This window comes from Mesorhizobium sp. IMUNJ 23033 (genome assembly GCF_044778005.1).
Taxonomy (GTDB): Bacteria; Pseudomonadota; Alphaproteobacteria; order Rhizobiales; family Rhizobiaceae; genus Mesorhizobium; species Mesorhizobium amorphae_A.
The window spans coordinates 281885-337571 of the sequence record NZ_JBJACT010000002.1; the positions used below are offsets into that span (position 1 = coordinate 281885).

General features: G+C 63.6%; 53 protein-coding genes (2 of these 53 cut by a window edge). 26 read left to right on the forward strand and 27 right to left on the reverse strand.

Going from position 1 to position 55687, the window contains the following annotated elements; genetic code table 11:
• A protein-coding gene (gene cbiB / locus ACFX5Q_RS04650) for an adenosylcobinamide-phosphate synthase CbiB (protein ID WP_404275768.1) crosses the window boundary here: on the reverse strand, positions 1-797 show its 5' portion. It extends 181 nt beyond the left edge of the window; 797 of the gene's 978 nt are visible here — the first part of the coding sequence; the start codon lies at positions 795-797; its stop codon lies beyond the left edge, outside the window.
• On the opposite strand from cbiB, the gene cobD reads away from it, so the two are divergent.
• Positions 796-1851 (forward strand): threonine-phosphate decarboxylase CobD, encoded by a 1056-nt coding sequence (gene cobD / locus ACFX5Q_RS04655; protein WP_404275848.1) that lies wholly within the window; start codon positions 796-798, stop codon positions 1849-1851. The two genes, cbiB and cobD, sit on opposite strands and share 2 nt — an antisense overlap.
• Positions 1848-2357, forward strand: a complete 510-nt coding sequence (locus tag ACFX5Q_RS04660; protein WP_404275770.1) for a tyrosine phosphatase family protein — start codon at positions 1848-1850, stop codon at positions 2355-2357. The genes cobD and ACFX5Q_RS04660 overlap by 4 nt, the downstream gene beginning before the upstream one ends.
• A 23-nt stretch (positions 2358-2380) precedes the next feature.
• On the opposite strand, the gene ACFX5Q_RS04665 is transcribed toward ACFX5Q_RS04660, so the two are convergent.
• Entirely contained in the window at positions 2381-3184 is an 804-nt protein-coding gene (locus tag ACFX5Q_RS04665) for a creatininase family protein (protein WP_404275772.1), read from the reverse strand.
• A gap of 52 nt (positions 3185-3236) precedes the next feature.
• Positions 3237-3620: a RidA family protein gene (locus ACFX5Q_RS04670; protein WP_404275774.1), complete on the reverse strand. Its 384-nt coding sequence runs from the start codon at positions 3618-3620 to the stop codon at positions 3237-3239.
• A 254-nt stretch (positions 3621-3874) separates the two neighbouring features.
• Between ACFX5Q_RS04670 and ACFX5Q_RS04675 the strand changes: the two genes are divergently transcribed.
• From ACFX5Q_RS04675 to ACFX5Q_RS04705, 7 genes are read left to right on the forward strand one after another with little or no spacing between them, the layout of a single operon-like run.
• Entirely contained in the window at positions 3875-4879 is a 1005-nt protein-coding gene (locus ACFX5Q_RS04675; RefSeq protein ID WP_404275776.1) for an ABC transporter substrate-binding protein, read from the forward strand.
• Positions 4880-4881: 2 nt separating this feature from the next.
• Entirely contained in the window at positions 4882-5706 is an 825-nt protein-coding gene (locus ACFX5Q_RS04680) for an ABC transporter ATP-binding protein (protein ID WP_404275778.1), read from the forward strand.
• Complete coding sequence (locus ACFX5Q_RS04685; RefSeq protein WP_404275779.1) at positions 5693-6544, forward strand: ABC transporter permease; 852 nt, start codon at positions 5693-5695, stop codon at positions 6542-6544. Before ACFX5Q_RS04680 ends, ACFX5Q_RS04685 begins: the two co-directional genes overlap by 14 nt.
• Before the next feature lie 33 nt (positions 6545-6577).
• The gene (locus tag ACFX5Q_RS04690; protein WP_404275780.1) at positions 6578-7879 is read left to right on the forward strand and encodes a cytosine deaminase; all 1302 of its coding nucleotides are present in this window, start codon (positions 6578-6580) and stop codon (positions 7877-7879) included.
• Positions 7876-9276 (forward strand): FAD-binding oxidoreductase, encoded by a 1401-nt coding sequence (locus ACFX5Q_RS04695; protein ID WP_404275782.1) that lies wholly within the window; start codon positions 7876-7878, stop codon positions 9274-9276. The genes ACFX5Q_RS04690 and ACFX5Q_RS04695 overlap by 4 nt, the downstream gene beginning before the upstream one ends.
• Entirely contained in the window at positions 9276-9857 is a 582-nt protein-coding gene (locus tag ACFX5Q_RS04700) for an NAD(P)H-dependent oxidoreductase (RefSeq protein ID WP_404275784.1), read from the forward strand. Before ACFX5Q_RS04695 ends, ACFX5Q_RS04700 begins: the two co-directional genes overlap by 1 nt.
• Positions 9857-10444: an NAD(P)H-dependent oxidoreductase gene (locus ACFX5Q_RS04705; protein ID WP_404275786.1), complete on the forward strand. Its 588-nt coding sequence runs from the start codon at positions 9857-9859 to the stop codon at positions 10442-10444. The genes ACFX5Q_RS04700 and ACFX5Q_RS04705 overlap by 1 nt, the downstream gene beginning before the upstream one ends.
• Before the next feature lie 32 nt (positions 10445-10476).
• Here the strand turns inward: ACFX5Q_RS04705 and ACFX5Q_RS04710 are convergent, their stop codons facing one another.
• From ACFX5Q_RS04710 to ACFX5Q_RS04735, 6 genes are all read right to left on the reverse strand, one after another.
• Complete coding sequence (locus tag ACFX5Q_RS04710) at positions 10477-11619, reverse strand: NAD(P)/FAD-dependent oxidoreductase (RefSeq protein ID WP_404275788.1); 1143 nt, start codon at positions 11617-11619, stop codon at positions 10477-10479.
• A 164-nt stretch (positions 11620-11783) separates the two neighbouring features.
• Positions 11784-14234, reverse strand: coding sequence for an FAD-dependent oxidoreductase (locus ACFX5Q_RS04715; RefSeq protein WP_404275789.1), 2451 nt, complete (start codon positions 14232-14234; stop codon positions 11784-11786).
• On the reverse strand, positions 14231-15412 hold the full coding sequence (locus ACFX5Q_RS04720) for a pyridoxal phosphate-dependent aminotransferase (protein WP_404275791.1): 1182 nt from the start codon (positions 15410-15412) through the stop codon (positions 14231-14233). Before ACFX5Q_RS04720 ends, ACFX5Q_RS04715 begins: the two co-directional genes overlap by 4 nt.
• On the reverse strand, positions 15412-16311 hold the full coding sequence (locus ACFX5Q_RS04725; protein ID WP_404275793.1) for a homocysteine S-methyltransferase family protein: 900 nt from the start codon (positions 16309-16311) through the stop codon (positions 15412-15414). The genes ACFX5Q_RS04720 and ACFX5Q_RS04725 overlap by 1 nt, the downstream gene beginning before the upstream one ends.
• Complete coding sequence (locus tag ACFX5Q_RS04730) at positions 16308-18761, reverse strand: FAD-dependent oxidoreductase (RefSeq protein WP_404275794.1); 2454 nt, start codon at positions 18759-18761, stop codon at positions 16308-16310. Before ACFX5Q_RS04730 ends, ACFX5Q_RS04725 begins: the two co-directional genes overlap by 4 nt.
• A gap of 18 nt (positions 18762-18779) precedes the next feature.
• Positions 18780-19367 carry a helix-turn-helix domain-containing protein gene (locus tag ACFX5Q_RS04735; RefSeq protein ID WP_404275796.1) on the reverse strand — a complete coding sequence of 196 codons (588 nt, stop codon included), beginning with the start codon at positions 19365-19367 and terminating at the stop codon, positions 18780-18782.
• Between the two features lie 242 nt (positions 19368-19609).
• On the opposite strand from ACFX5Q_RS04735, the gene ACFX5Q_RS04740 reads away from it, so the two are divergent.
• On the forward strand, positions 19610-20314 hold the full coding sequence (locus ACFX5Q_RS04740; RefSeq protein ID WP_404275798.1) for a nitroreductase: 705 nt from the start codon (positions 19610-19612) through the stop codon (positions 20312-20314).
• Between the two features lie 100 nt (positions 20315-20414).
• Here the strand turns inward: ACFX5Q_RS04740 and ACFX5Q_RS04745 are convergent, their stop codons facing one another.
• The 5 genes from ACFX5Q_RS04745 to ACFX5Q_RS04765 form a co-directional block, all read right to left on the reverse strand.
• The gene (locus ACFX5Q_RS04745; RefSeq protein WP_404275800.1) at positions 20415-21857 is read right to left on the reverse strand and encodes an MFS transporter; all 1443 of its coding nucleotides are present in this window, start codon (positions 21855-21857) and stop codon (positions 20415-20417) included.
• Positions 21858-21999: 142 nt separating this feature from the next.
• A complete protein-coding gene (soxG, locus tag ACFX5Q_RS04750) occupies positions 22000-22587 on the reverse strand; it encodes a sarcosine oxidase subunit gamma family protein (RefSeq protein WP_404275801.1) in 588 nt (195 codons plus the stop codon).
• Positions 22580-25573 carry a sarcosine oxidase subunit alpha gene (locus ACFX5Q_RS04755; protein ID WP_404275803.1) on the reverse strand — a complete coding sequence of 998 codons (2994 nt, stop codon included), beginning with the start codon at positions 25571-25573 and terminating at the stop codon, positions 22580-22582. Before ACFX5Q_RS04755 ends, soxG begins: the two co-directional genes overlap by 8 nt.
• Entirely contained in the window at positions 25570-25866 is a 297-nt protein-coding gene (locus ACFX5Q_RS04760; RefSeq protein ID WP_192181014.1) for a sarcosine oxidase subunit delta, read from the reverse strand. The genes ACFX5Q_RS04755 and ACFX5Q_RS04760 overlap by 4 nt, the downstream gene beginning before the upstream one ends.
• 12 nt (positions 25867-25878) lie before the next feature.
• Complete coding sequence (locus tag ACFX5Q_RS04765; RefSeq protein ID WP_404275805.1) at positions 25879-27138, reverse strand: sarcosine oxidase subunit beta; 1260 nt, start codon at positions 27136-27138, stop codon at positions 25879-25881.
• A 230-nt stretch (positions 27139-27368) separates the two neighbouring features.
• Between ACFX5Q_RS04765 and ACFX5Q_RS04770 the strand changes: the two genes are divergently transcribed.
• The 12 genes from ACFX5Q_RS04770 to ACFX5Q_RS04825 all read left to right on the forward strand — a co-directional run bounded on the left by ACFX5Q_RS04770 (position 27369) and on the right by ACFX5Q_RS04825 (position 43296).
• Positions 27369-29852, forward strand: a complete 2484-nt coding sequence (locus ACFX5Q_RS04770) for a mechanosensitive ion channel domain-containing protein (protein ID WP_404275807.1) — start codon at positions 27369-27371, stop codon at positions 29850-29852.
• A gap of 172 nt (positions 29853-30024) precedes the next feature.
• Positions 30025-30288 carry a hypothetical protein gene (locus tag ACFX5Q_RS04775; RefSeq protein ID WP_006203307.1) on the forward strand — a complete coding sequence of 88 codons (264 nt, stop codon included), beginning with the start codon at positions 30025-30027 and terminating at the stop codon, positions 30286-30288.
• A gap of 249 nt (positions 30289-30537) precedes the next feature.
• Positions 30538-31971: a UbiA family prenyltransferase gene (locus ACFX5Q_RS04780; RefSeq protein ID WP_192181017.1), complete on the forward strand. Its 1434-nt coding sequence runs from the start codon at positions 30538-30540 to the stop codon at positions 31969-31971.
• 2 nt (positions 31972-31973) lie between these two features.
• Positions 31974-33326 carry an FAD-dependent oxidoreductase gene (locus ACFX5Q_RS04785; protein ID WP_404275810.1) on the forward strand — a complete coding sequence of 451 codons (1353 nt, stop codon included), beginning with the start codon at positions 31974-31976 and terminating at the stop codon, positions 33324-33326.
• A 121-nt stretch (positions 33327-33447) separates the two neighbouring features.
• Positions 33448-33879 carry an EamA family transporter gene (locus ACFX5Q_RS04790; protein ID WP_006203312.1) on the forward strand — a complete coding sequence of 144 codons (432 nt, stop codon included), beginning with the start codon at positions 33448-33450 and terminating at the stop codon, positions 33877-33879.
• Positions 33876-34883, forward strand: a complete 1008-nt coding sequence (locus ACFX5Q_RS04795; RefSeq protein ID WP_404275811.1) for an NAD-dependent epimerase/dehydratase family protein — start codon at positions 33876-33878, stop codon at positions 34881-34883. The genes ACFX5Q_RS04790 and ACFX5Q_RS04795 overlap by 4 nt, the downstream gene beginning before the upstream one ends.
• Positions 34884-34954: 71 nt before the next feature.
• On the forward strand, positions 34955-36385 hold the full coding sequence (locus ACFX5Q_RS04800) for an aspartate aminotransferase family protein (RefSeq protein ID WP_404275849.1): 1431 nt from the start codon (positions 34955-34957) through the stop codon (positions 36383-36385).
• Positions 36386-36393: 8 nt separating this feature from the next.
• Entirely contained in the window at positions 36394-37620 is a 1227-nt protein-coding gene (locus ACFX5Q_RS04805; protein WP_404275813.1) for a hypothetical protein, read from the forward strand.
• 257 nt (positions 37621-37877) lie between these two features.
• Positions 37878-40439: an FAD-dependent oxidoreductase gene (locus ACFX5Q_RS04810; RefSeq protein WP_404275815.1), complete on the forward strand. Its 2562-nt coding sequence runs from the start codon at positions 37878-37880 to the stop codon at positions 40437-40439.
• A gap of 267 nt (positions 40440-40706) precedes the next feature.
• Positions 40707-41630 carry a hypothetical protein gene (locus ACFX5Q_RS04815; protein ID WP_404275817.1) on the forward strand — a complete coding sequence of 308 codons (924 nt, stop codon included), beginning with the start codon at positions 40707-40709 and terminating at the stop codon, positions 41628-41630.
• 259 nt (positions 41631-41889) lie between these two features.
• Entirely contained in the window at positions 41890-42735 is an 846-nt protein-coding gene (locus ACFX5Q_RS04820; protein WP_404275819.1) for a DUF1194 domain-containing protein, read from the forward strand.
• Between the two features lie 213 nt (positions 42736-42948).
• Positions 42949-43296 (forward strand): peptidase inhibitor family I36 protein, encoded by a 348-nt coding sequence (locus tag ACFX5Q_RS04825; protein ID WP_192181024.1) that lies wholly within the window; start codon positions 42949-42951, stop codon positions 43294-43296.
• A 53-nt stretch (positions 43297-43349) separates the two neighbouring features.
• Here ACFX5Q_RS04825 and ACFX5Q_RS04830 read toward each other — a convergent pair whose 3' ends face one another.
• From ACFX5Q_RS04830 to ACFX5Q_RS04840, 3 genes are all read right to left on the reverse strand, one after another.
• The gene (locus ACFX5Q_RS04830; protein ID WP_404275851.1) at positions 43350-44288 is read right to left on the reverse strand and encodes a GlxA family transcriptional regulator; all 939 of its coding nucleotides are present in this window, start codon (positions 44286-44288) and stop codon (positions 43350-43352) included.
• A 339-nt stretch (positions 44289-44627) separates the two neighbouring features.
• Complete coding sequence (locus ACFX5Q_RS04835) at positions 44628-44762, reverse strand: hypothetical protein (RefSeq protein WP_081482193.1); 135 nt, start codon at positions 44760-44762, stop codon at positions 44628-44630.
• Between the two features lie 330 nt (positions 44763-45092).
• Positions 45093-45278, reverse strand: a complete 186-nt coding sequence (locus ACFX5Q_RS04840) for a hypothetical protein (RefSeq protein WP_404275821.1) — start codon at positions 45276-45278, stop codon at positions 45093-45095.
• Between ACFX5Q_RS04840 and ACFX5Q_RS04845 the strand changes: the two genes are divergently transcribed.
• From ACFX5Q_RS04845 to ACFX5Q_RS04855, 3 genes are read left to right on the forward strand one after another with little or no spacing between them, the layout of a single operon-like run.
• The gene (locus ACFX5Q_RS04845; RefSeq protein ID WP_404275823.1) at positions 45271-45468 is read left to right on the forward strand and encodes a hypothetical protein; all 198 of its coding nucleotides are present in this window, start codon (positions 45271-45273) and stop codon (positions 45466-45468) included. The genes ACFX5Q_RS04840 and ACFX5Q_RS04845 overlap by 8 nt on opposite strands.
• A 12-nt stretch (positions 45469-45480) precedes the next feature.
• Positions 45481-46380, forward strand: a complete 900-nt coding sequence (locus ACFX5Q_RS04850) for a LysR substrate-binding domain-containing protein (protein WP_192181027.1) — start codon at positions 45481-45483, stop codon at positions 46378-46380.
• Positions 46381-46391: 11 nt separating this feature from the next.
• The gene (locus tag ACFX5Q_RS04855) at positions 46392-46730 is read left to right on the forward strand and encodes a hypothetical protein (RefSeq protein WP_404275825.1); all 339 of its coding nucleotides are present in this window, start codon (positions 46392-46394) and stop codon (positions 46728-46730) included.
• Here the strand turns inward: ACFX5Q_RS04855 and ACFX5Q_RS04860 are convergent.
• The 10 genes from ACFX5Q_RS04860 to ACFX5Q_RS04905 form a co-directional block, all read right to left on the reverse strand.
• A complete protein-coding gene (locus ACFX5Q_RS04860; RefSeq protein ID WP_404275826.1) occupies positions 46649-47626 on the reverse strand; it encodes an alpha/beta hydrolase in 978 nt (325 codons plus the stop codon). The two genes, ACFX5Q_RS04855 and ACFX5Q_RS04860, sit on opposite strands and share 82 nt — an antisense overlap.
• A 245-nt stretch (positions 47627-47871) precedes the next feature.
• On the reverse strand, positions 47872-48051 hold the full coding sequence (locus ACFX5Q_RS04865) for a hypothetical protein (protein ID WP_404275828.1): 180 nt from the start codon (positions 48049-48051) through the stop codon (positions 47872-47874).
• Positions 48052-48242: 191 nt separating this feature from the next.
• A complete protein-coding gene (locus tag ACFX5Q_RS04870; protein WP_192181030.1) occupies positions 48243-50372 on the reverse strand; it encodes an ASKHA domain-containing protein in 2130 nt (709 codons plus the stop codon).
• Positions 50323-51297 carry a methyltetrahydrofolate cobalamin methyltransferase gene (locus tag ACFX5Q_RS04875; RefSeq protein WP_404275830.1) on the reverse strand — a complete coding sequence of 325 codons (975 nt, stop codon included), beginning with the start codon at positions 51295-51297 and terminating at the stop codon, positions 50323-50325. Before ACFX5Q_RS04875 ends, ACFX5Q_RS04870 begins: the two co-directional genes overlap by 50 nt.
• 80 nt (positions 51298-51377) lie before the next feature.
• Complete coding sequence (locus tag ACFX5Q_RS04880; protein ID WP_192181032.1) at positions 51378-52469, reverse strand: methylenetetrahydrofolate reductase; 1092 nt, start codon at positions 52467-52469, stop codon at positions 51378-51380.
• Positions 52466-53062 carry a methylenetetrahydrofolate reductase C-terminal domain-containing protein gene (locus ACFX5Q_RS04885; RefSeq protein WP_404275832.1) on the reverse strand — a complete coding sequence of 199 codons (597 nt, stop codon included), beginning with the start codon at positions 53060-53062 and terminating at the stop codon, positions 52466-52468. The genes ACFX5Q_RS04880 and ACFX5Q_RS04885 overlap by 4 nt, the downstream gene beginning before the upstream one ends.
• Complete coding sequence (locus ACFX5Q_RS04890) at positions 53055-53357, reverse strand: virulence factor (RefSeq protein ID WP_006203336.1); 303 nt, start codon at positions 53355-53357, stop codon at positions 53055-53057. The genes ACFX5Q_RS04885 and ACFX5Q_RS04890 overlap by 8 nt, the downstream gene beginning before the upstream one ends.
• A 137-nt stretch (positions 53358-53494) precedes the next feature.
• On the reverse strand, positions 53495-54277 hold the full coding sequence (locus tag ACFX5Q_RS04895; RefSeq protein ID WP_404275834.1) for a formyl transferase: 783 nt from the start codon (positions 54275-54277) through the stop codon (positions 53495-53497).
• 105 nt (positions 54278-54382) lie between these two features.
• Positions 54383-54961 (reverse strand): DUF4893 domain-containing protein, encoded by a 579-nt coding sequence (locus tag ACFX5Q_RS04900; protein ID WP_404275836.1) that lies wholly within the window; start codon positions 54959-54961, stop codon positions 54383-54385.
• A gap of 27 nt (positions 54962-54988) precedes the next feature.
• Entirely contained in the window at positions 54989-55618 is a 630-nt protein-coding gene (locus ACFX5Q_RS04905; RefSeq protein WP_404275837.1) for a DUF1638 domain-containing protein, read from the reverse strand.
• Positions 55619-55682: 64 nt separating this feature from the next.
• Between ACFX5Q_RS04905 and ACFX5Q_RS04910 the strand changes: the two genes are divergently transcribed.
• Positions 55683-55687, forward strand: the start of a protein-coding gene (locus ACFX5Q_RS04910) for an EncA/B family entericidin (RefSeq protein ID WP_404275839.1). It continues 136 nt past the right edge of the window; only the first 5 of its 141 coding nucleotides appear in the window; the start codon lies at positions 55683-55685; the stop codon falls past the right edge of the window.

A 55687-nucleotide genomic window follows, 5' to 3' on the forward strand; every position in this document is an offset into this window, starting at 1 on the left:
AGCGCCAGACCAAGCGCGCCGGCCATTGCTGCTTCCGGCCAGCCGGCATTGGGCGAGCGGTGCTTTCTCGCGTCGCGCCGCACGGCCTGCCAGGCGTTGCGCGGGTCGGTGCCTTTGACGATGAAAGCGGCGAGCACGATCAGCAGCGCCGTCAGCCACGAGGCCGGCAGGTTGATGAAATCGTCGAAACGGGCGGCCGCCCGTCCAAAAGCCTCGTGGCGCGGGGTGCGGTGGCCGATCATCGAATCGGCGGTGTTGGCGGCCTTGTAGGCGACGCCGCCGGCCAGCCCGCAAACACCGGTCCAGAAGGCGGGGGCGACGATGCCGTCGGAAAAATTCTCGGCCAGGCTCTCGATCGCGGCGCGGGCAATGCCCGGCTTGTCGAGTTTTTCCGGATCACGGCCGACGATGTGCGAGACGGCGATGCGGCCGAGCGTCAGCCCGCCTGTATCGAGCGCATCGGCCACTGCCTCGACATGCTCGGCGAGGCTCTTCTGCGACAGAAGCGACGATGCCAGAATTGCCGTGACGAGCAGGCCGGCGGGAAAGATCTGCCAGAGCAGGATTTGCACGGCGAAAGCGATGGCCGCCGGCACCAGGACGATGACCAGCAATGCCTTGACGCCCCGGCGGCGACGCAGCGCGTCGGAATCAGTGGCGTGGTTGAGCCTGCGGTCGAGAAAGGATATCAGCCTGCCAAACCAGGTGACGGGATGGCCGATGGCGCCAAACAGCCAGTCCGGGTAACCCAGGATACGTTCGATGGCTAGCGACAGGAAGGCAATCAGGATCGACATGAAGCTTTCTGATGGAGCGATGGCTGCAGTGGATCATGGCGGAAGCCTTGGCCGGGCGAGCGCGCTCTTCCCTCGCGCGCCACAGCCTTTCGTCGATCTCTCGACGGGTATCAATCCGCACTCCTATCCGCTTTTCGATTTGCCCGCCACCACCCTGTCGCGATTGCCGGAAGCGGCGCGTGCCCGTGAACTGGCCGAGGTCGCGGCGCGCGCCTATGGGGCGCCGTCGGCGGCCAATGTGGCGGCGGCGCCCGGCACGCAGATCCTGTTGCCGCGCGTCGCCTCGCTGGTGAGCCCCGGCAAGGCGCTGGTGCTTGGGCCGACCTATGCCGAACACAAAAGGGCGGCGGCGATCGCCGGCCATGCGGCGGCCGAGGTCGATGATTTCGAGGCGCTGGCCGGGGCCGACCTCGCCATCGTGGTCAATCCCAACAATCCGGATGGCCGTGTCGTCGGCCGCGGCAGGCTGCTCGAGCTTGCCGGAAGATTGCGCGCCAAAGGCGGGCTGCTGGTCGTCGACGAGGCGTTCATGGATGTCGGCCCACGCGCCGAAAGCCTGGCCGGCGATGTCGGGCAGGGCGGTATCGTGGTGCTGCGCTCCTTCGGCAAGTTCTTTGGCCTTGCCGGCCTGCGGCTCGGCTTTGCCTTGGCCGACACGCTGGCCGTCGAGAGGCTGGAGGCGCAATTAGGGCCGTGGGCGGTCGCCGGCCCTGCGCTCGACTACGGCCTCCGCGCGCTGGCCGACACGGATTGGCAGACCACCATGCGGCAGCGCCTGGCGCAGGATGCGGCGCGGCTCGACGCGCTGTTCGGCCGCTTCGATGCGCCTGTTGCTGGCGGAACGACGCTGTTTCGTTATCTTCGCCTTACGGATGCGGCCGGTTTGTTTTCCGCGCTTGGTGGGCGCGGCGTGCTGCTTCGGCATTTTGCCGACCGGCCACAGGTGCTGCGTGCCGGGCTGCCCGGCTCCGACGAGGAATGGCAGCGGCTCGAATCGGCGCTTGCCGACTGGGCCGCGCGGCGCGACGATGGGCCGAAGGAGATCGCGCCATGATCCATGTCTGTTCGCTGGCGAAAGTCGAGGAGACCGTGGCGAGAACCGGCGCCGAGCGTCTGCTCTCGCTGCTTGCCGCCGGCACCGAAGTGATACGACCGGCCTCGATCGCCAGGGAGAACCATCTGCATCTGGTGATGCACGACATTGCCGTCGCCCAGGAAGGCATGACCATGCCGGGCGAAGAGCATGTGCGAAACCTGCTCCAGTTCGCGCGCCAGTGGGATCGTGCGAAGCCCATGGTCGTCCATTGCTATGCCGGCATCAGCCGCTCGACCGCCTCGGCCTACATCATCGCCGCAGCACTGGCACCGAAGCGCGATGAGGCGGAATTGGCGCAGACGCTGCGGGCGCTGTCGCCCTCGGCTACGCCCAACCCGCGGCTGATCGCCGTCGCCGATGCCTTGCTTGATCGCAATGGCCGCATGATCGGGGCGATAGAGGCGATCGGGCGGGGCGCTGATGCTTTTGAAGGCACGCCCTTCGAGTTCAGGATCGATGGCTGAACGTCTCGCAGGACTTTGCTGATTTAGGTCAGCCAGTCGACGAGCTTCGCCTTGCGGACATCCTTCAGCAGGCTGATGAAACCGTCGGCCTGGTGTTCGGCGGTCAGCCGGCCTTTCTCCGCGGAGGCGATGCTGGCGTCGCCGACCACGCCGTTCGGGTTGAGGTCGCTGGCGATCCAGGCGAAGGCATGCGTGCCGGTGTGGCGCAGCAGTGCGAATTCCTTTTCCGCTCGGCTGACGTTGGAAACGAAATTGTCGGCCTTGCCCATGTCGACCAGATCCGGGCGGAAGTGCAGCATCAGCGAGGTCTCGACATCGCCGCCATGGATGCCGTGGCGGTCCTCCAGTTCGGTGTACATGCCGGCCGGGCGGCCAAAGCGCTGCCAGCTCGTCTTCACCGCCAGCATCCTGGCGCGCACGCGCAGTTCGCGCGTGATGATGCCCATGATCTCCTCATTGCCGCCATGCGAGTTGACGACGACCAGCTTTCTCACGCCGGCGCGCGCGACCGACAGGCCGAGTTCGGTCCAGGCATCGACCAGGGTCGTCGCCGGCAGAGTGAGGGTGCCTGGCGCATGCAAATGCTCGTTCGACTTGCCCACCGCTTGCACCGGCAGGACGCGGATGTCGAGATCGGCGGGCAGGCGCGATATGACAGTTTCCAGCATGCCGTTCATGATCGAGGTGTCGGTCGAGACCGGCAGATGCGAGCCGTGCTGCTCGATCGCCGCCACCGGCAGGACGGCGATCGTCGCTTCCGGGTCGATCGTGGCGTATTCGGTGGTTCGGTAGTCGCCCCACCACACGCGTCTGTTTGCAACGGTCATGTTTGCCTCTTTCATGTGACCGAGACCTAGCGCGCCAGACAGCGCCTGTCGATCATGCCGCGGCGATGACCTCGATCTCGACCTTGAATTCGGGCCGGGCAAAGCCAGAGACGATCATCAGCGTCGAGGCCGGCGCCGGGCTGGAAAACAGCCGATCGCGGACGTCCATGTAGGGTCTGAGAAATGCGCGGTCGGTGACGTAGGCGTTGATGCGCACGATATCCCCGAGTCCGAGCCCTGCTTCGCCGAGGATCGCCGAAATGTTCTGGAAGCAGAGTTCGGCCTGGGCGCCGGCATCTTCAGGGATCTGGTCGTCAGCGGTGATCGCGACCTGACCGGAACACAGCACCAGGCGTTTTCCTGCAGGCACTTCGACGCCATGGCTGTAGCGGGCGAAGGGCGGCTTGATCGACTTCGGCGTGAGGAATTTGAACATGGCAATCTCCGGTTTTCGGCAGCCTAAGGCCGGATCGCACGCCGCTTCAAGATGCGGTGCATGTGATCGGGGCGATTGTGGACAGCCGTTCAAAAAATAGGCACGATGCCTCCCATACAGCATGACCCGTCATGGCTTGGCGCACGCCTGCTGCGCAGGCTGGCGGCCCCCGGCGGTGGCATGTGTCTTGCTTCTTGAACCAATGGTGTCCAGCCCGGCGCGCGGCGCGCCGGAGCAAACAGAGGGTGGTGTCGATGTACGGAAAAGAGAAGATCACGGCGGGCGCAATCGTCCTGCTTGCCGCCAGCACGCTTGGGGCTGCGGCGAACGAGAAAGTCACCTTCGGCACCAATTGGCTCGCCGAGCCCGAGCATGGTGGCTACTACCAGGCGGTGGCGGACGGCACCTACGCCGCCTGCGGCCTCGACGTCACCATTTCGCAGGGCGGTCCGCAGGTTAGCGGACGGCCGTTGCTGCTCGCCGGCAAGCTCGATTTCTATATGGGCGGCAATTTGCTGTCGGCTTTCGATGCCGTGCAGCAGGGCATTCCGATGCGCGTCGTGGCCGCCGACTTCCAGAAGGACCCGCAGGTCATCATGTCCCAGCCTGGGCAGGGGCTGGACAAATGGGAGGACCTGAAGAACGCCGAGCAGTACATCCTCGGCGACGAGGGCGCGCAGACCTTCTTCCAGTGGATGGTCACCGAGCTCGGCTTCGATGCCGCCAAGCGCGTGCCCTACACATTCAATCCCGCGCCGTTCATCGCCAACAAGAAGTCGATCCAGCAGGGCTATGTCACGTCTGAACCATTCGCCGTGCAGAAGCAGGGCGGCTTCGTGCCGAACCAGTTCCTGCTCGCCGATTATGGCTGGGACACTTATGCGACCACGGTCGAGGTGATGCAGGAGACGATCGACAAGCGGCCGGAGGTTGTTCAGTGCTTCGTCGATGGCTCGGCCAAGGGCTGGTACAACTATCTCTACGGCGACAACAAGGCCGCCAACGACATGATCAAGAAGGACAATCCGGACATGACGGATGAGCAGATCGCCTTCTCGATCGATCAGCTGAAGAAATTCGGCGTGGTCGATTCCGGCGACACGGAAAAGCTCGGCATCGGCGCGATGACCGAAGCGCGCATCCAGAGCTTCTACGACAAGATGGTCAAGGCCAAGGTCGCGCAGCCGGGCATCGACATCAAGAAGGCCTATACGCTCGCCTTCATCAACAAGGGTGTCGGGCTGGACCTGAAGAAGTAATCGTGAAGCTGGAGACAGTGGCGCAGGCGCCTGAAGTGGCATCGGGTGAAGGCCCGATGCTTTTGGCGCTGCGCAATGTCGGTAAGGTCTTTTCCAACGGCGTGACGGCGCTGAGCGACGTCGATCTCACCATCCGGGAAGGCGATTTCCTCAGCCTTCTCGGACCGTCCGGCTGCGGCAAGTCGACGGCGCTGAGGCTGATCGCCGGCCTGTCGACGCCGACCTCCGGCGTGCTCGACTGGCGCGGTTCGATCGACCGCTCGAATATCGGCTTCGTCTTCCAGGAGCCGACGCTGCTGCCCTGGGCTGATGTGTTCGACAATGTCTGGCTGCCGCTCAGGCTGAAGGGCGTGTCACGGGCCAAGGCGGCGCCGGCGGTGATGGAGATGCTGGAACGCGTGCATCTGACCGGCTTCGAGAACGCCGTGCCGCGCGAGTTGTCCGGCGGCATGAAGATGCGCGTCTCGATTGCCCGTGCCATGGTGACCAAGCCGCGTATCCTGTTGATGGACGAGCCATTCGCCGCACTCGACGAAATCACCCGTTTCAAGCTCAACAACGATCTTCTGGAACTGTGGCAGGACGAGCGCTTCACGGTCGTCTTCGTCACGCACAGCGTCTTCGAAAGCGTGTTCCTGTCCAACCGGGTGGTCGTCATGGCGGCGCGGCCTGGCCGCGTTCATGCCGAACTTGCCGTCGATGCGCCCTATCCGCGCGACGAAGCGTTTCGCACCTCGCCCGACTATGCAGCACTTTGCCGGCAGGCGTCCGACGTGCTGGTCGGCGCCATCAACTCAACCGCCGGACCGCATCATGACGGCCATTGACGACAGCGCGCTCAAGCTCGATCCCGAGGAGGCGCGTCGCGTGCGCCAGGAGCGGCTCGAGCGGATCGGTCGCTGGGTGCTGCCGCTGGCGATCATGATCCTGGCGATCTGGCTGTGGGACCGCGTCTGCGTCTGGAACGAGATCCCGAAATACATCCTGCCGCGCCCGGGCGTCGTGCTGCAGACGCTCTATGACGATGCCGGGCTGTTGTTCTCCTCGCTGCTGGTGACGCTCAGGATCACCTTTCTCAGCCTGCTTCTCGCCGTGATCGGCGGAGTCGGGCTGGCGGTGCTGTTCGCGCAGTCGAAATGGGTGGAAATGTCGTTCTTTCCCTTTGCCATCGTGCTGCAGGTGACGCCGATCGTGGCGATCTTTCCGCTGATCAACATCTATGTCGACAACCAGACGGTGAAGCTTTTGCTCTGCGCCTGGATTGTCGCCTTCTTCCCGATCCTGTCCAACACCACTCTCGGCCTCAATTCCGTCGACCGCAATCTGCGCGACCTATTCAAGCTCAACGGTGCGACCCGCTGGCAGCAATTGCGCTACCTCAGGCTGCCGGCGGCAATGCCCTATTTCCTCGGCGGGCTGAAGATCGCCGGCGGCCTGTCGCTGATCGGCGCTGTCGTGGCCGAGTTCGTCGCCGGCGCGCAGGGGCAGTCGTCGGGGCTCGCCTCGCGCATCATCGAGGCCGGCTACCGGCTCAACGCGCCGCGCCTGTTCGCGGCGCTGATCCTGATCTCGCTCGCCGGCATATTGATCTTCCTGGTGCTGTCGCTGGTGTCGCATCTCATTTTGCGGCGCTGGCATGAGAGCGCGCTGAAGCAGGAGCGATAGGGTGGTTGCCTTTCTTATCCCAGGGGGCGGAACTTGATCCCGGACTCTGCCTCGTATCGCCTTACCAATGTCCGGCTTCACGCATCGCTGACGCCGGGCTTGGCCGCGACCTTCGATAGCGACGACTTCGCGCTTGCCGACATCACCGTCGCTGACGGCAGGATATCCAGCATCGTCGCGCATGGCCGGTCGAAGGTGCCGGCGGACGCCACCGACCTTGGCGGCCGCATCGTGCTGCCGTGTTTCGTCGACTGCCATACCCATATCGACAAGGGCCATATCTGGCCGCGCAGACCCAATCCCGACGGCACCTTCATGGGCGCGCTCAGCGCTACAGGGGCCGACCGCGCCGCGCGCTGGAGCGCCGAGGACGTCGCGCGACGCATGGATTTCTCGCTGCGCTGCGCCTACGCGTACGGCACAAAGGCCTTGCGCACCCATCTCGACAGCGTCGCGCCGCAGGAGGAAATCTCCTGGCCGGTGTTCGAGACGATGCGGGACAAATGGCGCGGCCGCATCGAGTTGCAAGCCGCCTGCCTGCTTGGCATCGAAGGCGTGCGCGAGACAAAATGGTTCGAGAAACTGGCGAAACGTGTCGCCGCGGCCAAGGGCGTGCTCGGCGTCGTCACCTATATGGTGCCTGACCTCGAGGAGCTTCTCGACAAGGTGTTTTCTGAGGCGATCAAGCACGGGCTCGACCTCGATTTCCATGCCGACGAGACCGACGATATCGCGGCGATCTCGCTGAAGAAGATCGCCGAGGCGGCGCTCTGGAACGGTTTCGAGTGCAACATCCTGGTCGGCCATTGCTGTTCGTTGGCGCGCCAGCCCGACCTTGCCGTGCTCGACACGCTGGACAAGGTGGCGAAGGCGGGGCTCGCCGTGGTGTCGCTGCCGATGTGCAACCTCTATCTGCAGGATCGGCGCGGCGACAACACCACGCCGCGCTGGCGCGGCGTGACGCTGCTGCACGAGATGAAGGCGAGGGGCATCCCAGTCGCGGTGGCATCGGACAACACGCGCGATCCGTTCTATGCCTATGGCGATCTCGACATGCTGGAAGTCTACCGCATGGCGACCCGCATCCTGCATTTCGATCACCCGGTCGGCGACTGGCCGCAAACCGTGGCGTCGACGCCGGCCAAGGTGATGCGGCTCGACGGCTTTGGCACGCTTGCCGCCGGCGGTGCGGCGGACTTTATCGTCTTCAAGGGACGGAGCTGGACGGAATTGCTGTCTCGGCCGGAATCGGATCGCATCGTCGTGCGCGACGGCCGGGCGATCGAAGGCAAGCTGCCGGACTATGCCGAACTCGACGAATTGATGGTGGAATGATGGACATTGCGGCGCTGAAGCGTGACCTCGACGGGCTGAAGATCGACGACCATCCGGCGATCGTCCAACAGAAGAGCCGCGATTTCTACTGGTACAGCCCGGTGCTGAAGCAGCAGCTCGACCATGTCACTGGCGACCTGATCGTGACGCCGAAAAGCGAGGACGAGGTCATCCGCGTGCTCGCCGCCTGCCACCGGCATGGCGTCCCGGTGACGCCGCGCGGCAGCGGCACGGGCAATTACGGGCAGGCCATGCCGCTATCGGGCGGCGTGGTGCTTAACCTTGCCGAAATGAACGCGGTCAAGGCAATCGCGCCCGGCCGCGTCGTCACCGGGCCGGGTGCGGTGCTGGCGGACATCGACAGAGCGACGCGCGCGCATTCCGGCCAGGAGCTGCGCATGTCGCCCTCGACCTACAACACCGCCTCGATCGGCGGCTTCGTCGCCGGCGGTTCGGGCGGCGTCGGCTCGACCCGCTGGGGCGGGTTGCGCGATCTCGGCAATGTCATCCGGCTCAAGACAGTAACGATGGAGGCCAAGCCGCGCGTCATGGAGCTTACCGGCGAGGACGTGCTGAAGGTCATGCACGCCTATGGCACCAACGGCATCATCACCGAGGTCGAGATGCCGCTGACGTCGAGCTATGACTGGATCGACGTCATTGTCGGTTTCGACGATTTCATGGAAGCAGCCGGCTTCGGCAACGACCTCGCAATCCAGGACGGCATATTGGCGAAACTGATCACGCCGATCGCAGCGCCTATCCCGTACGACTATTTCAAGCGGCACCAGAAATTCTTCCGGCGCGAGCAGAGCATTGTCGTGTGCATGATCGCGCCGCATGCGATGGCTGCGTTTGACGCCTTCGTCAGGAGCAGCAAGGGCGAGATTGTCTTCCGGGCCGACAAGGAGGCTGACCTCAAGGGACTGCCGCCGGCCTATGAGCTGACCTGGAACCATACGACGCTGCGTGCGATCCGGGTCGATCCGACGATCACCTATCTGCAGGTGCGCTATCCGTCGCCGGACCATCTCGCCCACGTCAAGGCGATGGTCGACCGTTTCGGCGACGAGGTGCCGGCGCATCTCGAATTCATCCGCTTCGACGGCGCCATCGGCGCGGCCGGCCTGCCGCTGGTCCGCTTCACCACGGCGGAACGTCTCGACGAGATCATCCGCATCCATGAGGACAATGGCTGCTGGATCTTCAACCCGCACCGCTACACGCTGGAAGAGGGCGGCATGAAGCGGACCGACGAGGTGCAACTCGCCTTCAAGCGCGAGACCGACCCGCAAGGGCTGCTCAACCCCGGCAAGATGATCGCCTGGGAAAACCCTGATTACGACTACCGCTCGGGCAAGTCGTTCCTGTTCAAGGGGCTGCAAAAGGCGGGCTGATGAAGATCCTGGTCCTCTACGCGCATCCGGTCGAGACCAGCTTCAATGCCGGCCTGCACCGGACGATCGTGGAGCGGCTGACGGCGGCCGGCCATGCCGTAGACGATTGCGATCTCTATGCCGAGGATTTCGACCCGCGGCTGACACGGGCCGAGCGGCTCGGCTATCACGACCAACGCGGCGAGGGCGACGCGGCCGCCTTCTATGTCGAGCGCGTGCTGCGCGCCGAGGCGCTGGTGCTGTCTTATCCGGTCTGGAACTTCGGTTTTCCGGCAATGCTGAAAGGCTTTTTCGACCGCGTTTTCCTGCCCGGCGTGTCGTTCAGGCTAGTCGATGGCAAGGTGCAGCCGTCGCTGCACAACATTCGCAAGGTGGCCGCCGTCACCACCTATGGCGGCAGCCGGTTCCGCGCCATGCTGATGGGCGATCCGCCGCGCAAGCTGGTCAACCGCATGCTACGTGCCACCATCAAGCCCGGCGCCTCCGTCTCCTATATCGCGCATTACTCGATGAACCTGTCGACCGATGAAACGCGTAGGGCATTCATGGCCAAGGTCGGCGCCAGCATGGATGCGTTCTGATGCGCGTTCTGGTGGTCTATTGCCATCCGGTACCCGAAAGCTTCTGCGCCTCGATCCGCGACTGTGCCGTCGAGGTGCTGAAGGCGAAGGGCTGGGAGGTACGGCTGCTCGACCTCTATGCCGAGAATTTCAATCCGGTGATGAGCTGCGAGGAGCGGCGCTTCTACAATGAGCGCGCACCGCAGGATCCGGCGCTCAAGCCGCATTTCGATCATCTCGGCTGGGCGCAGGCGATCCTCTTCGTCTATCCGACCTGGTGGTACGGACTGCCCGCAATGCTCAAGGGCTGGCTCGACCGGGTGTGGGCGACCGACGTCGCCTTCCAATTGCCGCCGGGCAAGGGGCGGATCAAGTCGCTGATGACCCATGTGACCAGGGTCGGCGTCATCACCACCTGCGGCGCGCCGACCTGGTGGAGCGTCGTCGTCGGCCAGCCGGGCCGCAAGACCATCCTGCGCGGCATGCGGGCGCTGTGCGCCACGCGCTGCCGGACGTTCTTCCTGGCGCACTACCTCATGGACTCCTCGACGCCGGCGACCAGGGCGGCGTTTCTGGGCAAGGTGCGGCGCAAGCTGGAGCGATTCTAGCTGCTTGCCGTATCGGCTGCGGACTTCGAACGTTACAGTCCGAACCAGCGGGCACGGCGGCTCGATCCGAAAACCTCCTTGTCCGCGCGCAAGGCAACCGACGGCTCGTGGTAGGTTCCGGTCGGCTTTGCGCCGGAGAAGAAATCCACCTCGACTTTGCCGACGCGTCCGCCGCCGAACTCGATATAGCAGGTGCCAAAACCATCATATTGTGTCCCGCTGCCGGTGTTGCGCAGCCTGGCGATCAGGTCGCTGGCCACGGCGCGCGCGGCCCCTTCGGCGAACACACCGGCCTTCGGCGTGCCGGTGTTGGCGCCGTCGCCTACTGCGTAGACGCCGGGATAGCGGGTTTCCAAGGTTCGCGGATTGACCGGGATCCAGCCGTTCTCGGCCATGCCGCTGTCAATCACCACGTCGGGCACGCGGTGCCTGGGGACGCCGAGGAACAGGTCGAATTGCATCTCGACCCCGTCATCGAGAACGGCCACCTTCCGGGCATTGTCGATCGAGGCGACGCGGCGGCCGGGTATGAAGCCGATATTGCGCTCGACGAAGGCCGCCACCAGCGCTCGCGACGTTTCCGGCGAAGGTGGCACCGGGCTCGGCAACGGCAGCACGAAGCTGATCTCGCAGGCACCACGAACACCGCGATTGACGAGGTAGTCGTGCAGCATAAGGGCGCATTCGCTGGGCGCCGGCGGGCATTTGTAGGGTGCGCCGCAGACTCCGACGAGGGTCTTTCCCCCGGTGAAGGTGGGCAGCACGTCGCGCAGGCGCTCGGCGCCTGCGACCGAATAGAATTCGTTGGCGCCCGCCAGCCCCGGCGTGGCGTCGAAATCATAGTCGGCGCCGAGCGCCAGGATCAGGAAGTCGGCCTCATGGACGCCGCCATCGGTGGTGACCCGCCGCCCTTCGGCATCGATGGCGGTGACCGTCTGCCTGAGCAGGCGCACGCCTGGTTTCACGAAGTTGCGGTACGGCATGCGCACAGCATCCGCCGTCTTGTGGCCGAACATGACGTCGAGCTTTGAAAAACCGAAGACGAAAGCATCGCTTTTGTCGATCAAGGTCACGTCGATGTCCGCACCGAAAGTCTCGGACAACAGGGTGGTGAGTTCGAGGCCGCCGAAGCCCGCCCCAAGGACAAGGACGCGCGGCTTGCTTGTTGTGTTCATTTTCCCCTCCGTTGTGTTGCCGCATGCAAAATGCGGTCCCTGCGGCCGTCCGGTATTATGCGATGCCGGTTGGGCCAGGACAGCAGCGTAGCAGTGTCCTCGGCAAAGATCACGGTAAGGAAAATTTCGATCGGCGTGGAAGGGGCGCAGCCAGCTGGGCGATGCTACATGCGCATCCGTTCCGCCTTCGGATCATACATCGGCTTCAGCGAGGCTTCGGCGGCGAAGCGCTCGCCGGCGATCTCGATCTCGTAGGACGAGGCCAGCACCTCTGCCTCGCTCTCGCCCTTGCAGGGCACGTAGCCCAGCCCCATGGCGCCACCGAGATGATGGCCGTAACTGCCCGAGGTGATCGGGCCGACGATCTTGCCGTCGCGCAGGATCGCCTCGTTGTGGAAGAGCAAGGGTTGCGGGTCCTTTAGGCGGAACTGTACAAGCCGCCGTGATAGGCCAGCCTCCTTCTTCTTCAGCACCGCATCGCGGCCGAGGAAATCGCCCTTGGCCGTCTTCACCGCGAAGCCGAGACCGGCCTCCAGCACATGGTCCTCGTCGGTGATGTCGTGGCCGAAATGGCGGAATGCCTTTTCTATGCGGCAGGAGTCCAGCGTATGCAGGCCGCAGAGTTTCAGGCCGACATCGGCACCCACATCGGCGATCGCCTCGAAGACATGGGGTGCCTGATCGGTCGAGACATAAAGCTCCCAGCCGAGTTCGCCGACATAGGTGACGCGATGGGCGCGGGCGAGGCCCATGCCGATTTCTATCTCCTGAAATGTCCCGAACGGATTGGTTTCGTTGGAGAAATCGCTTGGGCTCACCTTCTGAATCAGTTTTCGCGCATCCGGTCCCATCAGGCAGAGCACGGCTTCGGCAGCGGTGACATCGGTGATGACGACGAATTCATCGGCCAGATGCTTGCGCAGCCAGGCGAGGTCGCGCTGCAGCGTCGCGCCGGGCACGACGAGGAAGTAGGCGGTTTCAGACAGACGCGAGACGGTGAGGTCGCTTTCGATGCCGCCGCGCTGGTTGAGCATCTGGGTGTAGACGATCTTGCCCGGCGCGACGTCCATGTCGTTGGCGCAGAGCCTTTGCAGGAAGGCGCAGGCGTCCCGACCCTCGACGCGGATCTTGCCGAACGATGTCATGTCGAACAGGCCGACGCCGATGCGGACCGCGAGATGTTCCTCGCGCTGGTTGTCGAACCAGTTCTGCCGTTTCCAGGAATAGCGGTATTCGCGCTCCTGTCCCTCACGCGCGAACCAGTTGGCGCGCTCCCAGCCGGCGACTTCGCCGAACACGGCGCCGCGCGCCTTCAGCTGTTCATGCAAGGGCGAGCGGCGAACGCCGCGCGAGGTCGCCATCTGGCGATACGGAAAATGGTCGGCATAGAGCAGGCCGAGCGTTTCGGAGACGCGCTCCTTGAGATAGCGGCGGTTCTTCTGGAACGGCTGGGCGCGGCGGATGTCGACTTCCCAGAGGTCGAACGGTGCTTCGCCGTCGTTGATCCACTGCGCCAGCGCCATGCCGGCCCCGCCAGAGGAGACGATGCCGATCGAATTGTAGCCGGTCGCCATCCAGTAGCCCGAAAGCTCGGGCGCTTCGCCGAGATAATAGCGGTCGTCAGGGGTAAAACTCTCGGGACCGTTGAAGAAAGTGTGGATGCCGGCGGTCGCCAGCATCGGCATGCGGTTGACGCCCATTTCGAGGATCGGCTCGAAATGCTCCATGTCTTCGGGCAGCTGGTCGAAGCAGAAATCCTCGCGGATGCCGTCCATGCCCCAGGGTTTTGCCACCGGCTCGAAGGCGCCGAGCATCATCTTGCCGGCGTCCTCCTTGTAGTAGGCGCATTCGTCCGGCACGCGCAGCACCGGAAGGCGCGAGAGGTCGGGGATCGGCTCGGTCACCAGATAAAAATGCTCGCAGGCATGCAGGGGTATGGTGACGCCATTCTGTGCCCCGAGCTCGCGCGCCCACATGCCGGCGCAATTGACGACGATTTCGGTATCGATCGTGCCTTGCTCTTCGCCTTGCGCCCAGGACACGCCGGTGACGCGGCCATTCTTGTTGTGGACCTTGGTGACTTTCACATTCTCGATGATGGTCGCGCCGCGCTGGCGTGCGCCCTTGGCCAGCGCCATGGCGATGTTGGCCGGGTCGCATTGCCCATCGAGCGGCAGGTGCACCGCGCCGACCACATCGGAAACATTGAGATGTGGGTACATCTGCTTGACTTCATTAGGCGAAATCTCGCGCACATCGACGTCGAAGGCGCGGGCCAGCGATGCCTGCCGGTAGATTTCGTGCTTGCGCTCCTCGGTCAGCGCCACGGTGATCGAGCCGACCTGGCGCATGCCGGTGCCGACCTCGGTCTCGGCTTCCAGCTTGACGTAGAGGTCGGCCGAATATTTCGCCAGCCGGGTCATGTTCTGCGAGCCGCGCAACTGGCCGATCAGGCCGGCGGCATGCCAGGTCGTGCCCGATGTCAGCTGCTTGCGCTCGAGCAGCACGATGTCGGTCCAGCCGAGCTTGGCGAGATGATAGGCGACCGAGCAGCCGGAGACGCCGCCGCCGATGATGACCGCGCGCGCCTTGGTGGGGATGGTCTTGGCGCTCATGCGGCCTCGCGGCGGTAGCTGGACACGAAACGGCGCAGGCGCCGTGCTGCTTCCAGCAGCACCGGTTCGGGCTGGCAGAGGCTGACGCGGATATGGCCGGCGGCGGCCTCGCCGAAGCTGGAGCCCGGCATAACCCCGACCTTTTCCGCGTCGAGGAAGGCAAAGGCGAATTTCTCATCGTCGGGCTCGATGGCACTGATATCGAGCATGACATACATGCCGCCCTCGGAGCCGCGCACGGTGACGTCGTTCATGCCGCGCATGGCGTCGAGGAAGACGGTGCGCCGCACCGCATAGCGTTCGGCGATCTCCCTGACGCCATAGCCGTTCTCGAGCGCCTCGGCACAAGCGATGCTGATGAAGGCCGGCAGGCCGTAGGTGGTCACCAGATTGAGGTTGACCAGCAGCGAGATCATCGTCTCCGGGCCGGTCAGCCAGCCCATGCGCCAGCCGGTCATGCCATGGCTCTTGGACATCGAATTGATGACCAGCGTGCGCTCGGCCATGCCGGGCAGGGCGCGCGGCGACAAATGCTCACCGCCGCCCAAGGTCCAGTAGACCTCGTCGGACAGCAGCCAAAGATCATGCTCCCGGCATATCTGGGCCAGCTCTTCGAGGTGCTGGCGCGAATAGACCGCGCCCGTCGGGTTGTTCGGCGTGTTGATGAGGATGGCGCGCGTGTTCGGCCGGATTGCCGCACGAATGTCGGCGGCGTGTGGCTGGAAACCATCAGCAGCAGGGGTCTCGACGACGGTGAAGTCGGCGCCGGCTGCGCTGAAGGTGTTGGGATAGGTCGCGTAGTAAGGGGCGACCACGATGGCATGGTCGCCCTTGTCAAGCACGGCCTGCACGGCGGCGTAGAGCGCTGCCTGACCGCCGGGTGTAGCGATGACCTGGTCGGGGCTTGTCGGGATGCCGGTGCAAGCGGTCGAGGCCGCCGCCATTGCCTTGCGCAGGCGCGGCAGGCCGGGAAGCGGCGTGTAGTGATGGTTGCTGCCGCGAACTGCGGTCACGCAGGCTTCGATGGTCTGGTCCGGCGTATCGAAATCATGGTCGCCGACCGACAGCATGATGATGTCCTCGCCGGCCTGCTTACGGGTCCAGGCGGCGAAATGAACCTCCCAGCCGTCCTTGCCCGAAGGCACGATGCCGTTAATGCGCGAAGATGGTCTGGGCATCATTGAACTCCCGAAATCTGGTAGCCGGCCTGTTCGAGCCGGTCGCGCAGCGCGGCGATGTGGGTTGGGCCGACCTCGCAGCAGCCGCCAACGATGCTAGCACCGGCCTCGACCCAGCCGATCGCCTGGTCGGCATAGGCCGCCGGATCGAGGTCGTGGCGCGCATGCAGAACCTCGACGGTGCCGCCATGCTTGAGCGCCTCGACCGACGTGAAGCCATTGGCATAGGCGCCGACGGGGCCGCCGAGCGCGATCAGGTCGGGGAGCGCGGCGCTGACGGCTTCGGGCCGGCAGCAATTGATCAGCCGTGCGGCGAGGGGCAGGCCGTCGAGCGCGCCGGACGCCGCCGCGATCGCCTCGCCGCTGCGCAGGCGCGGCGCGCCATGGTCGGCGAGCGTCCACGACACCCAAACCGGCTTGCCGCTTTCCGTTGCCGCGGTGACGGCGGCGCGGGCCTCGTCGGTCGAGGCCATGGTTTCGCACAGGAAGAGATCGACGCCTTCCGCCTGCTCGGCAACGATGCGGCGATAGGTGTCGAGCGTCTCTTGGTAAGAGATGGTCAGCGCCGGTGCATAGCTGCCGAACAATGGCGACAGGCAGCCGGCGATGGTTGCCTCTCCGGCTTGCTCGGCGGCCTGCCTTGCCAGCTCGATGCCGCGCTTCTGCAGCGGCTTGAACAGGTCTTCCGCGCCTTCCCGCGCGAGCCGCTCCGGTGTCGCCGAATAGGTGTTGATGGTGATGACGCGGGCGCCGGCACGGATGAATTCCGCATGCAGGTCGCGCACCAGATCCGGTTCGTCGATCAGCACCCTGGCCGACCACAGCGGCGTCGGTTCGGACTTGCTGCGGCGGACCAGTTCCTGGCCCATGCCGCCATCGGTGAGGATGACCGTCTTCATGCGCGCAGCCTTTCGTTCTTCGCATCCCACAGCGGCTCGTCCTTCTGCACGACCGCCTGAAAACGGTCGCCGAAGATCTCGACCTCGACAGCGGTTCCGGGCTCTGTCAGGTCGGCGCGCAGCATGCCGAGCGCGATCGACTTGTCGATGCGATGACCCCAGCCGCCGGACGTCGTCTCGCCGACGATCTGGCCGTCATGCCAAAGCGTCGACATATAAGGCGCATCGCAATCGCCAGGATTCTCGACGACCAGCGTGACGAAACGCTTCTTCACGCCTTGCTGCTTCTCGTTCAGCAGTGCTGCCTTGCCGCGGAAGGCGGGCTTGTCCCATTTGACGAAGCGCTCCAGCCCACCCTGCAAGATCGAATAGTCGGTCGACAGATCGCCCTTCCAGGCGCGGTAGCTTTTTTCCAGTCTGAGCGAATCCAGCGCATACATCCCGAACGGTTTCAGGCCGTGCTTCTGGCCGGCGGCCCAGACGGCGTCGAAGACCGTCGCGGTGTCGCCGACTTTGGTATGGATCTCCCAGCCGAGCTCGCCGGCGAAGGACACGCGCACCAGCTTCGCCCAGCGTGCGGCAATGCTGGTTTCCTGATGGGTGAGCCAGGGGAGCGAAAGGTCAGCGGCACAAACCTCGGCGAGGATCTTGCGCGAGTTGGGGCCGGCGAGGATCTGCGTCGAATATTCCTCGGTCCGGTCGATCAGCGTGAATGGCGCATTCTTCGGCATGCGTGACTTCAGCCATTCGAAATCGTGCCATTGCGCCACTGCCGCAGTGATCAGCGTCATGTGGTCCTCGCCATGGCGCACGACCGACATTTCGGTGACGATGCGGCCCTTGTCGTCCGAGAAATAGACGAGGCCGATGCGGCCCGGCTTCGGGACCAGGCCAGTGACCTGTAGCGCCAGCCATTCAGCGGCACCCGGCCCCTCGAGGTTGAAACGGGAGAAGCCCGGCAGGTCCAGAATGCCGGCAGCATCGCGCACCGCCAGGCACTCTTCACGCACGCGGTGCTGCCACGGCCCGTCGCGGCGGAAGGTCAGCGTCGATTCCTCCGAGACATCGTCGCCCGGCTGTGCATACCACGTCGCACGCTCCCAGCCATTGTAGGCGTCGAAGCGGCCGCCGAGCGCCTTGATGCGATCATGCAGCGGCGAAAGCTTGCGGTCGCGTGCCGCGGGCCAGGCATGGCGCGGGAACTGGATGGCATATTCATTGCCGTAGATCTCCATGCCCTTGGCGACGCAATAGTCGGGTGCGGCGGCAAAGCTGGTGAAGCGGCGCGGGTCGCAGGACCACATGTCCCATTCCGTCTGGCCTTGCGTGACCCATTCGGCCAGCACCTTGCCGGCGCCGCCGCCTTGAGCGATGCCGAAGGTGAAGACGCAGGCCTCGAAGGCGTTGGGGACGCCCGGCATCGGACCGATCAATGGGTTGCCGTCCGGCGCGTAGGGGATCGGGCCGTTGATGACCTTGGACAGGCCGGCGGTGCCGAGGATCGGCACGCGGGCGACGGCGTCGGCGAGGTAGTGCTCGAGACGGTCGAGATCGTCGGGGAACAGCTGGAAGGAAAAATCCTCCGGCATCGGGTCGTTGTGGGTCGCCCAGTGCGCGCGGCAATTGCGCTCATAGGGCCCGAGATTCATGCCGGTCTTTTCCTGGCGCAAATAGTAGGAGGTGTCGACGTCGCGCAGCAGTGGCAGTTTTTTCCCCTGTTCCTTGCTCCAGGCGGCGAGCTCGGGGATCTCCTCGAACAATATGTATTGATGGCTCATCACCATCATCGGCACTTCGCGGCCGAACATTTTTCCGACCTCGGCGGCACGGTAGCCGGCGGCGTTGACGACGATCTCGCAACGGATCTCGCCCTGCGCCGTCTCGACCACCCATTCGTCGTTCTCGCGGCGCACGCCGGTGACCGGGCAGAAGCGGATGATCTTTGCCCTCATGTCGCGCGCGCCCTTGGCCAGCGCCTGCGTCAACTGCGCCGGATCGATGTCGCCGTCGCTCGGATCGTAGAGCGCGCCCTTCAGCTCATGCGTTTCGATGAACGGGTAGCGGCGCTTGATCTCGTCGAGCCCGACGACGTCGATGTCCATGCCCTGGTAGCGGCCCATGCCCTTGGCGCGCTGGAACTCCTGCATGCGCTCGCTTGTGTGGGCGAGCCTGAGCGAGCCGGTGACGTGGTAGTTCATCGGATAGTCGACCGCGTCGGCCAGCCCGCGATAGAGCTCGGTCGAATAGCGCTGCATGTTCATCAGCGACCATGATGAGGAGAAGGTCGGCACGTTGCCGGCGGCGTGCCAGGTCGAGCCGGAGGTCAGCTCGTTCTTTTCCAAGAGCACGCAGTCGGTCCAGCCCGCCTTGGCAAGGTGGTAGAGCGAAGAGGTGCCGACGACACCGCCTCCGATGATCACCACGCGTGCCGTGGTCGGCAAACCGGCCATGTTCTCCTCCAACTTCAATCAATATACAGGCGGCGAAACCACCCAGATGACCACCGCCGGCTCGGCGCCGGGATTGCGCCAGCGGAACGGCTTGCCGTCGAAGCGAAAGGAGTCGCCCTCGGCAAGCCGGTGCCAGACGCCCGATATCTCTATGTCGAAGGTGCCGGACGCGACATAGCCCGCTTCCTCCGTCGGCCGACGTGCCTCGATCTTCAACTCAGCGCCCGGCGCGAAGACCGAACGCAGCATCTCGAAGCTACCGCCGAGATCGGGTGACAGAAGCTCCTCCACCAGCCCGGAATCGCTTGTGCCAAGCCTGCGGCGGTTGCCGGCGCGCACCACCACGCCGCGCTCTTTTTCAATCGGCACGTCGTGGCTGAAGAACAGGCTGACCGGCACGCTGAACAGGTCGGCGAAGGCCCTGAGGTCACCGAGCGAAGGGATCGACAGGCCGCGCTCGACCTGGCTGACCCAGCCAACGGAGCGGCCGAGCTTCAGGCCGATCTCGGCCAGCGTCAGCCCGCGCGCCTTGCGCAACGCGCGGATGTCGCCAGCCAGCAGCCGTTCGCTGTTCTCCTGCTCCGATCTGACGGCGGTTGAGGTCAAGCCATTCTCTCTATGAAAAATTCCGGACAAATTTCATGAGAGACCAGCATGATGAAAAAATCAAGAGGATTTTCACAAGACCACAAGATTTGCTTGCGCCATTTTGACGGTTCATGCAAAGGCTCGACCCACGAACGGCGGATGGGGACGTCGGGTCGAGGACCAGGTATTTGGAATTCGCGCGTGGGTCCTATCCGGAAGCCGGTCCCGGTTTTCCGAGGCCATGCGTCAAGGGACGGCCCATGCTGGAAAACAACGCCCGGATTGCCAAGGACGCGGCGATCGTAGACGAGGCGATCACGTCGCGTCGATCGGTTCGCGCCTTCCTGCCCGACATGGTCGACGACGAGACCATCCGCGCCATTCTCGGGGTCGCCGCGCGCGCGCCTTCGGGCACCAACATGCAGCCCTGGCGGGTCTATGTGACCAAGGGCGAGATCAAGCAGCGCATAACCGACGCCATCCTCAACTCGGGCATCCGCGCCGAGAAGGCCGAATGGGACGAGTACCGCTACTATCCCACCCAGTTCTTCGAGCCCTATCTCACCCGTCGCCGCGCCAACGGCTTCGGCCTCTACGGCGCGCTCGGCATCGGCCGGCGCGAGGTCGACAGGATGCGCGCCCAGCACGACCGCAACTTCGTCTTCTTCGACGCGCCGGTCGGCATGATCTTCACCATCGACCGGCGGCTGAACCAGGGCTCGTGGATCGACTACGGCATGTTTCTGCAGAACATCATGGTGGCGGCGCGGGGCAGGGGCCTGCACACCTGCCCGCAAGCCGCCTTCGCGCCATACCACCGGCAGATCAGGCCGGTGCTCAACATTCCCGACGAAGAGATTGTCGTCTGCGGCATGGCACTCGGCCATGAGGACACGTCGAAGCCCGAAAACGAGTTCCGCACCGACCGCGTGCCGCTGGAAGAATGGGTGACGTTCAGCGAGTGAGGCGGTGCCTCGGCCGACTTTTTGTTTTGACGCAATTCCCTGGGGAAAGCGCTACGCGCTTTTCCCGGGAAAACTGCCTCACACTTTTCCTGGATTTGCTTTACTCCACGCTCATTTGCGCGCCATGGCCGCTGACATGGGCGCCGTCCTGCGGCGTCAGCCTGAGATAGGCGAACAGCGCGCACAGCGTGATGACGCCTTCGATCACGAACAGGATGCGGAAGTCGTTGGTCACGGCCGGGCCGCCGCCGGCCAGGAAGGACAGCAACGCGGCCGCCAGTCCGACGCTGATCGCCACCGCCAGCTGCCAAAGGATGTAGTAGAGGGCGCTGAAGCGGGCGAGCTGTTCCGGCGCGATGTCGGAATAGGCGAGGTTGCCGGTCGAAGCCCACTGCGCCGAGCGCAAAACACCGAAGGCGAAGATATAGGCAAGCACGATCCATACGGGTGTGGTCGCCTGGATCAAGGCGAAGCCCGCAACCATCGCGGCAACGATCGGCGTGTTGATGACCAGCACACGGCGGAAGCCGAAGCGATTGAGCAGGCGCGGCATGAAGACACGCATGATCAGCGATCCGATCGCAGCAACGAAGGTCAGCGATCCCGCCTGCACCGCGCTCATGCCGAAGCCGAGCTGGAACATCAGCGGCAGCAGGAAGACGACCGAGCTAAGACCGATCGTGTCCAGCCCGCCGCCGGTAAGAAAGGAGATGCGGAAGGTGCGGATACGCAGGAGCTTTAGGTCAAGCAGGGGGTTGCGGGCACGCAGGCAGTAGAAGGAGGCAAGCGTCAGGATGACGATCGCCAGTGCCAGCTCGGCCGCGATCATGCTGCCGGCTGCATCTTTCGCCGCAAGCGAGTCCATGCCGAAGACCAGCAGGACCATGCCGCTGCCGACCAGCAGGAAGCCCGCAAAATCGAACGGCGTGCGCACCGGTTTGGTGACCGTCGGAAACAGCGAGGCGGCAAGGACGGCCGCCGCCAGCGCGAATGGCACGTTGATGAAGAAGATCCAGCGCCACGAGACGTAGGTGGTCAGCGCGCCGCCGACGAGCGGGCCGACCAACGGTCCGGACTGCCCGGCCAGCGAGATATACATGTTGATCTTCAGCGTGCGGCTGCGCGGGAAGGTCGACAGGATCACGACCTGGCCGAGCGTACCCATCAATGCGCCGCCGAAACCTTGCAGCGCGCGGGCGCCGACCAGCGTCCAGATGTCGTTGGACAGTCCGCAGAGCGCCGATGAAGCGGCGAACACCAGCAAGGCGAAGCAGTAGACGTTGCGCAGGCCGAAACGGTCGGCGGCCCAGCCGCCGACCGGCATCGAGATGATCAGGCTGGCGACATAGACGGTGATCAGAAGCCCGAGCTGGCTCGGTGGCCGGGAAAGGCTCTCGCCGATGCTGGGCAGTGCGGTGACCACGACATTCTGGTCGAGGCTGGTCATGAACACGCCGCAGGCGACCGTCGCCGGCAATAGCATCGACGCCTCGCCCGCCGGGGCAAAGCGGGTTGTGGCTGTCGCCGAAGTCTCTGCGGTCATGGAAGGATATTGTCGAGCCGGTTGCCTGGACGAGCGCATGCCTCAGCATGTGCCCGTGATTCCTATCTATCCTCCCAGCTGGCCCAACGCTCAAGCAGCAGTTGTGCCGGTCGATAGTGCCAAGCGGACAGCCGGCAGAGTTTTATTGCACCTCGTAGCCGACTTCCTCGCTGGCATGGCAGAGCGCCTTCCAGAACGAGCGGGCGAAGGAGCGGAACACGTAGATGTCGAACTGGTCGGCGCCGGTGCGCTGAATCTGCGCGAAGACATCGTGATGGGTGGTCGAGCGGCCGGCGCCGATCGGGAAGGCCGGCAGCGCAAAGTCGATGGCGAAGAATTTCGCCAGCACCCATTCGGCCTTCGGCCCGGCGATGCGGATCGCGGTGCGGCCGTGCGACAGGTCGGTGACGGTGCCGATGGCCGGGGTGACGACGCCAGAGAACGCCGCAGCCAGGCCCTCGGCTTCGTCGACCACGGTGAACTTGCCGGGTGCGAAGCCGAATGCCGATCTGGCGCCGTCGGTGACGCCGCCGCCCGCGCCGTCCGGCAGGGCAAGACCCGTGGCCTTGTATATTGCCGACATCAGCCGCTTCTCTTCGCCCGGCCATGCGGCGAGCTGCAGGATCGAGCCCGGCCGCGTCTCGGACAGGATTACGTCGACGCCATGTTCGAAATTTCCATGCGAGCCCGGATGGTACTCCGGCTCAAGCGGCGATTGACGTTCAACCATGCATGCGGCTCCCGTCCGGATCGTAGAAGTGGTTGGAGACGATCTCGATCGGCCCGAACCGGTTGCGCAGCGGATCGGAGACGAAGGCGCGCGAGCCGTGCCGCGCCTTGCCGCCGCTGACCAGCGCCAGCGCGATGTGCTTGCCGAGCGCCGGCGAGTAGCAGCAGGCGGTGATGTGGCCGATGGAACCGTGCGGATTGGCTTGGTCGAGCTCCTCGACGATATGCGCACCGCCGTTGAGCGGCCGGTTGTCGAGCGAAACCAGGCCGACGAGCTGCAGCCGGTCAGGGGCGATCAGGCCCTCGCGGTCCATCATCGCCGAGCCGATGAAAGGTTTCTTCTTCGACAGCATCCAGTCGAGATGCAGGTCGCGCGCTGTGGTGCGGCCGTCGATCTCGGCGCCGGTGACGTGGCCTTTCTCGATGCGCATCGTGCCCAGCGCCTCGAGCCCATAGGTGACCAGTCCGAACGGCTGTCCGGCCTCGATCAAGGCTTCCCAGACATGGGTACCATAGCCGGCGCCGGAATAGACTTCGAAGGCCATTTCGCCGGAGAAGGAGAGCCGGCAGATCATAACGGGCACGTCCGCGATCTCGCCGTGCACGATGCCCATGAAGGGCAGAGTGGCATTGTCGACGGCAATACCCTTGACGCAAGCGGCGAGGATTGCGCGCGCGTTCGGGCCGCCGATGGCAGCACCTGCCCATTCGTCGGTGACCGAAGTGACAGTGACCTTCAGCTCCGGCCAGATGACGTCGAGGAAATATTCCAGATGCTGCATCACCTTGCCGGCATTGGCCGTGGTGGTGGTCATCAGGAAATCTTGCTCGCCGAGCCGCCAGGTGGTGCCGTCGTCGAAGGCCAGCCCGTCCTCGCGCAGCATCAGCCCGTAGCGGGCCTTGCCGACAGCGAGCGTCGAGAACATGTTGGTGTAGACGCGGTCGAGGAACTCGGCCGCGTCCGGCCCTTGCACGGCGATCTTGCCCAGCGTCGAGACGTCGACGATGCCGGCGCTATCGCGGGTCGCTTTGGCTTCGCGCACATAGGCTTGCTCGATCGTCTCGCCGGCATGGCTGTAGATCATCGGCCGATACCAGAGCCCGGCCGAATACATGGTCGCGCCATTGGCGATGTGCCAGTCATGCATCGGCGTCAGCCGCTCGGGCTTCAAATCGCCGAAGCGCTCCGCTGCGAGCGAGCCGATCGACACCGCCGAATAGGGCGGGCGGAAGCGCGTCGTGCCGACTTCGGGAATCGGCTTGCCGAGCGCCTCGGCCATGATGGCGAGGCCCGGCACGTTGGAGCTCTTGCCCTGGTCGGTCGCCATGCCGAGCGTGGTGTAGCGCTTCAGGTGCTCGACCGAGACGAAGCCTTCGCGATGGGCAAGGCGCACGTCTTCGGCGGTGACGTCGTGCTGGAAATCGACGAAGCTTTTTCCCTTCGCCCTGATCTCGAACACCGGCGCCGGATCGGGATCGCCGGGAGCGGCGTCCACGACCGGCAAGGCCGTCGGCGCGCCTGTCGCTCCGGCGGCCGAAAGACCGGCGGCGCGGCCCTCGGCGATGGCCTCGGCGGTCGAGAAGCTGCCGATGAAGGCGCCGGCGCCGACCCATTTCTGCGTCGGCTTCGGCGGCAGGAAGGCCTGGCGCGCGGCGTCCCACTCCGCCTTGGCGCCGGCCTGGCTGGCGAGGTGGATGGTCGGCGACCAGCCGCCCGACATCAGCAGGCAGTCGGCATGGATGCTGCGCGCATCGCCGGTCAGCGCGCCGCTCACCATGTCGAAACGCTGCACCTTGAGGCCGGAAAGCGCCTTGCCGCCTTCGGTGGAGACCACGGCATGACCGGACAGGATCTCGGCCTCGGCATCGGTGGCCAGCTTGCGCATCTCGCTCGACAGGTCCTGGCGAACATCGATGATGGCGACGATCGCAGCGCCCGCCGACTTCAACGCCAGCGCCGAGCGATAGGCGCTGTCATTGTTGGTGAACAGCGCGATCCTGTCGCCGGGCAGCACGCCAAACTCGTTGGCGTAGCGCTCGGCGGCATGCGCCAGCATGACACAAGGCCGGTCGTTGCCGGGGAACACCAGCGGCCGCTCGAAGGAGCCGGTGGCCAGCACCACCGATTTGGCGCGGATCGCCCAGTAGCGATGACGTGGCTCGCCCTTGGCGGGGGCCTCCTTGTGGTCGGTGACTCGTTCGAGTGCAGCCAGCGTGTTGCCGTCATAGTAACCCCAGACCGTGGTGCGCGGCAGCAGACGGACATTGTCATGGCCTTCGAGCTGGCCGACGGCGCGCGCCGCCCAGTCCGCCGCCGGCGTGCCGTCGATGGTCTCGCCGGACCAGTTGGCCGAGCCGCCGAAATGCGGCTCCAGCTCGCAGAGGATGACGCGCTGGCCCTGATCGGCGGCGGCCCTGGCGGCCATCAATCCGGCCGGGCCGGAGCCGACCACCAGCACTTCGCAGAAGGCGTTCATGCGCTCGTAGCGCTCCGGATCGGCAGCGGTGCCGGCTCTGCCGAGGCCGGCGGCGCGGCGGATGAAGTGCTCGCAGAACATCCAGAAGCGGGTGCCTTTGAGCGGGCCGATCACCGGACCCATGAAGGTTTTGTAGTAGAAGCCGGCCGACAGGATCTTGCCGCCGAGCTGGTTGATGGCGTTAACGTCCCAGGCAAGCGACGGGAAGCGGTTCTGGCTGACGGCCACCAGCCCGTCATAGATCTCGACCATGGTGGCGGCGATGTTCGGTTCGCGAACCTCGCCGCGCAGCACCGTCACCAGCGCGTTCGGCTCCTCGACGCCGGCGGTCAGCACGCCGCGCGGGCGATGGTACTTGAACGAGCGCCCGAACAGCGTGACGCCGTTGGCGAGCAGTGCCGAGGCCAGCGTGTCGCCGGCATAGCCGGTGTAGGGCGTGCCGTCGAAGGTGAAGCGGATGGTGCGCAGCCGGTCGATGCGGCCACCGGTTTCGGCGCGGCGCGGGCTCACGACTTGGCCTCCGACTTGTGCCGCGCGGCGGCTTTGTGGTCGCCGCGCGCGAAGCCGCTGCTCGAAATCTCATGCGTCAGTGTGTTGCGCACGACCCTGAGATGGGCGCGGCAGCCGCCGGAGTGCTGCCAGATCTCGTTGTGGTCGCCGGCCGGGTTCAGCCGGTCGTAGACATAGGCGTTCCAGGCGTCGAGGTCCTGCGAAGAAGGTTGCGGACGCTGGCGGTTGCCGTCACCCTGATACGTGAATTCGATAACGTCGCGCGGGCCGCAATAGGGACAGGTGATCAGCATTTTTTCTTCTACCTAATGCAGCCGGGGCGTCGCGCCTTGGCCTTTGTCGTCGATGACAAGGCCGCGATAGAAGCGGTCGAGCGTGAAGGGCGCGTTGAAGTCGTGCGGCTCGTCCTTGGCAATGGTCCAGGCAAAGCACCAGCCGGATGCCGGCGTCGCCTTGAAGCCGCCGTAGCACCAGCCGCAGTTGAGATACATGCCGGGCAGCGGCCCGGTGGTGATGATTGGCGAACCGTCCATCGTCATGTCGCAGACGCCGCCCCATGAGCGCAGCATGCGCACGCGGGCGAGGCCCGGAAACAGCGCCAGCATCTCGCTCATCACCTCATCGACAATGGGCAGACTGCCGCGCTGGGCGTAGCTGTTGTAGCCGTCGAGGTCGCCGCCATAGACGAGGCCGCCCTTGTCCGACTGCGAAATGTAGAAGTGACCCATGCCGAAGGTCAGGATCGTGTCGATGATGGGTTTCAGCGATTCCGTCACGAAGGCCTGCAGCACGTGGCTCTCGATCGGCATTTTGTCGATGCCGGCAAGCTGCATGACCCGACCGGTGCTTCCGGCGACCGCAACCGCCACCTTCTTGGCGCGGATTTCGCCGCGCGTCGTCGACACGCCGGTGATGCGGTCGCCGTCGCGCAGGAAGCCTTTAACCTCGCAATTCTCGATGATGTCGACGCCGCGACGGTCGGCGCCGCGCGCGTAGCCCCAGGCGACGGCGTCGTGGCGGGCGCTGCCGGCACGCGGCTGCATCAGCCCACCCAAGATCGGGAAGCGCGCCGACCCGGAAACGTCCAGAGCCGGGACCAGCCGTTTGATCTCGGCCACCGTCATCAGTTCGGCATCGACGCCAAGATGGCGCATGGCGTTGCCGCGCCGGGCGTAGTCATCGAACTGGGCCGGCGTATGCGCGAGGTTCAGGCAGCCGCGCTGCGAGAACATGACGTTGTAATTGAGGTCGTGCGACAGGTTCTCCCACATCTTCATCGAGTGCTCGTAGAAGCGCGTGTTGGACGGCAGGAGGTAGTTGGAGCGCACCGCCGTGGTGTTGCGGCCGACATTGCCGGAGCCGAGCCAGCCCTTTTCCAGCACCGCGACATTGGTGATGCCGTGCTCCTTGGCGAGGTAGTAGGCCGTCGACAACCCGTGACCGCCACCGCCGATGACAATGACATCGTAGGACGCCTTCGGGTCCGGCTTGCGCCATGCGGGCTTCCAGTCCTTGTTTCCGGTGAAAGCGTTCTTGAGGAGCGAAAAGGCTGAGTATTCGGCCATTCTTTGGAGCCTGTCATGAGCTTCGGATGGGACTGCGTGGCAGCCATCCGTTTGTGCAATGCGGCAGACTATAGAGCAGGCCGCTGCCGCAAAGCCAAGATTGCGCCATCGCTTTTCGACTGGCCGACTCCGAAAGCGCGCCAGCCGGGATGGCTTGCCCCATCATAACAGCGTCTTTATCAAGGATGGGTTTTCAGAACCGGCCTTTGCCGCGAGTCGCCAGACCACAGATGTTTTTTCGATTGCTCCGCCTGATCCTGATCCTTGCGCTTGTCGTCGCGGCGATGCCGTCGTTCGAAGCGCTGGCGCAGGCGATCGGCCAGGGCGCGGCAGGCCTGATCACCGACCAGCAGAAGGCGATCCAGGATCTGACCGCCAAAACCGACAGTCTCGAGAAGAAAATCGAGCAGGACAGCGAGGACGATGCCTCGCTGGTGGAAATCCGGCTGCAGCTGGAGGAAATGTCTCGGGCAGCGCTGACCAGCGCGCTCGCCTTCCGTTCGCGTCTCACCGACATCAACAACCGGATCGGGACGCTCGGCCCGCCGCCGGCCGCGGGGCAGCCGCAAGAGCCCGACATCGTCACCGGCGAGCGCCAGGCCCTGGCGTCCGAAAAGGCCGAGATCAATGCCGTCATCGCTTCCGCGCAGAACCTGTCGATCCGCATCAACGGCCTGATCGACAAGATCGGCAACATGCGCAGCGAGCTGTTCCGCAATCTGCTCACCAAGCGCTACGAATTGTCCGATGCGCTGAGCCCGCAGGTCGTTTCCGACGCCCAGGACGAATACGCCAACTTTTACAAGGCCGTATCATCCTGGCTGAGCTTTGCCTTCAAGTTCAAGTTCAAGGCGATGCTGGCGGCGACCTTCATGGCGCTGGCGCTCGCAGTGGTGCTGCTGGTCGGCGGCCGCCGCCTGTTCGGGCGTATCTTCGAAGCCGATGCATCGATCGAGGATCCTTCCTATCTCAGCCGATTGTCGGTGGCTTTCTGGTCGACATTGCTGCCGACTCTGGCCGTCGGCGCCTTCCTCGCTTCGACGGTTTTCCTGTTCAATTATTACAACGTGTTGCGCGGCGATATCGGCGTTTTCCTCAATGCGCTGGCTGCCGTCATCGCGGTGGTGTTCTGCGTCAATCGGCTGACCAATGCGGCCCTGGAGCCGCGGCTGCCGAACTGGCGCCTGATACCGGTCGAGACCGGTCCGTCGCGTTGGCTGGTGCGGCTGACGACGGCCATGGCGATTGTCATCGGCGTCAACAATTTCCTGGCGGTGGTCAATGACAAGATGGGCTCGCCGCTGTCGGTTACCATCGTCAGAAGTTTTGTCGCCACGATCATCTTCGGCGTCATCCTGATCCTGATGGCGTTGCTGAAACCGTTCAAGGCGCGCGACGAAAGCTGGCGCCCCTGGCCGGCATGGCTGCGCTACACTGCCATTGCGCTCGGTCTTTTCACCATCGCGGCGGCGCTGTTCGGCTATATCGGCCTGGCTCTTTTCGTCGCGCTGCAGGTCGTGGTCACCGGCACCATATTGATCACCGCCTATATCGGCTTCCTATCGGCGCGGGCGATCGGCGAGGAAGGCGGCTTTGCCGACACCTCGGTCGGGCGCTGGCTTTCGACCAATTCCAGCTACGAGGAAACCGCACTCGACCAACTAGGCCTGGTCGTCAGCACCGCCATCAACGTGATGATCGTGCTGGTGTTCCTGCCGCTGATTCTTTTGATGTGGGGGTTCCAGCCGGGCGACATCCAGGCCTGGGCCTACAAGCTGGCGACCGGCATCACCATCGGTTCGGTGACCATCTCGGTCCTTGGCATCCTCAGCGGCATCGTCGTTTTCGTCATCGGCTACTTCCTGACGCGCTGGTTCCAGGGCTGGCTCGACGGCTCGGTGATGGCGCGCGGACGGGTCGACACCGGCGTGCGCAACTCGATCCGGCTGGCGGTCGGCTATGCCGGCGTCGCACTGGCAGCACTCGTCGGCGTCTCGGCGGCGGGCATCGATCTGTCCAATCTGGCGCTCGTTGCCGGTGCGCTTTCCCTCGGTATCGGTTTCGGCTTGCAGAATGTCGTGTCGAACTTCGTTTCGGGCCTGATCCTGCTCGCCGAGCGACCGTTCAAGGTCGGCGACTGGATCGTTGCCGGCGAAATCAGCGGCACCGTCAAGAAGATCAGCGTGCGCGCCACCGAGATCGAGACGTTCCAGCGACAGTCGGTGATCCTGCCCAATTCGAACCTGATCAACAACGCGGTCGGCAATTGGACGCACCGCAACAAGCTCGGCCGCGTCGACATCAAGGTTGGCGTCGCCTATGGCAGCGATGTCAAGCGGGTGCATGCCCTGCTGCTCGAGATCGCGCGCAGCCATCCGCTGGTGCTGAAGAATCCGGAGCCGTTCGTGCTGTTCACAAATTTCGGCGCGGCAGCGCTCGAATTCGAGATCCGGGTGTTTCTCGCCGATGTGCTGAACGGCGCCATCGTGCAGAACGACATCCGCTTCACGGTTCTCGATGTTTTCGACAGCGAGCATATCGAGATCCCCTCGACGCCGCGCGCCGAGGTCAAGAAGCACGAGGCATGGCCGATCGACGACGACAAGATCGAGGCCGAGTTCGCCGAGCGCGAGGAGGCGGAAGCCGCAGCAGCGATCGATAGGGAACGCCTGGCGAAGTCGAAGCGCAAGAGCCGCAAGCCCGACCCGGATTAGGTCCATTGATCCCGTCCCGCGAGCCCGCCTTCTCGTGCTACCAAACCAATTGCGGCATGAATGCGGCATTCAGTTGCGGTTCAGCTTGCAAGTCATATAAGCTCGCATGCAAAGGGCGAGAATGCCTTGCAAGGTGCAACCAGAGGCGGTGTTGAAACACCGATATTGCAAAATGTGGAAGTCTGTCGTCGCCGCCATCGCTTTTCTTGCCTTGGACGGTTCGGCTTTCGCCGCCAGCGCGATCAACAAGGACGCCGAGACCCGGACGCTGATCGTGACCGAGGGTGGCGGCAAGACGGAGCTGGCGCTGGCCGCCGGCGAGACCGTGGAATTCTGCCCGAACGGCTGTTTCGTCACCTTGCCCAATGGTGACCTCGAAGCCCTGACCGGCTCCGAAACGGTCGAGATCTCGGGCGGCGTCGCCCGCATCAAGTAAACTTCGGGCAGCATCTCTTGCAAAGGCCGGGCAATGCCCGGCCTTTTATTGCTTCCGGTAGGACTTGTTTAACAATGACGCGGGAAATACCGGCGCGCCGCTCGGCCACAACCGGGCGTTTTAACGATCGTTACGTCATCTCCCGCTATGTCCGATACGAAGACGCCGAAACATGGCGCGGGTGTATCTGCACATGACTCCATCCGAACCGGCATTCGGTGTCATGCGCTTCAGGCAGGGCAGGAAAAAATGGACGCGAGGTCGGACAGGAACGCGATCCCGCTTGCGGTCGATCTCGACGGCACGCTGATTGCAACGGACCTTTTGTGGGAAGGTCTGTTCATCCTTCTCAAGAAGAATCCGCTCTATGTTTTCCTGGTGCCGTTCTGGCTGGCCGGCGGTCCGGCACGGCTGAAGCAGGCGATCGCCGACCGCATCGACATCGATCCAGCCTCGCTGCCCTACCGCGAGGTCCTGCTCGAGCGGCTGCGCAAGGAGCATGGCGAAGGCCGCAAGATCGTGCTGGCGACCGGTACGCCACGCAAATTCGCGGAGGCGATCGCAGCCCATCTCGGCATTTTCGATCGCGTGCTGGCGACCGACGGTCCGCACAACATGACGTCGGGCAGGAAGCGTGCCTCGCTCGTTGCCGCCTATGGCGATGGCGGCTTCGACTATGCCGGCAACAGCCGGCACGATGTCAGGGTGTTCGACGCGGCGCGCAGCGCGATCGTCGTGGCGCCTGACCGTCACGCCGCGCGCTGGCAAGCCGCTCATGGCGCCGAGACGGTGCCGACGCCGAAACCGACGCTCAAGACCTTCGTCAAGATGCTGCGTGTGCATCAATGGCTGAAGAACGTGCTGATAGCGGTGCCGATGGTGCTGTCGCACGAATACTTCAACATCGATATGATCTGGGAATGCGCGGTGGCGTTCGTTTCGTTCTGCGCGGTGGCGTCCGCCATCTACATCCTCAACGATTTCTTCGACCTCGCGCTGGACCGCAGGCATCCGACGAAGCGCAACCGACCTTTCGCCAGCGGCGCGCTGTCGATCCCGTTCGGCATGGGCGCGATCCTGGTGCTCCTGTCGATCGGCATCGCCGCCGGCCTGTTCCTGTCGCTCGAATTCCTTGGCGTGCTCGGCGGCTACATAGTCGTCACGACGGCCTACTCGCTGTCGTTCAAACGCATGCTTCTGGTCGACGTGCTGACGCTGGCCGGCCTCTATTCGATCCGCGTTCTGGCGGGTGCGGCGGCGACCGGTGTCGACGTCTCGTTCTGGCTGCTCGCCTTCTCGATCTTCTTCTTCCTGTCGCTGGCGCTGGTGAAGCGCTATGTCGAATTGCGCACCACCGCCATTCCGGCCGGTGAGCGCATTGCCGGCCGTGGCTATCGCACCGAAGACCAGGAGATCGTCGCCCAAGCCGGCATGGCCTCGGCCTTTTCCTCCGCCCTGGTGCTGGCTCTCTATATGGACAGTGTCTCGGTGCGCGAACTCTATCCGCATCCCTGGCTGGTCTGGCCGCTGGCGCCGATCGTGCTGTATCTCACCATGCGCGTCTGGATCCTCGCTCGCCGCAACGAAATGCACGACGATCCTGTCGTCTTCATCATCCGCGACTGGCGCAGCCAGATCGTCGTGCTGATCGGCGCCGCGCTGCTGGTCGCCGGAGGCTGGTAGGGATGACGGCGGAGCGCTTCGGAAGTTTCGGCCGCGCCACGCCGCCGGCGCCGCGCGTGATTGCGGCTAATGACGCCATCGCGCTGCTCAAGGGCCGCGCGGCGAAGAACGGCTCGCTGCTCGGCTATGGCAATGGCCGTTCCTATGGCGATTCCTGCCAGAACGAGGCGGGCTCGGTCGCCGACATGCGGCCGCTGAACCGCATCCGCGCCTTCAATGTCGAGACCGGTGTGCTCGATGCGGATGCCGGCATGCTTTTGTCCGACATCATCGCCCATGCCGCGCCCTGCGGCTTCTTTCCGGCAGTGGTTCCCGGCACGCAGTTCGTGACGCTCGGCGGGGCGATTGCCAATGACGTTCATGGCAAGAACCACCATCGGCGCGGCACGTTCGGCTGCCATGTCGTTTCCTTCACGCTGCTGCGGTCGGACGGGCGCAGCTACCGCTGCTCGGATGCAAGCAATGCAAGGCTATTCCGGGCGACGATCGGCGGCATGGGGCTGACCGGCCTGATCCTGTCGGCCTCGATCCGGCTGATGCGGGTGCCTTCGCTCGATATCGTCGAGAAGGCGACGCCGTTTCGCGATCTCGGCGAGTTCTTCGACCTGGCGGAAGCCGCCGACCAGGCCAATGAATATGCCGTTGCCTGGATCGACCAGCTTGCCGCCGGCCATGGCCGCGGGCGCGGCCTTTTGCTCACCGGCAACCATGCCGAGCATGGCTCCCACAAGGCCTCTCGCGCCGGCGGGCGCCTTTCGGTGCCGTTGCAGCCGCCGTTCAATGTTCTCAACCGGCCGTTCCTGACCGCCTTCAACGCCGCCTATCGCTGGAAGAAGGGCCGCTCGCCGGCGCCGCGCCAGGTCGGCTACCAGGGCTTTTTCTTTCCGCTCGACGGCGTCGGAGACTGGAACCGGCTTTATGGTCCGAAGGGGCTGTTCCAGCACCAGAGCGTGGTGCCGGAAGACGCTGCCCGCCGTGCCGTGCCGGCGCTGCTGGAGGCGGCGAGACGGGCCGGGCAGGGGTCGTTCCTCACCGTGCTCAAGCGCTTCGGCACTGTCCGCTCGCCGGCGCTGCTGTCGTTCCCTCGACCGGGCTGCACGCTGACGCTGGATTTCCCCAACCGGGGTGAAAAGACGCTGGCGTTGCTCAGGGAACTCGACCGTATCACCGTCGATGCGGGTGGCGCGGTCAATCCTTACAAGGACGCCCGCATGAGCGCCGAAACGTTCGCGGCATCTTTTCCGGAATGGCAGCGGCTGGAAGCGCTCCGCGACCCTGCCTTCATGTCTGACTTCTGGGCGCGGACGGCGAAGAAACTGGATGTGCGGCGAGGAACGGTCGAGGCTGCGGAATAGATAGACCTTGAATAAATCTTGGCAAATGAAACGTAAATACCAAGATTTACTCAAACTTTCTTGTGACTTCACGAAATCTTTGCAGGTTTGTAGTAGGACCGCTGCTGGGCGGGTGGCAACTATGAAATACATCGTCTTCATTCTCTTTACAGTCATGACCAATGCCGCGGCGCAGCTGATGCTGAAGCAAGGCATGATGTCGCTCGGGCCGATTTCGTTCGAAGGCACCAATCCGCTTTTGAAGCTGCTGCAGATCGTCTTCAGCCCTTGGGTGTTCTTTGGGCTGTGCACCTTCGTCATCTCGATGGCCTCGCACCTCTATGTGCTGTCCAAGGTCGAGCTCAGCTTCGCCTATCCGTTCCTCAGCCTTGCCTATGTCGCGGTCGCGATCTTCGCCTATTTCGTCTTCCGCGAAGACCTCAACAGTTGGCGCATCGCCGGCATTGCCTGCATCTGCGTCGGCACGGTGCTGATCGCGCAGAGTGGTCGAGGGCATGAGGAGGAAACGGCTTCCCTTTCGTCCGACAAGATTCACAGCGAGATCGTTCGATGAGACATGTGATTTTCGGCGGCGACGGTTTCGTCGGCCGTCATCTTGCTCCCAAGCTCGTGGCCGACGGCGAGGAGGTGGTCGTCGCCGACATCGTCAAGAGCGACCTGCCGCACTACCGCCCGGTCCGCTTCGTCAAATGCGACGTGACCGATCCGGCCTCGGTCGCCGCGGTTGGGCTCAAGGGCGACGACATTGTCTACAACCTCTCGGCGAAAATGTTGTCGCCGATCCAGGTGCGCGCCAAGCGGCACGATTTCTTCTTCCCGGTGAATTTCCACGGCACCGAACACGTCATGCAGGCGATGGACAAGGCCGGCGCCTCGAAGCTGGTCCACTACACGACCGACATGATCTACGGCCATACGGTGACGATGCCGATGACCGAGGAGCACCCGGTCGCGCCGCTCGGTGAATATGGCTGGTCGAAGCAGAAGACCGAGAAACTGGCGGCCGAATGGCGCAAGCGCGGCATGTCGATCTCGCTGTTCAGGCCGCGCCTGATCATCGGCCCCGGCCGCCTCGGCATCCTGGAGAAACTGTTCAAGCTGATCGACTGGAATTTTCCGGTGCCGATGATCGGCTCGGGCAGGAACCCCTATCAGTTCATATCGGTGTTCGATTGCGCCGAAGCGGCGCGCGCCGCCTGGAAGGCCGGCGTGCCGAACGAGGCCTACAATCTGGGCTCGCTCAACCCGCCTCCGGTCAAGAAGCTGCTCGGCGACCTGATCAAGCATGCTGGGTCGAAATCGCTGCTGATCCCGACACCAGGCTGGGCCGTCAAGCGCACGCTCGACCTGCTCGACCTCATGAACCTGCCGATCATGGATCCTGAACAGTACCTGATTGCCGACGAGGAGTGCGTGCTCGACGTGTCCAAGGCCGGGCGCCAGCTCGGCTGGGTGCCGCAATATCGCGACGAGGACATGCTGATCGCCGCCTACAGCGAATACCGCGCCAAGAAGGACGGCCACGCCGTCGCCGCCAAACATGTGCCTGCCGAATAACGGGCTCCGCCGAACAGAGGATTTTTGAGATGACCGTCATGGCCAAACCCGAGCACACGAACGCGCGCACCATGGTCGACGCGCCGTCGCTGTCACCCGCCACCATCGCCAAGCCCGACCTGATCAGCGTCGAGCAGGCAAAGACGATGGACGTGGCGCGGATGACCGACCTGTTCAAGGCGCATCTCAATCCGGGCCAGCTGCATTTCATGAAGCTGCTCGGCTTCCACAAGATCAAGATCGAGCGTGCCGAAGGCATGTTCTACATCGACCAGAACGGTCGCAAGATCCTCGATTTCTTCGGCGGCTTCGGTTCACTGGCCTTCGGCCACAACCATCCGCGCATCCTCGAAGCGCGCCGCAAGTTCCAGGAGGAAAAGCGCCAGGAAATCGCCATCGCGTTCATGTCGCAATATGCGGCGGCGCTGGCGCACAACATCGCCAAATGCTCGCCCGGCGACCTCGACATGGTGTTCCTCGGCTCGTCCGGCTCGGAAGCGATGGAAGCGGCGGTGAAGCTCGCCGAGCGCGCCGCCGGCCCGAAGCGGCCGAAGGTCGTCTATGCCGAGAACTCCTTTCACGGCAAGACCAAGGGGGTGCTGGGCATCACCGACGGCCAGCTCTACCGCGCCGAGTTCAAGATGGCGGACAATACGGTCCGCATCCCCTTTGCCGACATCGAGGCGGTCGAGCGTGCGTTCCGCAACGATCCCGAGATCGGTGTCATCGTGCTCGAAACCATCCAAGGCGGCGGCGGCATCATCCAGGCGCCGGCCGAATACTGGCAGAAGCTGCGCGCGCTGTGCGACCAGTATGGCGTGCTGTGGGTCGCCGACGAAGTGCAGTGCGGTTATGGCCGCTCAGGGCGCTTCTATGCCTTCGAGCATTATGGCGTCGTTCCTGACGTGACGGCGCTGGCCAAGTCGCTCGGCGGCGGCAAGGCGGCGGTCGGCGCCATGATTGCCCGGCGCGAAATCTACATGAAGGCCTATGGCACGCCGAAGACGGCGATGATCCATGCCATGGCCACCTTCGGCGGCATGGGTGAGGCCTGCGTCACCTCGATCGAGGCGCTCAATGTGCTCTATGACGAGGGGCTGATCGACAATGCCGCCGCCACCGGCGACTACCTGCTGCAGCGGCTGCAGGCGCTGAACGAGAAATATCCGAAGATCATCAAGGACGTGCGCGGCAAGGGCCTCATGGTCGGGCTCGAGTTCCACGACTTCTCGCAGACCTTGCCGATGGTCCTCAGGCCTATCGTCAGCGTGCTCGACGACAAGCTGAAGGGTTCGCTGTCCGGCTTCGTCGGTGCGCTGCTGCTGCGCGACTACGACGTGCTCGTCGCCTTCACCGAATACAACCGCAATGTCATCCGTCTCGAGCCGCCGCTGATCTGCCAGCGCGAGCATGTCGATCGTTTCGTCGATGCTTTCGACAGCCTGCTGTCGCGCGGTATCGTGTCGATCGTGAAGGATTTCGTCAAAAGCCAGGTTCGCTGAGTTCGACAATGCTGACCAAGTCGCCCGTTCCGAACAACCCGCTCGACCGGCTCACCGAAGCCGGCCTGGCGTGGGGCGAGGGGACCTATGCGCGGTTCGCAGCACCGATCGGGGCCGTTGCCTTTTCGCTTTACATCCTGCTGACAGCGATGATGGCGTGGATCATGCCCGACGCCAACTGGGACATGCTGCCCTATCTGGCGATCGCAGAGGAAGGCAACTATCCCGACCCGCAGGCCTTGCACGACTATGCCTACAGCACGGTCAAGGCCGGTGTCTCGGCGGCCGACTACAAGATGCTGATCGATGATGGCGGCGGTTACCGCAGCCACATGGCGGAGAACGCCGCCGATTTCCATTCGCTGCTCGGCATGTACCGGATCAAGTTCCTCTATGCCGAAATACTATCGACCATGAGCTCGGTCATGTCGCCGGTCGAGGCTATGCGGGCGCTACAGGTATTCTCGGTGCTATTGTTTGGCACTATTGTGCTGCTCTGGTTGCGCGCTGAGGGCGCGCTGGCGCTGGCGCCGGTGGTCGGTGCGGTGCTGATCATGGCCGAATTCGGCGACGCGGCGCGGGCATCGACGCCGGACCTGCTGTGCTCGGCGCTGTTCCTCGGCGGGCTGCTTGCCTATGTGCGGGGACGCGAGGCGGCAACCGCGATCCTGCTCTTCCTCGCCTTCATGGCGCGGCCGGACAATATTGTTTTCCTTGCCATCTTCGCCGTGATGCTGATCGCGTTCCGGCAGAGGGCGTGGGGCGCGTTCGCCGGCTTTGCCGCGTCCTTCGTCGCCTACTTCGCCATCTCGCACTGGGCTCATCATCCCGGCTGGTGGCCGCATTTGTGGTTCTCCAGCATCGAGCAGCACTACAATATGGACGGGTTCGAGCCGCCATTTTCGCTTGCCGCCTATCTCAGGGCGTTCGCCGTTTCACTGCTTCGCGCCGTCGACATGAACAGCTGGGTCGGTGTCTCGGTGCTGGCCCTGGCCGGATGGTATGGGTTGGGCTGCGCCGGTTTCCGGCTCGACCGTCGCGCCGGCATCCTGCTCGCGGCACTGGTGCTCGGCGTGCTGGCGAAGTTCGCGGTGTTCCCGATCCACGACACGCGTATCTATTTTCCCAATCTGCTGCCACCCTATCTGCTGCTTGCCGGCCCGCTGATGGCATTGTGGGCATCGGCGAATCCTCGCCGCGCTGCGCTGCACGCAATTCCCGGAGACAAGCCATAGGTTCGAGGCCCGCTGGGCTTCTCGATCGCTGACCCTCGCTGCACGGCACGAAGTTCCTGGCCAAGGCGGCGCTGAAGGCGCGCTTCTGAGGCGGCAGACCGTTCCAGACTGTCCTCTGACAGCGAGCTTGTGGGCAGGGTCGCGCCGTACCTGCGGCGTGTCGCAAACAGGCGGTAGCTCAACCGCCGTCCTCTGCATATTGTGCGCCAATCGAACGGGCGCCGGCGCGCCCGCATGTCATCTTGGAGTCGCGGGCAATGGCAGGGTTTCCGGAAAAGGCGAAGGTCGTCATCGTCGGGCTGGGTGGGATCGTGGGCGCGTCGGTCGCCCATCACCTGATCGAGCGCGGCTGGAGCGATATTGTCGGCATCGACAAATCCGGCATCCCGACCGACATCGGTTCGACGGCGCACGCCTCCGACTTCTGCTACACGACCAGCCATGATTTCCTGTCTTGCTGGACGACGCTCTACTCGATCGATTTCTACGAGAAGATGGGCCATTACGCCCGCATCGGCGGTCTCGAGGTCGCTCGCGTCGGTGACGATGGCCGCATGGCCGAGATCAAGCGCAAGATTGCCTCGGCCAAGGCCTTCGGCACCCGCGCCCGGCTGATCGAGCCGGCCGAGATCAAGCAGAAATTCCCGCTGATCGAGGAAGAGATGGTGCAGGGCGGCCTGTGGGATCCCGATGCCGGTCTGGTCATCCCGCGCTCGCAGACGGTGGCCGGCAAGCTGGTCGACCAGGCGGAAGCGTCCGGCAAGCTCAAGGCATTCGCCAACACCTCGGCCAGGTCGCTCATCGTCGAGAACGGCCGCATCAAGGGCGTGGTGACCGACCGCGGCACGATCATGGCCGACTACGTCGTGGTCTGCACGGGCATATGGGGCCGGTTGACCGCCGAAATGGTGGGCGAAGACCTGCCGGTGATGCCGATTGATCATCCGCTGACCTTCTTCGGCCCGTACACGGAATTTGCCGGCACCGGTAAGGAGATCGGCTGGCCGCTGCTACGCGACCAGGGCAACTCGGCCTATATGCGCGATACCGGCGACCCCAAGACCGCCGAAGGCGGGCAGATCGAGTGGGGCTATTACGAAGAGAACAATCCGCGCCTTTGCCATCCGCGCGACCTTTTGGAAAAGGACCAGGCGCGGCTGTCGCCGTCGCAGCGCGACCTCGACATGGAGCAGATCCTGGCGCCGCTCGAACGCGCCATGGAACTGACGCCGATCCTCGGCGAACTCGGCTACAATGAGAGCCATTCCTTCAACGGCCTGCTTCAGGTGACGACCGATGGCGGCCCGTCGATGGGCGAAAGCCAGAAGGTGAGGGGTCTCTGGTATGCCGTCGCCATCTGGGTCAAGGACGGCCCCGGCATGGGCAAGCTGATCGCCGACTGGATGACCGACGGCCGCACGGCGATCGACCATCATGCCATCGACTATTCGCGCTTCTATCCGCACCAGACGACAGAGCAGTTCATCTGGGATCGTTGCACCGAAACGGCGATGAAGGTCTACAATCCGGCGGTGCATCCGCGCGAGCCCTTCTCCAAGGGCCGCAACATCCGCCGTTCGCCCTTCTGGGAGCGCGAGAAGGAACTCGGCGGCTACTTCATGGAGCTTGGCGGCTGGGAGCGCGCCCACGGCTACGCCGCCAACGAGCATCTCCTCGAGAAATACGGCAACCGCGTTCCGGTTCGTGAGGATGAGTGGGACAACCGCCATTTCTGGCGCGTCTCCAATGCCGAGCATCTCGCCATGAGCGAGGATTGCGGTATCGTCAACCTGTCGCATTTCTCCATGTACGACGTCGAAGGTCCAGACCATGTCGCGCTGCTTGAGTGGTTGTGCGCGGCCAAGGTCGGCGGCGACAACAACATCGGCAAAGGCATCTACACCCATTTCCTCGACGAGGAAGGCATGGTGCGCGCCGACTTCACGGTGATCCGCATGGCCGATCGCTGCCGGGTGATCGACGGCGCCGATGCCGGCCCACGCGACTTCCAGTATATGCGCCGCACCGCGCAGGATAAGGGCTTTGATGTTACCATCACCGACGTGACGGAAAAATTCGTCACCATAGGCATCTGGGGCCCGAATGCGCGGACGACCCTGCAGAAGGTGGTCGAGAATCCGGACGGGCTCTCGCTCGAAAACTTCCCGTTCGCGGCGATCAAGCCGGTCAGGATCGGCGGCAAGGATGTCACCGCCTTCCGCATCTCCTATGTCGGCGAGCAGGGCTGGGAGCTGCATATGCGCTACGAGGACGGGCTTGCCGTCTGGGACGCGCTGCGCTCGACCGGCGTGATGCCTTTCGGCGTCGAGACCTATGCCAACACGCGCCGCATGGAAAAGAGCCTGCGGCTGCAGAACGCCGATCTGCTGACCGAGTACAATCTGCTGGAAGCCGACCTCGCGCGCCCGAAGGTCAAGGAGAATGATTTCTGCGGCAAGACCAAGCACGTGGAGTATCGCGCTCGCGAGCACCAGCCTGCCGTGCTCTGCACGCTGGTCATGACCGATAACAAGGACTCGAAGGGCGTGGCCCGCTATCCCGTGGGGACCATGCCAGTGATGGACCCGGACACGGGCGAAACGCTCGTCGACGAGCTGGGCCGCCGGTCCTTCACCACGTCGATCGCCTATGGCCCAACGATCGGCAAGAACATCGCGCTCGCCTATTTGCCGTGGGCGTATTGCCAGGAAGGCCGCAAGCTCAAGGTCGAGTATTTCGGCGAGACCTATCCGGTCGAGGTCGTTTCCGTCGGCTACAAGCCGCTCTATGACCCGGAGAACCTCAAGCCGCGCAGCTGATGGTCTCGACCTTTCCAAGGCAGGCCCAGACGAGCAAGGAATGACAATGCAGGAGCCCGGCCAGGCGCCATCTTTTGCTTTTGCACGATGCTCCCGCCGGAAGACCCATGTCGAATTTGCTGCTCGACTTGCGGCCCGTTGTTTTCTCTAAAATAAAGAGTATTATTTTACATTGACCCGCTCTTCTGGAGCTGCGGATATTTTGCCCGGGGGGGTACAATCATGCAGTGGCTAACCGCGTTGCTGGCGTTCGCCACGACGATGCTTATGTTTGCGATCGTCGTGTCGACACTGGTGGAAATGATCCATCGCATCTTTGGGCTGCGAGCCAAGGGCATGCAGCTCATGCTCGGAAATCTCTATTCGCGCGTCATCTTGCCAAAGCTTACTAAGTCGGAGGGGGATGCGAAGGAGTTGCTGACACCGCAGCAATTCGCCGCGCTGATCATGGAAAACCGGGCGACCACCGAGAAGGGCGATCCATCAACCGGATGGATCAGCGGATTTCTGCGCTGGTTTGTCGATTGGGCCGTGGTCACCGACATTCCGGTGGAGGTGTTTACGCAAAAGCTCGCCTCCAGCCGGCTCGTAGGCGCAGCCGACGTTCTGACCGACGAAGTGGTCATGGATGTTTCGCAGAAATACGAGGCATTCGGCAAGGAAGTCAGCCTGTATTTCGAAAGCCGGGCGCGCCTGTTTTCGGTCTGCGTCGCGTTCTTCGTGGCCTGGACATTCTACGTTCACCCTAACAAGCTTGCCGTCGCTTTTCTCAAGAATCCTGAAATCGCCGGGACCGTTGCCGAAAAGGCCGCGGACGTTCACGCCCAATACGCCGTGCTGATGGAGAAGTTGAACACCGCTGCCGCGGCCAAGCCGGAGACCGGCGCCGGAAGCACGGAAGACCTGAAAGGCGCGATTGCCGCGCTGCAGGAAAAACTGACGGAAGCTGAAAACCAGACCAAGGAGCTAAGGACCCTCGGCGCGCCGGTGGGTTGGGAAGTCAATCCCGCATTGAAGTCCTGCGCTTTGGGTGCCGTCACCGTGGATTGTTCATTTGGCGCCTTCGGCACCAACTGGACCTTGCCCTCGATCGCGAACGCCTTCTGGCTGCTGGTCGGCGGGCTTCTGGTTGGATTGGGAGCGCCGTTCTGGGCGCAAGCGGTGTCGTCGCTGACCGCATCCCGCGTGTGAGCCGCCGGATCGCCGAAATCGTTACTCCCAACGGGGTCGCGACTGCGAAAGCGGCTGTCCCGCAGGATGCCGCGCCGCAGCCGGATTCCGTTCCCGTCACTACGTTCAAGGTTGCGCGCGCGGCCGAACAGAAGAACGTCGCGAAGTAGGGGCTTCCAGCGGGTTCTCATCGGGAGAAGGGGCAGTTACCTGGGCAAGACCGAGCCTCGGTCGGGCGTTTTCGCTTTGTAGCGCAACGATTCTCGCTTACCGTTGCGTCATGTCCGCCTCTGGTCATGCAGGGTATTTTCTCCCTAGCGCCGCCGCATTGGCGCTGTTGCTCAGCCTGACCTCGCGAACCCTCGCAGCGGAACCCGTCGACATCGAGCTTGTGCTGGCCGTCGATGTTTCGCTGTCGATGTCGCCGGACGAACTCGAAATCCAGCGCCACGGCTATTCGGCGGCGTTGACGCATGACAGTGTTCTGAAGGCCATTGCCGACGGCGCCTATGGCAAGATCGCCGTCACCTATGTCGAATGGGCCGGCGCCACCTGGCAGCAGGTCGTCGTGCCATGGACGGTGATCGCCAGTCGTGCTGACGCCGAGCGGGTGGCCGCGCAGCTTTCCGCTCATCCGCCGGGCAGCGCACGGCGTACATCGATTTCCGGCGCGCTGCAGTTCGGCAGCGACCTTTTCGCGGAAAGCGGCTTCCAGGGCGTCAAGCGCGTCATCGACATTTCCGGTGACGGTCCCAACAATCAGGGCGCGCCGGTCAATTTCATCCGCGACCAGGTGGTCAGGCAAGGCATCACCATCAACGGGCTGCCGCTGATGACGCGAGGCGGCTTCAGCGGTGCCTATGACGTCAACAATCTCGATCGCTATTACAGCGATTGTGTCATCGGCGGCCCTGGCGCTTTCATGATCCCGGTTAATGACTGGACGCAGTTTCCCGAAGCGATCCGCCGCAAGCTGGTGCTGGAACTTGCCGGCCCGGCCTCGCCGCAATGGGCGGAAGAGGCTGATCATCCGCCTGTTGTCTTGGTGCAGGACATACAAGTCGCCGATTGCCAGGTGGGTGAGAAGATGTGGCGCGACCGCAGCTGGATGTTCGACGCCCGATAGAGCAATTCCAGGAAAAGTGTGAAACGGTTTTCCGTCCGGAATTGCGTCAAAACAAAGAGATAGAGCGCGCAGAGCGGATACGCTCAATCTGCGCATGTTTCCGTTCTTGGCTGATGCGGTGGGTTGCCTGTTTGGCCTGCGCAATGGCAAACTCGCATGCGCCGGGCGAGATCAAGCGGCTTGCGGCAAATGCGGTTGAGGAGAAGAATGCTTATGAAGAAACTTGTCATCCTGACGGCTATTGCCTCGGTGCTTTGTGCCGGCACCGCCAGCGCCCAATATGAGGGTGAGACCGGCTGCGTCATGTTCGAGCATGCAAATTTTCGCGGCCGCGCGATTGAGATGGGGTCCAATGACTCGGTGAGTTTTCGCGGCGGCCAGTTTTGGAACGACCGCGCATCGTCGGTGATCGTGCGCCGCGGCTGCACGTTCGTCGCCTATGAGCATTCGAGGATGCGGGGCGAGTCGATCGAGCTCAATCGCCGGGTCCGCGATTTCGGTGGCAGCGGCTGGAACGACCGCATCTCGTCCGCCGAGTGTTATTGCGACGACCGGTATTGAGGCAGGCCGCTGCACCTGAATTGACCAAGGTCTGACAGGGCTAGAGCAGTGCTCTAGGCCGCCAGCAATTGCTTGCGGTCGACGCGCTCCTGTTGCGGCGAGCGGGCATAGAGTTCGCGGTAGCATTTGGAGAAGTGCGACGCCGACACGAAGCCGCATGCGACCGCGACTTCGACCACCGGCAGCGACGACTGGATCAACAGGTGGCGGGCTCGGTCGAGGCGGATCTCCAGATAGTAGCGGGCCGGCGAACGGCCCATTTCGGTGCGGAACAGGCGCTCGATCTGCCGGCGCGACAGGTCGACATGGTCGGCGATCTCGATTAGCGACAGCGGCTCGGACAGGTTTGCTTCCATCAGTTCGATGATGGTCAGCACCTTGGAGTTCTGCACGCCGAGGCGGGCGCGCAGCGGCAGGCGCTGGCGGTCGGTCGGGCTGCGCACGCGGTCGGTCAGCACCTGCTCGCACACCCGGTTGACGAGACTTTCGTCGAAGTCGTCGCCGATCAGCTTCAGCATCATGTCGAGGGCGGCGGTGCCACCGGCGCAGGTGTAGATGTTCTGGTCGATCTCGAAAAGGTCGGCAAAGACGTTGGCCTTGGGGAAGGCCTCGGAAAAGCCGGGCAGGTTCTCCCAATGGATGGCGCAGCGCTTGTTCGACAGCAGCCCGGCGGCGGCCAGGATGTACGCGCCGGTGCAGAGCCCACCGACGGCGACGCCGCGATTGTACTCCTCGCGCAGCCAGGCAAAGGCCGACTTGTTCTGATAGCGCTCGACATTGGTGCCGCTGCAGACGATGGCCATGTTGGGCCGGTCCGGCCCGGCCATCTTCTTGCGCTCTTCCTCAAGCGAGGTGTTGACGGCGCATTCGACGCCGTTCGAGGCGCGCACCGGCTTGCCGTCGATACTGGCCAGGCGCCAGCGATAGGCCTCGTAGCCAAGCATCCGGTTGGCCGACCGCAGCGGGTCGAGCGCCGTCGCAAAGGCGATCATGGTGAAATCGGGAACAAGGAAGAATACAAACGATCTTCTGATCGGATGCTTTACGGCATTCACGGGAAACCTCACGCGGCCATGACGCGAACAGGATGTCGCGAACAGCATAGCGTCATCAGGAAAAACCATTCCTGTCAATCGGGTAGAAGGCTTCGCGGCAACTAAATTTGCGACATGGGTCGCAAATGGGCAATTGTCTTGCGCGACAGGCAGGCCGTGCCAGCGGATCGGGCAATTGCCGAACCGACTGGCCGAAATAGAACGCCGCCCCGGCAAGACCGAAGCGGCGTCAACCTCGAAGCAGCGGCAGGGACCGCTGCGCTTGAAGTCGGTATCTCAGGCGACGAAGCCGAGGCGCGCCGCATTCATGGCGCCGGTCTGGCCAGGCATGGTCTTGGCAAGGCGCTGGCGCTCGAGAGCGGTCGTCAGGTTCATCTCGCGGCGGGCGAAGAGGCGGGCAAAAAGCTTCATGTTCATCTCCATTCGGTTGCTCAGACGGGTCGCCTTCGCTTGATGGAGTGGGGCAGCTCGTTTGCTGGCGGTGATATAGGCTTGTGTGAGCAAAAACTAAATCGCAAATGCGAAGCACTTGATATGAAAAGCGACACGGATTGCGACATTGTTGGGCAAACTGCCCAGAATTTACGATTACTTACAATGCGTTAATTCGAAAACTGGGCTGTTATGCAAGCGGCTCATATGCGTCATGCAACGGCGACATGGCTGCAGAAATCGTTTGAATGCAAATAAAAAGGCCTGCCGGATCTGCGCGGCAGGCCTTCAGACTTTGATACACACGATTTACTTTGCTCCAGCCCAGGATCCGACACCGAGGCGCGAACCGGTTCTGGTATCGGCGGCTTCGGGCCAGCCGATGTCCTTCTGCAGTTCGATCGGCAGCGAATGGATTGCGCGTTCGGTCTGGTAGCGGGCGCGGGCTGCGCTGAATTCGGTCGCGTAGCGACCAATGGATGACAGGATGGACATTTCATTCTCCTTCATGTTGGGGGCCGGACGGGCCGGCATGTTTCAACTTCATTTCATGTCGATTGCAGGTCTGCGTGGTGGTCGTTTCGTGACCGCTTTCGATGCCTGCTGCTTCGATGGAGTTGACTATCCTCCCAAAGTGATGTTCAATCAAACGAAATGGAATGATCGTTCACATCAGAAAAATTGAAGGTCGATCCCGATGAACGCCCCACTCAATCATCCACTGCCGCTGCTCGATCTCGATGTCCTGCGCACGTTCGTGGCTATTGCCGAGACGGGCAGCTTCACCACGGCCGCCAATGCGGTGTTCCGCACGCCGTCGGCCGTCTCCATGCAGATCAAGAAGCTCGAGGACATCCTCGGCCGCTCCGTATTCGCGCGCGACGCGCGTTCGGTGACGCTGACCACGGATGGCGAGATGCTGCTCGGCTATGCGCGCCGGCTGCTGTCGATCAACCGCGAGATAGTGTCGAAGTTCATCATCCCAGACATTGTCGGCGTGGTGCGGCTGGGATCGCCGGACGATTATGGCGAGCGCGTGCTGCCACATGTTCTGAAGCGTTTCGCGCAGTCGCATCCGTCGATCGCGGTCGACGTGACCATCGACCAGAGCGTCAATTTGCGCCGGCGCATGGATGACCGCGCGCTCGACATCACGCTGCTCACCAACTCCTACAAGACCAGTGCGCTCGGCGCCGAGGTCCTGCTCACCGAACCGATCGTCTGGGCCGGTGCCAAGGGCGGCTGCGCGCATCTGCGCGAGCCACTGCCGGTTTCGCTGTGGGAGGAGGGCTGCGCCTGGCGGGCAGGGGCGCTCGAGGCGCTCGGCCGCGAGGGCCGCAACTATCGCATCGCCTATATGAGCGCGCACACGGCCGGCCAGCGCGCCGCCATCATGTCCGACCTGGCGGTGGCGCCGCTGCCGAAATCCTTCCTCGGCAACGACATGGTCGAGCTCTGCCCGAAGGACGGCATGCCCGATATCGGCACCTACAATCTCGCCATGGTGGTGGCACCGGATGCCAGCGCCCCGGTGAAGGCCGTCGCCGACCACATCCGAGCGACTTTCGAAGTGTTCAGGGAAACCGGCAAGTTCTGACGAGCCAGGACATGAACCGTGATTCAGTGCTTAGCGATCTTATCACGTTCGGCAAGCCGATTGATGTTCTGGTCGCAATCGTAGGCGACGTGGGTTGGTCCGAGACGCCAGAGGTCGTCCTGACCACCGATCATATTTTGAGTGTGCTCCGACGGTTCCAGGCAGGAGAACTCACTGCCGCGGACGTGGAGGCATGGGCGGACCTGATCGAATGCAGGGAAGACATCGACTACCAGCCAGAACGAGATGAAGAAATACTGGAAGCGATCTACGTGCTGGCCAATCCGGTCTTGAATGGATTGCTTGATGAAGCTTTGACTGACCAGGTGATCGCTTCGCTCTTGCCCTGACCGGTGGTTCTGTCGCTGTTTAGAAAAGCGACGATACGTTCGCGCGCCCGCCGCGCTTCGGGCATCTCGATCAGCGGCCAGACGTGGAACATGCCTTCCTCGTAGACGACCTCGACGTCGACGCCGGCGGCACGTGCCTTCTCGGCGAAAATCAAATTGTCGGGGCTGAGCAGGTCGTGCGAGCCGGTCAGGAGCAGCGTTTTCGGCAAGACCGAGAGGTCGCCGTAAAGCGGGCTGATATGCCAATCGCTGCGATCAAAGCCGGCGCTATAGAGCCGGACGGCCTCCATCCCCCCCGAAATGCCGAGCCAGGGATCATTGCGCTCGGCCTCGAACACTTCGGGGTTGGAGAGCGACATGTCGAGCCCGGGTGAGATCAGCACATGGCGTGACGGGAGAGCAAGGCCATGTTCCGCGGCCATCATGGTCAGCACCACGGCCATGTTGCCGCCGGCGGAATCGCCCATGAAGACGATGTCTTCTTCCGTCTCGTCGAGCATCTGGCGGTAAACTTCGCTCACCATGCCGAACATGGCGTGGAAATCGTGTTCGGGCGCGATGGGGTAGATCGGCACGGTGATGCCATAGCCCAGCCGCTCGGCCATCTCGGCGATCAGCCCCCAATGATAGGAGGTGATCTGGAAGACATAGGCGCCGCCATGCAGATAGAGGATCCGCTTGTGCTCGCCAGCCTTGGGCGCGATGTCATAGACGGGGAAGCCATTGACGCTGCGTTCGGCAATGTCGAGGCGGTGGCGCAGCGACGCCGGCGGATGATAGTCCTCGGTCTTGCGCGCATAGGCGATCCAGCGCTGCAGGTTTTCCGGGCTGGAAAAAGCCTTTTTGCGGCTATGCCTGAGGACAAAGGAAACGACGTGGCTTTTGAAACTGGGCATGCGGATACGCGAACTTCGGCCGGAGCCGACTAAGAGAAATCCCCTACTCTTCCGAAGATCGTATCTGCGCGAAAAATGTCAAGATTTGCGCCGGGAACAACACGGTGGTGTGATCCTGCCGGCGATCCGCGGCAAGGCTCAGCGCCGCGGCAGCAGCGCGGCGCGCAGCTTGTTGTTGCTGGCCGCCGAGGCCGCGGAACGGCCCCGGCGGGTGCCGAGCAATTTGCATTTGTCGGCGAAGGTCATCAGCGCGCCGAACCCAGGAGCAGAGCCGACAGGGTGGCCTGCGGATCATTGCGCGGCGACACCGGCCAGCCAATGTCCTTCTGGATTTCGGAAGGCAGGCTGTTCAGGGCCCGGATCGCCTTGTTCCTGTTATGCGCATGCTTGAGGGCCGCGCCATAGCGGCCGAAGCTATCGAACATCGACATGCTGGTTCCTCCAGGGTTGCGGCGGCCGGAACATTTCCTGGCTGCCGTTCGATGCCCGGTTAAATGCGCCGTGCATGTATCGGAGGGATTTCGCGAAAACGGGGGGTTTGTTTCAGATCCTGCTGATCTGGAAACATTCGCATACAAATGAAATTGCGCGGGCCTGCCGGCTGCAGGCAGCCGGCTTATTCCCGGCCGCGCCGGGCCGCGTGGCCTTCGCGCGAACGCCGGCGCGGCGTGGCGTCGCCGGCAATGCCGTCCTCGCTGACGGTTTTCCTGGGCGGCAGTTTGACCGCCGCCGACAGTTTCGGGAACGGGTCGACCTTGTTCGGGAGCGCCATGGCGTAGACGAAATGCTCCTGGAATTTCGGCTCCAGCGCGGTCTCGATCTTCTCGATGCGGCTCACCGTTTCCTCGATCTCGCGGCGATAGCCGCGATTGAGCAATGCCATGCGCGCACCGGCGCCGGCGGCGTTGCCGACGGCCGAGACCTTGTCGAGGTCGCAATCGGGAATCAGGCCCAGCACCATGGCGTATTTCGGATCGATGAAGGAGCCGAAGGCGCCGGCGAAATGGATGCGGTCGACATGGTCGGCGTTCTGCTTTTCCATCAACAGCTTGGTGCCGGCATAGAGTGCCGCCTTGGCAAGCTGGATGGCGCGCACGTCGGTCTGGGTGATGGTGATCTTGGGTTCGCCTTCCTTCAGCACGTAGGAGAAGGTGCGGCCATTGGCAACGACACGCGGCGAGCGCGCACTCAGCGACCCGTCGAGGACGCCGTCCTCGGAGATGATGCCGGCGAGATACATCTCGGCGACCACTTCGATGATGCCGGAGCCGCAGATGCCGGTCACGCCGGTCGCCTGCACGCTGTCGAGGAAGCCCGGCTCGTCGGACCACAGTTCCGAGCCGATGACGCGGTATTTCGGCTCCAGCGTGTCGGGATCGATGCGCACGCGCTCGATAGCGCCGGGCGCGGCGCGCTGGCCGCCGGAGATTTCCGCGCCCTCGAAGGCCGGGCCGGTAGGCGAGGAGGCCGCCACCACGCGTGTCCTGTTGCCGAGCACGATTTCGGCATTGGTGCCGACATCGACGATCAGCATCATCTCGTCCTGGCGGTGCGGGCCTTCCGACAGCGTCACCGCGGCTGCGTCGGCGCCGACATGGCCGGCGATGCAGGGTAGCATGTAGAGACGCGCGCCCTGATTGAGCTTCAGGCCGATATCCGACGCCTTGATGCGCACCGCGCCGGAGACGGCGAGCGCAAACGGCGCGCCACCGAGTTCGGTCGGATCGATGCCGAGGAACAGATGGTGCATGATCGGATTGCCGACGAAGACAGAATCCAGGATGTCGCCGCGCTGCACATTGCCTTCGGCGCAGACCTTGTCGACAAGGCCGGACACCGCCTCGCGCACGGCGACCGTCATGCCCTCGCGGCCGTCCGGGTTCATCATCACATAGGAGACGCGGCTCATCAGATCCTCGCCGAAGCGGATCTGCGGATTGGAGGTGCCCGACGAGGCGGCGACGCGGCCCGACAGCAGCGACACGAGATGCATGGCAATCGTGGTCGAGCCGATATCGCAGGCGAGCCCATAGGCCTCGTTCTTGAGGCCGGGCCATAGCGCGATGACACGCGCGGTCTCCGAGTCGGCATCCTTGTGGATGGCGGCCGTCGCAGTCCAGTTGCCCTTGCGCAAAATGCCCTGCACCTGAGGCAGCAGATAGAAATCGAAGTCCAGGCTCTTGAGGTTCCAGTCCTTCATCAAAGCGATCTTGAGGCGGTCGAGATCGCCGAGCGGCTTGTGCATGTCGGGCTCTTCGATCTCGACATAGCACATGCGGATCGCCGAATCGCGGGCGATGACCCTGGTGTCGGCGTCCTTGCGGATGGTCTGCGCGTTGATGACCGTGTCCTGCGGCACGTCGATGACGAGGTCACCGAGGATCTGCGCCGAGCAGGACAGGCGGCGCCGTTCGGGCAGGCCGCGGACGCGCTCATAGCGCTCTTCCTTGGCGCCCTTGGGCGAGATGTGGTCGTTGGAGGAGGTGATCTTGTGCTTGGCGAAATTGCCTTCCTGCACCTCGATCTGGCAGCGACCGCACGTGGCGCGACCGCCGCACACGCTCTCGACATAGACGCCGAGCTGGCGCGCGGCATCGAGCACCGGCGTGCCGACCGGAAACCGCCCGCGCTTGCCCGACGGCATGAACAGCACGAGCGGATCGGTGATGTTGGCAGGCGAGTTCACGATTGCGCGCTTATCCCCTGGCCATGCGGGCTTCACGTCCGCCGCGCCGGCGGCCGCCATTGCCGCCGCCTTCGCCCGGAGCGTTGACCGCGGTGGGCGCTGCGACCGCCTGGCCGCCTTCGGCCGGCTTGTAGTCCTTGTAGGTCCTGATCCAGTTGGTGCAGTTCTCGTCGGTGCCGTTGAGCACATTGGCGCCGCGCACGGCTTCCATTTCCTGCGGGCGCACCGGGTTCATGATCGCCGAGGTCATGCCGGCGCCGATCACCATCGGGATGAAGGAGGCATTGATGCCGTGGCGGTGCGGCAGGCCGAAGGAGATGTTGGAGAGGCCGCAGGTGGTGTTGACCTTGAGCTCTTCGCGGAGCCGACGCAGCAGCGCGAACACCTGGCGGCCGGCATCGCCCAGCGCGCCGATCGGCATCACCAGCGGATCGACGACGACGTCATGCGCCGGAATGCCGAAATCGGCACAGCGCTGCACGATCTTCTTGGCGACGGCGAAGCGCACGTCCGGGTCCATCGAGATGCCGGTCTCGTCATTGGAGATGGCGACGACCGGGACGTTGTACTTCTTGACCAGCGGCAGGATGGCTTCGAGCTTCTCTTCCTCGCCGGTGACGGAATTGACCAGCGGCCGACCCTTGGCGACCTTGAGCGCCGCTTCGATGGCGGCGGTGACCGAAGAGTCGATCGACAGCGGCAGGTCGACCAGGCCTTGCACGATCTCCAGCGTCTGCACCAGAAGCGCCGGCTCGGTGGCATTGGGGTCGACGGCGGTGACGCCGGCATTGACGTCGAGCATCGTGGCGCCGCAGGCGGCCTGTTCCAGCGCGTCCTTAATGACGGTTTCGAAATTGCCGGCCACCATCTCGGCGGCCAGCTTCTTGCGGCCGGTCGGGTTGATGCGTTCGCCGATCACGCAGAAGGGCTGGTCGAAGCCGATGATGATTTCTCGTGTCGCCGAGGCGACGATGGTGCGGGTCATGAAATCTCTCCGTCGTGATATAAAGAGTTCTTTATATCGTTATCTGATTTCGTTCAAGCGAATGGTGACCGTTGGCGCCGTCAATGCGCGGTCTTCACCATATCCACCTGGGTTTCGGTAATTTCGTCGTGCAGTATGTGGCCGAGCCGGTCGGCGACCATCTGGTCGTCGCGACGGATTTCGCGCTTCCATGGCTGGCGGCCCTTGAGCACACCCGATTCATCGACGATCTCGGCGACATATTCCTCCTGGCGGTAGGCCATCACATGGACGCCGGATATGCCGGGGATTTCCTTCACCTCGTTGATGATGTCGATGCAGAGCTGCTTGCCTTCCTTTTTCTGGTCCTGGGCCCCTTCCAGCCGCTTGATGATCGCGTCGGGGATATGGATGCCCGGTACGTTGTTGCGGATCCATTTGGCCGTCTTGGCCGACGCCAGCGGGCCGACGCCGCACAGGATGAATACCTTTTCGGTGTGGCCGAGATCGCGCGCCTTCTGCATGAAGGTTTTGAACATCGGCACGTCGAAGCAATACTGCGTCTGCACGAACTGCGCCCCGGCGGCGATCTTCTTGCCGAGATGGATGGGGCGGAAGTCGAAGGGCGGCGCGAACGGATTGACGGCGGCGCCGAGGAAGATCTGCGGCGGCGTCGTCAGCTTACGGCCAGACAGGAACTTGCCGTTGTCGCGCATGATGCGGCAGGTCTCGAGCAGCGACATGGAATCGAGGTCGAACACCGGCTTGGCGCCGGGCTGGTCGCCCGCTTGCACACCGTCGCCGGTGAGGCACAACATGTTGGCGACGCCCATCGCAGCACCACCCAGCACGTCGCCCTGGATGGCGATGCGGTTCTTGTCTCGACAGGCGATCTGCATGATCGGGGCATAGCCCATGCGGGTCAACAGCGCGCAGATGCCGACCGAGGACATGTGGCAGTTGGCGCCGGAGGCATCGACGGCATTGATGGCGTCGACCCAGCCGTCGAAGATTTTCGCGCGGTTGTAGACGTCTTCCGGATCGGCGCTGTCGGGCGGGTTGAGCTCGGTCGTCACCGCGAATTCGCCGCGCCGCAGCACGCGCTCCAGCCGGCCGCGCGAAGAGTGGCCGGGCAGGGGATCGAGCGGCAGGTGGATGCCGGCGGGGTTCTCGTCGAGCTGGCGGGCGATCATGCCGAGGCTCCGGTCTTAGGTGCCTGGGCGGCTTCACGCGCGGCGGCTGCCTGTGCGGTCACCCGCAGCCAAGCGGAGGTTTCGCGCAGCGACTGGTCGACGGGCTTTTGCACGTCGAGGATCTTGTCGCCATGCACCATGTTCTGCGAGCCTTCCCAGGCCTTGACCCAGACGCAGGGCATATCGGGCTCGACCTCGCAATTGCCGTTGGCGCGCACGCCGCCGCACGGGCCGTTGCGCAACTGCTTGGGGCAGTTCATCGGGCACGACATGCCGGTCGAGGACAATACGCACTGCCCGCACATGCGGCAGTCGAACATGAAACCCTTGACGCGTTTTTCGACGAATTTGATCGGGGCTTCGACGCGGCCGTAGCCGAGGCCCTTCCACAGCGGATGCAGCAGCAGGAACATGTCGGCGAAGCGGGAATAGAACCATTCGAGCAGGCGTGAATGGCGGATCGACCACAGCCGCACCGCGAACGAGCGCTGCACGCGCCGCTGCGGCGATACGTCGGCCGGCTTGTAGTCGGACTTCGGCGCTGCCTTCTTGACCAAAGTGGCCTGGGTAACCGCCGGTTGAGGCTCAGACATGTTCTTTCCCGCCCGCCTTGACCAGAGCGACCAGCCGCTCGCGGTCATATTTCGCATCGAGCTCCTGAAAAGCCTTTTCGACCTCGGCTTCGAGATCGTCGCCGACCGGAACCGGATCGGCCTTGCGCCATTCGGCGAGATAATCATCGGTGCCGCCGGCGCCGGTGCGCATGGCGCACATGTCGATCGCCTCGGTGAAACGCAGCGGCAGCTCGCGCTTGGCGTTCTGCCGGCCCTTCTTGACGATGACCTGGGCGGGGATGTCGCGCCAGTACACGACGATCAGATCGGCCATGAAATTCTCACTCCTCTAAGCATCGAGCATTGCCGCATGCGCATGGGGGCTGCTTGTTATGGGACGACGCGCGCGCATTCAAAAGCGACGCTATTGATTGCTGCAGTGGAAAGGCGAAATTCTTGGGAGTGATGTGGCTACCAGACCCGCTTGGTCACGCCGGTCCAAAGATAGAACCAGATCGTCGGATGGTACCATTGTTTCGAAGGCAGATCCGGATCTGACGTGGCAAGTTTCCCCGCCAGCGCGTCGCTGACCGCCTCGACGCAGATGTCGCGCGAGAACGCCGCCTGACGCAGCACATAGCTCGAAATGGTGTCGCCCGGCTCGGGCCTGCCGCGCGCCTGTTTCAGCACGCCGCCGGTGTCGACGCCGGCGTCGACCAGATGCACGGTCGTGCCGAAGTTCTGCGCGTCGCCTGAGGCAAGGGCCCAGTAGCCGCCATTCATGCCGCGATATTTCGGGGCGATGCCGGCATGATAGTTGAGCACCGGGCAAGGCATCTTCGCCAGCGTCTGCCTGGACAACAGGCGGCAGCCGGCAAGCAGCACCACACCCGGCTGGAGGTCCGTGATCGCCTGCAGGCATTCCGGCGCGTTTGCCGACGGAACGTTGATGATCTTCTTGCCGGGCTTCGGCTCGGTCTGAAGCTTCTGGTCGGCAATCAATCGCGCCGCATGGCTGGCGAAAAAACGCTTGCCGAGCCGGGTCAGCACCATCGTGCCGAGTTGACCTACGGCCGAGATCCAGCCTTGGCGGCGGGCGCGTCCAAGCAGCAATTGCTTTTTGGGTTCAGGTGTTTCGAGGACGACGCTGACAGGGCCATGCCGGTCGGCTATGGCGTTTATGATGGCCCAGATATGCGGCCCGCCTTCGGTGACGACGACGATCGGCCGTAGGTTTGCTTTCGACGGTTCCATGGTTTTCGACGTGCCTGGGGATGACCTGCTATCGGCAGGCCGGATGCTAGGCTGTCCGGGTTAATCCTTGGTGATTGCCCACCCGCCACGGGGTTGCGTCGCCGATCAACGCTTGAATTCCATGATGTCGAGCTTGGATTCGTAATAGGGCGCCGGGAATTCGATGCGCCATTCGCTGGCGCTGTTGCGGAAGGCATAGCCGACCTGGTCGCTCTTCGGACCGCTGCCGTAAGGCTTCGCCAGATCCTCGTTGACGGTGAAGGAGCCGAGATAGATGGCGCGCTTTTCGCCGTCGTCGAAGAAGCGGCCCTTGGTGCGCTGCGAGCCGCTTACCTTTTCCAGCCGCCAGCCGGAGCCGTCATCGCTCACCTTGCACTTGAACCAGCCATAGATGACGAGCGGGCTCAGCCCGCCGGCCTTGATAGTGCGGCACTTCCAGTTGCCGGTCAGGTCCTTGTCGGAAAACGCCACCAGCGGCTTTGCCAGCAGAGCGTCGAGCTGCTTGGCCTCGGTAGGGTCGCCGGCCTTGGCCTCATCGAGGGCCGCCTTGCGCGTCTCGCCATATTTGTCCAGCCGCGCCTTGTCGGCCGCGGTGATCAGTTTTTGCACCTCGCCGTCGGCGTGAGCCGGCAGGACAGCGCAGACGCTCAGGCACAGAGATAGTAGCAACGGCCGAACAGACATGGAAATTTTCCCCTCTTGGTCAGTGTCTCAGGCGATTGCTGAGGCCTCTGCCAACTCTTTCGTCAGGTCGCCATAGCCGGTCGAGCGGCGCTCATAGGCAAGGCCGAGCATCTTCGCGGCCTTCTCGGCCACCTTGTCGAGCTCCGGATCGTCGGTCTGGGCGATATAGACCAGCTTCTCATAATTGCCGAAATAGTCCTTGATCAACTCGGGGTGCTTGTCGAGCCCGAGCGGCTTCATGAAGAAGGCGTCGAACTGGCGGCAGAGGAAGTCGGTCATGTAGAACGACATCATGTCGTCATCGGCGATCTTCGCATAGGCGTCCATGCCCTGGTAGAAGGCGAAGCAGTGCGGGCCGGCCATGCGCTCGACACCGTGCTTCTCGCAGATGCGGTCGAGCAGGCCGCCGGTGCCGCAATCGGCATAGCCGACGAAGATGTGTTCGTAACCGTCCGCCTTGGCCTTCTCGATGGCCTTGTCCATCGCCGGCGGGATGCGGTCCGGATAGAAATGAAACTCCGCCGGCAGGCAGGTCAATTCGAGATGATCCAGTTTGAGCTGTTGCTTGACGGCCAAAACTTCGCGCGCAATCATCCCGCAGGCGATGACGAGCAGCCTGTCCGTTTGATTCGGTTTCGTTTTTTGTATCTCGGCCATGGAACCAGTCGAACTGGCCTTCGTTGCTCTAGGGCTAATTTATCTGTTGAGGGAGACACCGTCCATGAA

Excerpts from the sequence above, each read along its gene's own strand:
- ACFX5Q_RS04710 (WP_404275788.1), bottom strand. The coding sequence starts at position 11,619 with ATGAACACAACAAGCAAGCCGCGCGTCCTTGTCCTTGGGGCGGGCTTC.
- ACFX5Q_RS04705 (WP_404275786.1), top strand. The coding sequence starts at position 9,857 with ATGCGCGTTCTGGTGGTCTATTGCCATCCGGTACCCGAAAGCTTCTGC.
- ACFX5Q_RS04890 (WP_006203336.1), bottom strand. The coding sequence starts at position 53,357 with ATGGCCGATCTGATCGTCGTGTACTGGCGCGACATCCCCGCCCAGGTC.
- ACFX5Q_RS04765 (WP_404275805.1), bottom strand. The coding sequence starts at position 27,138 with ATGGCCGAATACTCAGCCTTTTCGCTCCTCAAGAACGCTTTCACCGGA.
- ACFX5Q_RS04770 (WP_404275807.1), top strand. The coding sequence starts at position 27,369 with ATGTTTTTTCGATTGCTCCGCCTGATCCTGATCCTTGCGCTTGTCGTC.
- ACFX5Q_RS04815 (WP_404275817.1), top strand. The coding sequence starts at position 40,707 with ATGTTTGCGATCGTCGTGTCGACACTGGTGGAAATGATCCATCGCATC.
- ACFX5Q_RS04785 (WP_404275810.1), top strand. The coding sequence starts at position 31,974 with ATGACGGCGGAGCGCTTCGGAAGTTTCGGCCGCGCCACGCCGCCGGCG.
- ACFX5Q_RS04685 (WP_404275779.1), top strand. The coding sequence starts at position 5,693 with ATGACGGCCATTGACGACAGCGCGCTCAAGCTCGATCCCGAGGAGGCG.
- ACFX5Q_RS04885 (WP_404275832.1), bottom strand. The coding sequence starts at position 53,062 with ATGTCTGAGCCTCAACCGGCGGTTACCCAGGCCACTTTGGTCAAGAAG.
- ACFX5Q_RS04660 (WP_404275770.1), top strand. The coding sequence starts at position 1,848 with ATGATCCATGTCTGTTCGCTGGCGAAAGTCGAGGAGACCGTGGCGAGA.
- ACFX5Q_RS04700 (WP_404275784.1), top strand. The coding sequence starts at position 9,276 with ATGAAGATCCTGGTCCTCTACGCGCATCCGGTCGAGACCAGCTTCAAT.
- ACFX5Q_RS04675 (WP_404275776.1), top strand. The coding sequence starts at position 3,875 with ATGTACGGAAAAGAGAAGATCACGGCGGGCGCAATCGTCCTGCTTGCC.
- ACFX5Q_RS04740 (WP_404275798.1), top strand. The coding sequence starts at position 19,610 with ATGCTGGAAAACAACGCCCGGATTGCCAAGGACGCGGCGATCGTAGAC.
- ACFX5Q_RS04840 (WP_404275821.1), bottom strand. The coding sequence starts at position 45,278 with ATGTCCATCCTGTCATCCATTGGTCGCTACGCGACCGAATTCAGCGCA.
- ACFX5Q_RS04845 (WP_404275823.1), top strand. The coding sequence starts at position 45,271 with ATGGACATTTCATTCTCCTTCATGTTGGGGGCCGGACGGGCCGGCATG.
- ACFX5Q_RS04835 (WP_081482193.1), bottom strand. The coding sequence starts at position 44,762 with ATGAAGCTTTTTGCCCGCCTCTTCGCCCGCCGCGAGATGAACCTGACG.
- ACFX5Q_RS04905 (WP_404275837.1), bottom strand. The coding sequence starts at position 55,618 with ATGGCCGAGATACAAAAAACGAAACCGAATCAAACGGACAGGCTGCTC.
- ACFX5Q_RS04720 (WP_404275791.1), bottom strand. The coding sequence starts at position 15,412 with ATGCCCAGACCATCTTCGCGCATTAACGGCATCGTGCCTTCGGGCAAG.
- ACFX5Q_RS04665 (WP_404275772.1), bottom strand. The coding sequence starts at position 3,184 with ATGACCGTTGCAAACAGACGCGTGTGGTGGGGCGACTACCGAACCACC.
- ACFX5Q_RS04800 (WP_404275849.1), top strand. The coding sequence starts at position 34,955 with ATGGTCGACGCGCCGTCGCTGTCACCCGCCACCATCGCCAAGCCCGAC.
- ACFX5Q_RS04870 (WP_192181030.1), bottom strand. The coding sequence starts at position 50,372 with ATGGCGGCCGCCGGCGCGGCGGACGTGAAGCCCGCATGGCCAGGGGAT.
- ACFX5Q_RS04715 (WP_404275789.1), bottom strand. The coding sequence starts at position 14,234 with ATGAGCGCCAAGACCATCCCCACCAAGGCGCGCGCGGTCATCATCGGC.
- ACFX5Q_RS04895 (WP_404275834.1), bottom strand. The coding sequence starts at position 54,277 with ATGGAACCGTCGAAAGCAAACCTACGGCCGATCGTCGTCGTCACCGAA.
- ACFX5Q_RS04810 (WP_404275815.1), top strand. The coding sequence starts at position 37,878 with ATGGCAGGGTTTCCGGAAAAGGCGAAGGTCGTCATCGTCGGGCTGGGT.
- ACFX5Q_RS04865 (WP_404275828.1), bottom strand. The coding sequence starts at position 48,051 with ATGTTCGATAGCTTCGGCCGCTATGGCGCGGCCCTCAAGCATGCGCAT.
- ACFX5Q_RS04760 (WP_192181014.1), bottom strand. The coding sequence starts at position 25,866 with ATGCTGATCACCTGTCCCTATTGCGGCCCGCGCGACGTTATCGAATTC.
- ACFX5Q_RS04875 (WP_404275830.1), bottom strand. The coding sequence starts at position 51,297 with ATGACCCGCACCATCGTCGCCTCGGCGACACGAGAAATCATCATCGGC.
- ACFX5Q_RS04775 (WP_006203307.1), top strand. The coding sequence starts at position 30,025 with ATGTGGAAGTCTGTCGTCGCCGCCATCGCTTTTCTTGCCTTGGACGGT.
- ACFX5Q_RS04780 (WP_192181017.1), top strand. The coding sequence starts at position 30,538 with ATGGACGCGAGGTCGGACAGGAACGCGATCCCGCTTGCGGTCGATCTC.
- ACFX5Q_RS04745 (WP_404275800.1), bottom strand. The coding sequence starts at position 21,857 with ATGACCGCAGAGACTTCGGCGACAGCCACAACCCGCTTTGCCCCGGCG.
- ACFX5Q_RS04880 (WP_192181032.1), bottom strand. The coding sequence starts at position 52,469 with ATGATCGCCCGCCAGCTCGACGAGAACCCCGCCGGCATCCACCTGCCG.
- ACFX5Q_RS04670 (WP_404275774.1), bottom strand. The coding sequence starts at position 3,620 with ATGTTCAAATTCCTCACGCCGAAGTCGATCAAGCCGCCCTTCGCCCGC.
- soxG (WP_404275801.1), bottom strand. The coding sequence starts at position 22,587 with ATGGTTGAACGTCAATCGCCGCTTGAGCCGGAGTACCATCCGGGCTCG.
- ACFX5Q_RS04830 (WP_404275851.1), bottom strand. The coding sequence starts at position 44,288 with ATGATCGCCTTTGCGACGGCGCTCGACCCGCTGCGGTCGGCCAACCGG.
- ACFX5Q_RS04790 (WP_006203312.1), top strand. The coding sequence starts at position 33,448 with ATGAAATACATCGTCTTCATTCTCTTTACAGTCATGACCAATGCCGCG.
- ACFX5Q_RS04695 (WP_404275782.1), top strand. The coding sequence starts at position 7,876 with ATGATGGACATTGCGGCGCTGAAGCGTGACCTCGACGGGCTGAAGATC.
- ACFX5Q_RS04730 (WP_404275794.1), bottom strand. The coding sequence starts at position 18,761 with ATGGCCGGTTTGCCGACCACGGCACGCGTGGTGATCATCGGAGGCGGT.
- ACFX5Q_RS04725 (WP_404275793.1), bottom strand. The coding sequence starts at position 16,311 with ATGAAGACGGTCATCCTCACCGATGGCGGCATGGGCCAGGAACTGGTC.
- cobD (WP_404275848.1), top strand. The coding sequence starts at position 796 with ATGAAGCTTTCTGATGGAGCGATGGCTGCAGTGGATCATGGCGGAAGC.
- ACFX5Q_RS04805 (WP_404275813.1), top strand. The coding sequence starts at position 36,394 with ATGCTGACCAAGTCGCCCGTTCCGAACAACCCGCTCGACCGGCTCACC.
- ACFX5Q_RS04860 (WP_404275826.1), bottom strand. The coding sequence starts at position 47,626 with ATGCCCAGTTTCAAAAGCCACGTCGTTTCCTTTGTCCTCAGGCATAGC.
- ACFX5Q_RS04850 (WP_192181027.1), top strand. The coding sequence starts at position 45,481 with ATGAACGCCCCACTCAATCATCCACTGCCGCTGCTCGATCTCGATGTC.
- ACFX5Q_RS04825 (WP_192181024.1), top strand. The coding sequence starts at position 42,949 with ATGAAGAAACTTGTCATCCTGACGGCTATTGCCTCGGTGCTTTGTGCC.
- ACFX5Q_RS04855 (WP_404275825.1), top strand. The coding sequence starts at position 46,392 with ATGAACCGTGATTCAGTGCTTAGCGATCTTATCACGTTCGGCAAGCCG.
- ACFX5Q_RS04795 (WP_404275811.1), top strand. The coding sequence starts at position 33,876 with ATGAGACATGTGATTTTCGGCGGCGACGGTTTCGTCGGCCGTCATCTT.
- ACFX5Q_RS04900 (WP_404275836.1), bottom strand. The coding sequence starts at position 54,961 with ATGTCTGTTCGGCCGTTGCTACTATCTCTGTGCCTGAGCGTCTGCGCT.
- ACFX5Q_RS04820 (WP_404275819.1), top strand. The coding sequence starts at position 41,890 with ATGTCCGCCTCTGGTCATGCAGGGTATTTTCTCCCTAGCGCCGCCGCA.